The following is a 57671-nucleotide window of genomic DNA, read 5'->3' on the forward strand; positions in this document are numbered from 1 at the left end:
GGCAGGGACATCGCACCCGGGCGCGGCGCCTTGGCCAGTCGGGCATCAGGCAGATGCGGGGCGGCGTCGACCTGATGCCCGGACGGCGGGCGCGGCGCCGGACGGCGGCCGGACGCCTGCCTCAGGATGGAGGGAATGGCGGCCAGCCGGGACGAGACGTTGGATAGAACAGCGTATGCACGCATGCGGATCTCCTGAAAGGAAGCGGACGCGACGGTTGTCGCGCCACCCGCAAATCATGGCGATCGCCGGCAGCTGGCGGCGCGGCGGTGAACGGAAACATCCACGTCGGCAAATACGCGTGCCGGGAATGCTCCGGCTTCCCACGAAAAAACCGCCGGCATGACCAGGCATGGCGGCGGCTTGTTCCGGCCCGGCAAGGCCGGCATCCGGCAACGGCTTACTTGCGGGCGCGCCAGTAGCGCACGTACTCGGCCACGCCCGTCTGCACGTCGCGCATGGGCGCGGTGAAACCGGCGGCACGCAGGCGCGACACATCTGCCTGGGTATAGCTCTGATAGCGTCCCTTGAGGTCGTCCGGGAACGGGATATAGCGGATCAGGTCCAGTTCCACCAGCTGCGCCAGCGACAGCTCGGCCTCGCCGCGCTCGGCGCGCAGCGTGTTGACCACCGCGGCGGCCACGTCGTTGAACGGCTGTGCGCGGCCCGTGCCGCAGTTGAAGATGCCCGACGTGCCCGGGTTGTCCAGAAAGTGCAGGTTCACGGCCACCACGTCCTCCACCGAAATGAAGTCGCGGCTCTGGCCGCCGTCCACATAGCCGTCCCAGCCCGCGAACAGCCGCACATGGCCATGTTCCAGGAACTGGTTCATGTTGTGGAAGGCGACCGAGGCCATGCGCCCCTTGTGCTGTTCATGCGGACCGTAGACATTGAAGTAGCGCAAGCCCACGACCTGGGACTTGAGCGTGTCCATGCGGGTGCGCAGCACCTGGTCGAACAGCAGCTTGGAATAGCCGTAGACGTTCAGCGGACCTTCGTTGGCGGGATCTTCGACATACACCGACGAACCGCCGTACACCGCCGCCGAGGACGCGTAGATGAACGGGATCGCGCGCGCCTGGCAGAACTCGAGCAGCTCCAGCGTGACGCGGTAGTTGTTGTCGAGCATGTAGCGACCGTTGCGCTCGGTGGTGTCCGAGCAGGCGCCCTGGTGCAGCACCGCGCGGACGTGCGACAGGCTGCCGTCCAGCACGCGGCGGCGGAAGTCGTCCTTGTCCATGTAGTCCGCGATCTTGCAGTCCACCAGGTTGACGAACTTGTCGCCTTCGGTCAGGTCGTCGACCGCCAGGATATCGGTGATGCCGCGACGGTTCAGGCCGCGCACCAGGTTGCTGCCGATGAAGCCGGCGGCTCCGGTAACAATGATCATGCTGTTTCTCCTGCCAATTCCGCGGCCGTGACGACGGAGGTGCCCAGCTTGCCCACGGCGATGCCGCCAGCCTTGTTGGCCCAGGCCATGGCCTCGGCCCAGGGCAAGCCGACGGCGCGCGTGACGGCCAGCGTCGCCAGCACGGTGTCGCCCGCGCCGGATACGTCGAACACCTCATGCGCCTGGGCGTCGATATGGTCGCGGCCGGCGTCGGTGAACAAAGTCATGCCCTGCTCCGAACGGGTCACGAGCAAGGCTTCCAGGTCCAGCTCGGCGCGCAGTTGCTGCGCCCGGCCGGTCAGTTCGGATTCGGAACTCCAGCGGCCCACGGCCTGCTGCATTTCCGAGCGGTTCGGCGTCACCAGCGTGGCGCCGCGGTAACGCGAATAATCATCGCCCTTGGGGTCCACCAGCACGGGGATGCCCGCCGCGCGCGCCTGGGCCAGCAGCGGCTCGACACGCGTCAGCACGCCCTTGGCATAGTCGGAAAGCACCACCACGTCGTGGTTGGGCAGATGGCGGGCAAAAGCGGCATCGATGCTGTCAAGCGCGGCCGTTTCCGGATGCTGCTCGAAATCGACGCGGAGCAACTGCTGCTGGCGGCCGAGCACGCGCATCTTCAACGTGGTGTGCAGCGTGGGATCGACGATCAGTTCGCCTTCGATGCCGGCCTCTCGCGCCAGCTTGCGCACGCTGGCGCCAGCCTCGTCCTCGCCCAGCACGCCGATCAGGGTGACATGCCCGCCCAGGGCCGCGACGTTGCGGGCCACGTTGGCCGCGCCGCCGAGACGGTCTTCACGGCGCGCCACGCGCACCACAGGCACCGGCGCCTCGGGCGAGATGCGTTCCACTTCGCCGAACCAGTAGCGGTCCAGCATCACATCGCCAACCACGAGCACACGGCTGCGCGCGATGGTTTCGGCGGGAAATGAGCTCATTCAAGTTCCTCGAGACGGCGCGGCGCGTAGGTTTCCCACGCGTTGCAGCCAGGACATTGCCAATAGAAACGACGCGCCTGGAAGCCGCAGCTGCGGCAGGCATAGCGGTCCAGCCGCTGGGTATGCTTGTGGATCAGGCTGCGCAACAGGGTCAGGTCCGCGCCCTGCACGGGGCCGTCTTCTGCCGCGCCATCGCTGTTGGCCAGCTCGGCCTCCAGCAGGCGGTCCAGGCCCAGCAGCGAGGGATGATGGCGCAACGCGCCACGGGCGAACGCCCAGGCGGGCGAGGCGCCCTGCTGCACCCGCAATTCACGGAAGATCACATTGAACAGATCCAGCGAGGCGTGCCGCGCGTACTGGCGCTGCAGCAGGTCCAGCCCCGCCGCTTCCTGGCCGGCCGCGCGGTAGTTGGCCAGCACCTGCTCGGCCACCAGCCCGGCATACTCGGGCGCGTCGGTCATCACCGATTCGAGGTACAGACGCTCGCGCTTGGGATCCTGTTCCAGCAAGGCCACGCGCGCGTGCAGCATGGCCGTGCGCACCTTCGTGCCTTTGCTCGTGACGGCCGTGTCGCCGATCGTCAACGCATGGTCGGCGGCCTCGAGCGCGACATGCGCCGCGTCCAGGTCGGCCGGCTTGGCCTGCAGCGCGGTCTGCGCCTGTTCGCAGTAGTAATGGACGATCTGCGGCACGGGCTCGTCCACCAGCCCGTGCAGGGTCTTGACGGCCTCGATGGCGCGCGGCCAATCGTGCTCCGACTCGTAGATGCGGATCAGCGAGCGCAGCGCCGGCAAGGCGTAGCGAGTGTCCTTGAGCTGCTCGAAACCGCTCTCGGCGCGATCGAGCATGCCGGCCTTCAGGAAGTCCTGGGCCAGTTCGTGCTGCGCGTGCTCGCGCTCGGCGGACGGCAGATCGGATCGGTTCAGGAGGCTCTGGTGCACACGGATGGCGCGCTCCATCTCGCCGCGGCGCCGGAACAGGCTGCCCAGCGCGAAGTGCAATTCGGTCGTCTCGGGATCGAGCTTGGCGACCTCGACAAAGGCGTCGATGGCGCGGTCCGGCTGTTCATTGAGCAGGAAATTCAGCCCGCGAAAATAGGAATCCGGCAGGCTGCGGGTTTCACGCAGCATTTGCCGGATGTCGAAACGCGCGGCCAGCCAGCCGAGCGCGAACAGCACCGGCACGAAAATCAACCACCAAGGTTCAAAATCCACTATACGGGCTCTTGAAGAAATTCAGTTATCCGTGGACGCCATCCGTCCACCCATCACGTGCAACGCTTCGCGGGCGAGCCTGCTCCGCTACAGCGGCGACATGGGCGCCACGGCTTCCGGCGGCACGGACGGCGTCGTGCCGTTCACGGCGGCCTGCACGCGGTCGAGTTCGCGGCGCAGGCGCATGGCCTCGCGGCGGCGGCGCATGGCGGCCGGCACCGTCAGCAGCAGGCCGAACAGCGCGCCCAGCACGAACACCACCAGCATGACGACGATCAGCGGCACGTCCTGAACCACGTAATCGGCATAGAACCGGACTTCCACGGGATTGGTGTTCTTCAGCGCGAACATCAAAACCGCGACGAACACGAGCAATCGCAGGGCCCAGACAAGGTAGCGCATGGCGCATGCTCCAGAAAAATCGAGGCGTCAATTGTAAGCGACAAGCGCGCCTTGCCGCGGACTTGATGCGGCGCCCAAAAAAACAAAGCCCCTTGATCGCTCAAGGGGCTTTGCTCGGGGTCAGATCCGCCACGAAGGCAGCCTGGTCCTGCCGGCCATCAGTGCATGGCGTGCAGACCCGCCAGAGACGGCATCGGTTCGCTCGATCCGGAAGATTGAGCGTCCTCTTCGTTGCCGCCGACCAGGTCCACCCGCTCGCGCAATTCCTTGCCCGCCTTGAAATGCGGCACCTGCTTGCCAGGCACCAGCACCTGTTCGCCGGACTTCGGGTTGCGCCCGATGCGGGGAGACCGCTGGGACAACGAGAAGCTGCCAAAACCGCGGATCTCGATGCGCTGGCCCGAGGCCAGGGCCTGGGTCATCGCATCGAGCACGGTCTTGACCGCGTAGTCGGTGTCCCGGGCGGCCAGCTGAGGATAGCGGGCCGCCAGGGCGGCGATCAGCTCCGACTTGGTCACGTATTAACCGTCGTTGCGCTGTTGGTCCAGCTTGGCCTTGAGCAGCGCGCCGAGGTTGGTGGTGCCCGACGAGGCGCTGGCTTCCGACATGCGCTGGATCGTTTCGGCGGTCTCGGCGTTGTCACGGGCCTTGATCGACAGCTGGATCGAACGCGTCTTGCGGTCGATGTTGACGATCATGGCTTCGATGTTCTCGCCGGCCTTCAGGACGGTGGTGGCATCTTCGACGCGGCCCGAGGAGATCTCGGAAGCGCGCAGGTAGCCCTCGACGTCCACGGACAGCGTGATCACGGCGCCCTTGGCTTCGACCGACTTGATGGTGCCCGGAACCACGGCGCCCTTGTCGTAGGTGGCGACGAAGTTGTTGAAGGGGTCGCCTTCCAGCTGCTTGATGCCCAGCGAGATGCGTTCCTTGTCGGTATCGATGCCCAGAACCACGGCTTCGATCTCGTCGCCCTTCTTGAAGTTGCGCACGGCTTCTTCGCCGGTTTCCGTCCACGACAGGTCGGACAGGTGAACCAGACCGTCGATGCCGCCGGGCAGGCCGACGAACACGCCGAAGTCGGTGATCGACTTGATGGCGCCGCGGACCTTGTCACCACGCTTGAAGTTGGTGGCGAACTCTTCCCACGGGTTCTGGCGGCACTGCTTCATGCCCAGCGAGATGCGGCGACGGTCTTCGTCGATCTCCAGGACCATGACTTCGACTTCTTCGCCCAGGGTCACGACCTTGCGCGGATCGACGTTCTTGTTGGTCCAGTCCATTTCGGAGACGTGCACCAGGCCTTCGATGCCGGCTTCGACTTCAACGAACGCGCCGTAGTCGGTCAGGTTGGTGACCTTGCCGAACAGGCGGGTGCCTTGCGGGTAGCGGCGAGCCAGGCCCACCCACGGGTCTTCGCCCAGCTGCTTGACGCCCAGCGAGACGCGGCTCTTTTCCTGGTCGAACTTGAGGACCTTGGCTTCGACTTCCTGACCCACTTGCAGGACTTCGGACGGGTGACGGACACGGCGCCAGGCCATGTCGGTGATGTGCAGCAGGCCGTCGATGCCGCCCAGGTCCACGAACGCGCCGTAGTCGGTGATGTTCTTGACCACGCCCTTGACCACTGCACCTTCGTGCAGGGTTTCGAGCAGCTTCTGGCGCTCTTCGCCCATGCTGGCTTCCAGCACCTGGCGACGCGACAGCACGACGTTGTTGCGCTTGCGGTCGAGCTTGATGACCTTGAATTCGAGGGTCTTGCCTTCGTACGGGGTGGTGTCCTTGACCGGACGCAGATCCACCAGCGAACCCGGCAGGAACGCGCGGATGCCGTTGGTCATGACGGTCAGGCCGCCCTTCACCTTGCCGGTGATGGTGCCAGTGACCAGCTCGCCGTTTTCCAGCGCCTTTTCCAGTTGCAGCCAGGCCGACAGGCGCTTGGCGCGGTCACGCGACAGAATCGTGTCGCCGTAGCCGTTTTCCAGCGAATCGATCGCCACCGAGACGAAATCGCCGGGTTGCACTTCGAGCTCGCCCTGGTCGTTCAGGAACTCTTCCAGGGGGATCAGCGCTTCGGACTTCAGGCCGGCGTTGACGACGACGAAGTTGTGGTCGACGCGCACGACTTCGGCGCTGATGACCTCGCCGGACTTCATGTCCTGGCTCTTGAGGCTTTGTGCGAAAAGGTCGGCGAAGCTTTCGCCGCCGGTGGCGGTAGTGGAAACGGAAGACATGGGGTTGAAATCCATTAGGCCGAAATGGCCGTTAAGAACACACCACAGCGGATTGCCCGCCGCAGTGGAGTCAAAGTACCTGCTTGCCTGCCTGGTCTTCGGGTTCCCTGAGGGGATGTCCCGCGAAGAAGGCCGGCCCGTCAGCAGGGCCAAGAAAAACGGGCTCGAAAAGCCTGAATGAGCAAAAGCTCGCGTCAGGCGTTTCCGGATTCCCGCCAGAAATCCAGGATGGCTTGCACGGTTTCCGCGATCGTCAGATTCGACGAATCCAGCACCCGGGCATCCTTCGCGGGAGCGAGCGGCGCGGCCGCGCGCTGGGTATCGCGCGCATCCCGCTCGCGCATATCCCGCAAAAGGTCGTCAAGATTAGCAGAAATTCCCTTTTCGATCAACTGCTTACGCCGCCTCTCCGCCCGCGCGACCACGTCGGCCACCAGGAATACCTTGAGGGACGCATCGGGGAACACCACCGTGCCCATGTCGCGCCCGTCGGCCACCAGGCCCGGCGGGACACGGAAAGCCCGCTGGCGCTCCAGCAGCGCCTGGCGCACGCCGGGAAACGCCGCCACGCGGGAAGCGAAGTTGCCCACCTCTTCACGGCGTATCTCGTGGCCGACGTCGCCGCCTTCCAGGTAGACATGCGGCCCGTCGAAACGCACATCCAGCGTCTCGGCGACCCGGGCCACCGCCGGCTCGTCCTCGGCGGCCACGCCCTGGCGCATGGCGGCCAGGGCCGTCAGGCGGTAGAGCGCGCCGCTGTCCAGCACATCCCAGCCCAGCGCCTTGGCGACGCGGTGCGCCACGGTGCCCTTGCCGGAGGCGGTCGGCCCGTCGATGGTGATGACAGGCGCGGCAACAACAGGATTTGCGGAGGTAACGGTCATGAATCGCAGAATAAGGCTCAGGCCGAAACCAGGCCTGCGTATACGTCAAAGTAACCCGGGAACGTCTTGCTGACGCAGCCCGGATCGAGAATGCGCACGGCGGCCGGGCCGAACGCGGCCAGGGAGAAGCACATGGCCATGCGATGGTCGTCCCAGGTGCCGATGTGCGCATCGCGCCAGCCGCCCCGGACGGGCGGCGTCACGCGCAGCCAATCCGGCCCCGATTCCACGGTCGCGCCCAGCTTCTCCAGCTCGGTCTGCATGGCGTGGATACGGTCCGTTTCCTTGACGCGCCAGCTGCCGATGTTGCGCAGCCGGCACGGGCCGTCGGCATACAGGGCCAGCGCGGCCGCGGTCATGGCCGCGTCGGGGATCAGGTTGAAATCGGTATCGAAGGCCTTGAGCCGCTCGCCGTCGGCGACGTTCACGCCACTGACCTCGATCCAGTCCGGACCGTAGCTGACCGAGGCGCCCATATCCGCCAGCGTCTGGGCAAAGCCCACGTCGCCCTGGATGCTGTCGGCGCCCACGCCGCTGACCCGCAGCGGACCGCCGCCGATCGCGCCCAGCGCCAGGAAATAGGACGCCGTGGACGCGTCACCCTCGACCGCGATGCGGCCCGGGCTGCGGTAGGCGGCGCCGCCTTCGATCACGAAACGGCTCCAGCCGTCGCGGCGCGCGGTGACGCCGAAGCGCGCCATCAGGTTCAGCGTGATCTCGATATAGGGCTTGGAAATCAGCTCGCCGACGACTTCGATCGTCATCGGCTTGCCGCTGCGGCCGGCTTCGATCGGGGCGGCCAGCAGCAAGGCGGTCAGGAACTGGCTCGACACCGAGCCCTGCACGCGCGTGACGGCGCCGGCGATGATCTCGCCGCGACCGATATGCAGCGGCGGATAGCCCGGCTGTCCCAGGTAGCCGACGCGGGCGCCCAGGGCATTGAGCGCATCGCCCAGGTCGCCGATCGGACGCTCGTGCATGCGCGGCACGCCGGACAGCTTGTAGTCGCCGCCCATCAGGGCCAGCGCGGCGGTGAGCGGACGAATGGCGGTGCCGGCGTTGCCCATGAACAGCTCTGCGCTTTCGACCGGAAAGCGCCGCACGCCCTCGACGGTGACCCGGCCCGCATCCAGCTCGGACACGTTCACGCCCAACTGCCGCAAGGCGGTCAGCATGACGCGGGTGTCGTCCGAGTCCAGCAGGCCGGTGATCTCGGTGCGGCCCTCGGCCAGCGCCGCCAGCAGCAGCACGCGGTTGGAAATGCTCTTCGAACCCGGCAGGGACATCTCGCCCCGGGCGCGCCGCACGCGCGGCAGATCAAGATAAGGCAAAGCGCCCATTCAGCTACTCCTTGCGCCAGTCGCGGCGCGCCTGCGCCGCCGTTTCCAGCAATGCCTGCAGGCCGGCGCCATCGCCGTCCGCGATCGCGCGCTCGGCGCGGTCCAGCACGGCGCGTACCTCGGCCAGTTCCGTCAGCATGGCATCGCGGTTGGACAGGAAGATGTCCCGCCACATTTCCGGCGAACCGGCCGCGATGCGCGTGAAATCCCGAAAACCGCTGCCCGCCAGGTCCAGCCGGCGACGGGCGTCGGCGGCCGTGGCCACCTGCTCCATGTAGACGGCGGACAGCAGGTGCGGCAGATGGCTGACCGAGGCGAACACGCGGTCATGCGCCTGCGCTTCCATGTCGACCACCGTCGCGCCGCAGGCCTGCCAGGCCGCGCGCACGCGCGCCACGTCCTCCGCCGCGTTCTCGGGCAGCGGCGTGAGCACCACGTTGCGCCCGCGATACAGGCCGGCGTCGGCCGCCTCGGGCCCGGTGCGTTCCGCGCCGGCGATGGGATGGCCAGGCACGAACTGCGCGCAACGCCCGCCCAGGGCGGCGCGCGCCACATCGACCACTTCGGCCTTGGTGCTGCCGGCGTCCGTCAGGATCGCGCGCGGCGCGAGCGTGGGCAGCATCCGGACCAGCAGGTCGCGCAGGCCGCCCACGGGCGTGGCCAGCAGGATCATGTCGGCCCGGGCCGCCGCGACCTCGGCGCTGACGGCCTCGTCGATCAAGCCCAGTTCCAGTGCGCGCGCCAGCGATTGCGCGTTGCGCCCTACCCCCAGCACCTTGCCGACCTTGCCGGCGCGGCGCAGCGCGGCGGCGAACGAACCGCCGATCAACCCCACGCCCGCCACGGCCAGGACAGGAATCAGGGGGCCAGCGGCCCCCTGATCGGCGGAAGCGGAAACACCGTTCATGCGGCCAGGATCGCGCTCAGCGCCTCGATGAAGCGGGCGTTTTCCTGCGGCAGTCCGATGGACACGCGCAGCCATTCCGGCAGGCCGTCGCCGGCCACCGGACGCACGATCACGCCGCGCTTGAGCAATTCCAGGTTGATGCGGGGCGCGTCGCCCACATGCACCAGCACGAAGTTGCCGTAGCTGGGCACGTAGCGCAGCTTGAGCGCATCGAAGGCCTGGCACAGCTGGACCTTGCCCGCCTTGTTGGTGGCGTAGGCCTCTTCCAGGTAGGCGCTGTCGGCCAGCGCGGCGATGGCGGCGGCCTGGGCCAGCGTGTTGACATTGAACGGCTGGCGCACGCGGTTGAGCAGATCGGTCAGCGCCGGCTGCGACACGGCGAAGCCCACGCGCAGGCCGGCCAGGCCGTAGGCCTTGGAGAAGGTGCGCGAGACGATCAGGTTCGGATAGCGGCGCGCCAGCGCGGTGCTATCGAAGCGGAATTCCGGATCCAGGTATTCGTTGTAGGCCTCGTCCAGCACCACGGTCACGCGGTCGCCATGGGCGGCCTGCACGCGCTCCAGGAAAGCAGCGACCTGCTCGCCCGGCACGAAGGTGCCGGTGGGATTGTTCGGGTTGGCGATGAAGACCACGCGGGTGTCGTCAGCAATGGCGTCGAACATCGCGTCCAGGTCATGGCCGTAGTCCTTGGCCGGCACCACGATGTGGCGCGCGCCGCGCGCCTGCGTGGCCAGCCGGTAGACGGCGAAGGAATGCTGCGCGTACACGGCCGAAGTGCCCGGCTCCAGCAGCGCCAGCGCCACGATTTCCAGGATGTCGTTGGAACCGTTGCCCAGCGTGATCCAGTTCATCGGCACGCCGTAGCGCGTGGCCAGCGCCGACTTCAGGTCAAAGCCGTTGGGGTCCGGATAGCGCGCCAGCGACTCGGCCGCCGCCAGCATGGCCGCGCGCGCCGACTTGGGCATGCCCAGCGGGTTTTCATTCGACGCCAGCTTGACGATGCCGGCCGGATCCAGCCCGAACTCGCGGGCCAGTTCCTCGATGGGCTTGCCCGCCTGGTAGGGCGCGATGGCGCTGACGTGGGCGGGGGCGACGAGAGGCTTGGATGCGTTGGTCATGGTGAAGGCTCACGGCGCCGGGTAGGAACCCAGCACCTTCAGATAGGCGACCTGCGCCTGCAGGGTGGCGAGGGCACTGGCGACGTTTTCGTCGTTGCGGTGCCCCAGGACATCGACGTAGAAATAGTATTCCCACTGGCCGGTGCGGGCCGGGCGCGACTCGAAGCGCGTCATGGACACGCCATTGGCCGCCAGCGGCGCCAGCATTTCATAGACGGCGCCGGCGCGGTTCGGCACGGCCAGGATCAGGCTGGTCTTGTCCTGACCGCTGACCAGCGGCTCGATATAGCCGATGGCCAGGAAGCGCGTGCGGTTGTGCGGATCGTCCTGGATGCCGGAGGCCACCACCTGCAATTCCCAGGCCGGCGCGGCCACTTCGCCGGCGATCGCCGCGACGGACGGATCGGCGGCGGCCATGCGCGCCGCTTCCGAATTGCTGGAAGCGGCCACGCGCTCGACGTCGGGATAGTTGCGGGTCAGCCAGCCCTGGCACTGGGCCAGCGCCTGCGGGTGGGCGGCGATGGCCTTGATGCCGTCCATGCCGCCGGATTTCGACATCAGGCAATGACGGATCACCAGCGAACGCTCGCCCAGGATCTTGAGCGGCGTGTTCAGCAACAGGTCCAGGCTGCGGTTGACGGCGCCTTCGGTGGAATTTTCCACCGGCACCATGCCCACGTCGGCCTGGCCGGCCTCGACGGCGCGGAACACTTCATCGAAGGACGGGCACGGCAGCTTCTGCACCGCGTGTCCGAAATGCTCCAGCGCCGCCTGCTCGGAGAACGAGCCTTGCGGGCCCAGGTAGGCAACCGTCATGCCGCGCTCCAGGCCGCGACAGGCCGAGATGATTTCCGTCCAGACCGAAGCCACGGCGGCGTTCGGAAAGGGGCCGGGATTGAGCTGCTGCAGGCGGCGGATGACTTCGGCCTCACGCTCGGGCCGCAGCACCGGGCCGTCGGCCTGGGCGGCGTGCTTGGCCTCGCCCACTTCCTGCGCGGCGCGAGCGCGCTGCGACAGCAGGTCGAGGATCTGCGCGTCGAGCGCATCGATGCGGTCGCGCAACGGGCGCAGCGCGCGCTGCAGGTCTTCATCCATGGCGGCGCTCGAATTCTTTCAGGTAGGCGACCAGGTCCTGCACCGCGGCCAGCGGCACGGCGTTGTAGATGGAGGCGCGCATGCCGCCCACGCTCTTGTGCCCCTTCAGCTGCGTCAGGCCGGCGGCCTCGGCGCCCTGCAGGAAGGCATCGTTGAGCGAGTCGTCGCGCAGCACGAACGGCACGTTCATGCGCGAACGCACGGGCGCGTGGATCGGATTGCGGTAGAAGCTGGTGCTGTCCAGGTAGCCGTACAGCAGGTCGGCCTTGGCCTTGTTGGCGGCTTCCATGCCGGCCACGCCGCCGTTGGCCTTGACCCACTTGAACACCAGCCCGGCGATGTAGATCGCGAAGGTGGGCGGCGTGTTGTAGCGCGAGTGCTCGGCGGCGACGTTGGCATAGTCGAAGGCCGACGGGCAGATCGGCAAGGCGTGGCCGATCAGGTCGCGGCGGGCGATGACCATGGTCACGCCGGCCGGGCCGGCGTTCTTCTGCGCGCCGGCGTACACCATGCCGCAGCGCGCGACGTCCAGCGGACGCGACAGGAAATGCGAGGACGCGTCCACGACCAGCGGCACATCGGGCGCGCCCAGCGCGGCCGTGTCGGGCCAGTCGAGGAACTCCACGCCGCCTATGGTCTCGTTGCTGCACAGGTGCAGATAGGCGGATTCCTTGCGCACCTGCCAGGTATCGGTGGCGGGCACCCAGGTGAACGGGGCCTGCTCGCGGCCGTCCAGCTGCGTCGCCTGGGCGCTGCTGGCGGCGATGTGGGCGCTGCCGTAGCGCCCGGCTTCGGCGTGCGAACGCTTGGACCAATGGCCCGTGACGACGAAGTCCGCGGCCGGCGTGCCGCGGCGTCCCATGAGATTCATGGGAACGATGGCGTTTTCCCCGGAACCGCCGCCCTGCATGAACATGACGGCGTAGTCGGCCGGCAGGCTCAGCAGCTCGCGCAGATCGCTTTCGGCTTCGTCGCAGATCTGCACGAAATGCTTGCCGCGATGGCTCATTTCCATCACCGACATGCCGCTGCCGTTCCAGTCCAGCATTTCCGCGGCGGCTTGCCGCAATACCACCTCGGGCAGGGCCGAGGGGCCAGCCGAGAAGTTCCAGGGGCGGGCCATCATTGCTCCGTAGGTTCCGTCGAATCCGTTGCGTCGCCGCCTTCGTCGCCGGCGTCCTGGCCATTCTCATCCAGGTCGCTGTCGTCGTCGGCATCGCTTTCCACCACGCGCCGCACGCCGGACAGCGAGCTGCCGTCATCGACGTTGATCAGCGTCACGCCTTGCGTGGCGCGGCCCATTTCGCGGATTTCCGCGACACGGGTGCGCACCAGCACGCCGCCGGTGGTGATCAGCATGATTTCATCTGACGGCATGACCAGCACGGCGCCGACCACCTTGCCGTTGCGCGAGCTGGTCTGGATGGCGATCATGCCCTTGGTGCCGCGACCGTGGCGCGTGTACTCGGTGATCGGCGTGCGCTTGCCGTAGCCGTTCTCGGTGGCGGTCAGCACGCTTTGCGTCTCGTCGCCGGCAACCAGCAGCGCGATCACCGTCTGGGTGTCCTCGAGCTGCATGCCGCGCACGCCGCGCGCGTTGCGGCCCATCGGACGCACGTCGTTCTCGTCGAAGCGCACGGCCTTGCCGGCGTCGGAGAACAGCATGACGTCATGCTTGCCGTCGGTCAGGTCGGCGCCGATCAGGTAGTCGCCATCGTCCAGATCCACGGCGATGATGCCGGCCTTGCGCGGGTTGGAGAAGTCGGACAGCGGGGTCTTCTTGACCGTGCCGCGCGTGGTCGCCATGAACACGTAGTGGTCGTCGCTGAATTCCTTGACCGGCAGCACCACGGTGATCTTCTCGCCGTCAGCCAGCGGGAACATGTTCACGATGGGCTTGCCGCGCGAGTTGCGCGTGCCTTGCGGCACTTCCCAGACCTTCAGCCAGTACACGCGGCCGCGGTTCGAGAAGCACAGCAGGAAGTCGTGCGTGTTGGCGATGAACAGCTGGTCGATCCAGTCGTTTTCCTTCATCGCCGTGGCCTGCTTGCCGCGGCCGCCGCGCTTCTGCGAACGGTACTCGGACAGCGGCTGGCTCTTGATGTAGCCGCCGTGCGACAGCGTCACGACCATGTCGGTGGGCGTGATCAGGTCTTCGGTGTCGAGTTCGGTCGCGTTGAGCTCGATGTCGGAACGACGCGTGTCCTTGGCGCCGGTCGAGAACTCGGCCTTGATGGCCTGCAGTTCCTCGCCAATGATGGTGGTGATGCGCTCCGGACGGGCCAGGATGTCGAGCAGGTCGGCGATGGTGGACATGATGTCCTTGTATTCGCCAACGATCTTGTCCTGCTCCAGGCCGGTCAGGCGCTGCAGGCGCATGTTCAGGATTTCCTGCGCCTGCGTATCGCTCAGGCGATACATTCCATCGCCCTGCAGGCCGAACTCCGCGCCCAGGTCGTCGGGACGGAAAGCCTCGCGGCCGCCCGGCGTGTCGCCGTCGGCGCGCGACAGCATCTCACGCACCAGCGACGAATCCCACGAACGCGCCATCAGTTCCTGGCGCGCGACGGGAGGCGTCGGCGCCGCCTTGATGATGGCGATGAAGTCGTCGATGTTGGCCAGCGCCACGGCCAGGCCTTCCAGCACGTGACCGCGCTCGCGCGCCTTGCGCAGCTGGAACACGGTGCGGCGCGTGACCACTTCCCGGCGATGCTGCAGGAAGTAGTCCAGCATCTGCTTCAGGTTGAGCAGGCGCGGCTGGCCGTCGACCAGCGCCACCAGGTTCATCCCGAAGGTGTCCTGCAGCTGCGTGTTCTTGTAGAGGTTGTTCAGCACCACCTCGGGCACTTCGCCGCGCTTGAGCTCGATGACCAGGCGCATGCCGTCCTTGTCCGACTCGTCGCGGATGTCGGAGATGCCCTCGATCTTCTTGTCGTTGACCAGCTCGGCGATGCGTTCCTGCAGCGTCTTCTTGTTGACCTGGTAGGGGATCGCGTCGACCACGATGGCCTGGCGGTTGCCCTTTTCAAGGTCTTCGAAGTGCGTCTTGGCACGCATGATCACGCGGCCGCGGCCGGTGCGGTAGCCTTCGCGCACGCCCGACATGCCGTAGATGATGCCGCCCGTGGGGAAGTCCGGCGCCGGGATGAGCTCGATCAGCTCGTCGACCGTGCAATTCGGATTGCGCAGGCAGTACAGGCAGCCGTCGACGACTTCCTGCAGGTTGTGGGGCGGAATATTGGTGGCCATGCCCACCGCGATGCCCGAGCTGCCGTTGACCAGCAGGTTGGGCAGCCGCGACGGCAACAGCAGCGGCTCTTGCTCGCTGCCGTCGTAGTTGGGGCCGAAGTCCACGGTTTCCTGGTCGATGTCGGCCAGCAGTTCGTGGGCGATCTTGGCCAGGCGGATTTCCGTGTAACGCATCGCCGCCGCGTTGTCGCCGTCGATCGAGCCGAAGTTGCCCTGGCCGTCGACCAGCATGTAACGCATGGAGAAATCCTGCGCCATGCGGACGATGGTGTCATAGACGGACTGGTCGCCGTGGGGGTGGTATTTACCGATGACGTCCCCGACGATACGCGCCGACTTCTTGTAGGCGCGGTTCCAGTCGTTGTTCAGTTCGTGCATCGCGTAGAGCACGCGCCGGTGGACGGGCTTGAGGCCGTCCCGCACATCCGGAAGCGCCCGGCCTACGATCACGCTCATCGCGTAATCAAGGTAACTGCGGCGCATCTCTTCTTCCAGCGATACCGGAAGCGTCTCCTTGGCAAAGGAATCCATATATATAACGACAGAATCGTGTAAGGAGGAACCCGGGCCGGGTAAACGGGAAATTCTATCATTCGATTCAGGTAGCGGTTCCCCGGCAGCCTGGACACCATCCAGCCCGGCCCGCATCCGGCAAGGCTCGCGGCATGTCGGGAAGACCGCCGCCGGGCCTGTTGCCAAAAACCAACATGGAAAACGGGTGGAGCGCCGAAATCGCCATATCCAGCGCCAATGCGCCTCTCCAGGGAAGCCAAAGCCCCCCAAATGCCTTAAGATTGTTTCCAGCACGCAGGAAACCCAGTAGCTATTCCTTTGAACCAGCTCTTGGCGTTGCTATACTGGCCCCGTTTTCCTGATATGCGGCGGGGGTTCGCTGCGAGTCACTTATCCAGCTTCAAGCTCAACGAGGAGAAACATGAACAAACCCTCCAAATTCGCTCTGGCGCTCGCCTTCGCCGCCGTCACGGCCTCGGGTGTAGCCTCGGCCCAGTCCTACCCCAACACGGTGGACAACTGGCGCAACCCGTTCGGTAACGTTTGGAAGAACGGTACGAACGAACTGTGCTGGCGCGACGCCTTCTGGACCCCGGCCACCGGCATCCCCGGCTGCGACGGCGTTCCGGTTGCGCAACAAAAGGCCAAGCCGACCCCGCAAGCCGCCAAGGTCGTCTTCAACGCTGACACGTTCTTCGACTTCGACAAGTCGACGCTGAAGCCGGAAGGCCGCCAGCTGCTGGATCAAGTTGCCCAGCAAGCCCAGGGCATCGATCTGGAAACGATCATCGCCGTCGGCCACACCGACTCGATCGGCTCTGACGCCTACAACCAGAAGCTGTCCGAGCGCCGTGCCGCTTCGGTCAAGGCCTACCTGGTCAGCAAGGGCATTGATCCGAACCGTATCTACACCGAAGGCAAGGGCAAGAAGGCCCCGATCGCTTCGAACAAGACCGCTCAGGGCCGCGCCCAGAACCGTCGCGTTGAGATCGAAATCGTGGGTAGCCGCAAGTAATTGCCGGACTAGCTACAATAAGGGGCCTCGCATAGCGAGGCCCTTTTTTTCGTCCGGACTCAGCCAGCAACGCACCAACCCGGTGCATTCCGGACGCGCCTCGCCCCTGGCGATGGAATTCGCGCTGGCCCTCTATATATAGCGCCGCCTCTACGCCGGACCGCCCATGACCACGCATATCGAAGATTCCGCTCCCGCCACCGTCAACGCCGACCAGGCCGAACTGGACAAGTTCAGCGCGCTGGCCAGCCGCTGGTGGGACCCCGAAAGCGAGTTCAAGCCCCTGCACGCCATCAATCCGCTGCGCCTGGAATGGATCCAGGAATGCGCCGGCAGCCTGGCCGGCAAGACGGTGCTGGACGTGGGTTGCGGCGGTGGCATCCTGTCCGAGTCCATGGCCCGCGCCGGCGCGACGGTCACCGGCATCGACCTGGCCGAAAAATCGCTGAAGATCGCCAAGCTGCACGGCCTGGAATCCGGCGTGAAGGTCGAATACCGCAAGGTGCCCGTAGAGGAACTGGCGGCCGAGCAGCCCGCGCGCTACGACGTGGTCACCTGCATGGAAATGCTGGAGCACGTGCCCGATCCGGCCTCGGTGGTGCGGGCCTGCTCCACCCTGGTCAAGCCTGGCGGCTGGGTCTTCTTCTCGACCCTGAACCGCAACCCCAAGTCCTTCCTGTTCGCCATCGTCGGCGCTGAATACGTGCTGCGCCTCCTGCCGCGCGGCACCCATAGCTACGAGCAGTTCATCAAGCCCAGCGAACTGTCGGCCGCCGCGCGCGGCGCGAACCTGGAGCCCGTGTCGATGCGCGGCATGGAATACAACCCGATCACGCAGATCTATTCCTTGTCGGCCGACACCTCGGTCAACTACCTGATGGCAACCCGCAAATGAGCGCACTGATCCTGTTCGACTTCGACGGCACGCTGGCCGATACCGCCCCCGACCTGGCCGCGGCGGCCAACCGGCAGCGCACCCGCAAGGGCCTGGAACCCATGCCCTACGAAGCCCTGCGTCCGGTCGCCTCGCAAGGCGCGCGTGGCCTGCTGCGCGTGGCGCTGGGCCTGAAACCGGGCGACGCCGACTATGAGCCGACGCGCCTGCAGTTCCTGGAAGACTACGCCGCCGAATCCACCGTGCACAGCAAGCTGTTCCCCGGCATCGTCGAACTGCTGGCCGGCATCCGCGAGCGCGGCCTGTCGTGGGGCATCGTGACCAACAAGGTCACCTACTTGACCCTGCCCATCGTCGAATTCCTGGACCTGACCCGCGAGAGCGCCGTGCTGGTCTGCGGCGACACCACCGCCCACGCCAAGCCGCACCCCCTGCCCCTGCAACATGCCGCGCGCGAGGCCGGTTTCGCCGTCGAACGCTGCGTCTATGTCGGCGACGACCTGCGCGACATCCAGGCCGCCCATGCCGCCGGCATGCCGGCCGTGGCCGCAGCCTATGGCTATGTGGGCGAAGAAGACAACGTAGGCAGCTGGGAAGCCGAGCGCTGCGCGCACTCCCCCGCCGAACTCTGGGCCGCTATCGAGCCCCTGCTGCCCGCCGATCTGCGCTGAATCCGCGCCAGGTCGTGCCGCGGACGTCGTGCCGTCCGCGGCCATTCACAGCCTGCGCCACAACGCAGGAGCGCTGACGAAAGCTCTGCCCCCCTCCGCCGGATTAGCTCGTTCTGTCGAACAATTTGTACGACGCCACGCGCTTTATCCTGCAATGCAAGTGGTTTAAAGTATCGACATGGAAAACATCCGGACTGATCCGGATTGTTTTTTTCGGCGACTGCCGGCGTCGGCACCACTTTTCATCTTCCCGACGCCCCGTCCGCCCGCCGACAGCCTTTCGGCTCTCGCGCGCGATGCGCCCGGCTTGCGCCCCGGCCGCTCACCCAGACCTGTATTCAACCCTTCAACAACGCCCGTCCACCCGCGCGCGGCTTCACGCGCGCGCCTGAGGAATGCCTATGCTATTGCCCATCCTGCTGCTTTCGGCCGCCGGTTTCACCATCCTGACCACCGAGTTCCTGATCGTCGGCCTGCTTCCCGGCCTGGCTCGCGATCTGGACGTCACCGTGTCCCAGGCCGGCCTGCTGGTCACGCTGTTCGCCTTCACGGTCGCCGCCACCGGACCGCTGCTGACGGCGCTGATGGCCAACATCGAGCGCAAGCGCCTGTTCATCGGCGTGCTGATCCTGTTCGGCCTGTCCAATGCGCTGGCCATGGCCGCGCCCAACATCTGGGTCATGGCCGTGGCGCGCTTCGTGCCCGCGCTGGCGCTGCCCGTGTTCTGGTCGCTGGCCAGCGCCACCGCTGTCGAGCTGGTCGGCCCGGCGCGCGCCGGCCGCGCCATCTCGCTGGTGGCCTTCGGCATCGTGGCGGCGACGGTGTTCGGCATTCCCATCGGCGTGCTGATCTCGGATGCATTCGGCTGGCGCGCCGCCTTCGGCGTGCTGTCGGCCGTCGCCTTCGCCAAGGCCCTGCTGCTGTGGATCGCATTCCCCAGCACCCGCATCCAGAGCGAGGATGTCAAGCTCGTCACGCAGCTGCGCATCCTGCGCAAGCCCATCGTGGTCGGCCATGTGCTGCTGTCGCTGCTGGTCTTCACCGGCATGTTCACCGCCTACACCTACCTGGCGGACATGCTGGAACGGCTGGCCGGCTTCAACGGCCAGATCGTGGGCTGGACCATGATGGCGTTCGGCGCGGTCGGCCTGATCGGCAATACCGTGGGCGGCCGCCTGGTGGACCGCAGCCCGCTCGGCGCCACCGCGCTGTTCTCGGCGCTGATGGCCGCCGGCCTGGCCACGCTGGTGCCAGTCATCCACTCGCATGGCCTGCTGGCCGCCGCGCTGGCGGTCTGGGGCATCGCCCAGGCCGCGCTGTTCATCGTCTGCCACGTGCGCCTGATGAAGTCCGCGCCCGAGGCGCCGGCCTTCGCGGCATCGCTCAACATCTCCGGCGCCAATATCGGCATCGGGTTGGGCGCGGTGGTCGGCGGACACGTGATCGACACCTACGGTCTGGCTGCGCTGGGCGGGGCCGCGGCGATCATCGTCGCGGTCTCGGTCGGGCTGGCCATCGCGCTGATGGCAGCCTCGCGCGGCGGCCGGCGCGACCATGCCGCCGAGGATGTCATGGTGACCACGGCCAAGCCCGCCTGCCCGAACGCGGCCAGCTGAGCCGCAGCCGTCTCCCGCGCGCCACGCCCCGGCGGCGCGACGCGCGGGAATGCAGCGGGCTATCGCGTTTACCGCTACAATGGAGTTCTTGGGGCCGATCCGGATTCGACGTGGGTCGCGAAACAACTCAGGGCATGCCGAGCACCAGTAAGCTCGTTAAACCACTGGAACACTACAAACGCCAACGACGAGCGTTTCGCTCTCGCCGCTTAAGCGGTGAGCCGCTGCACTGATCTGTCCTTGGGTCAGGCGGAGGAAGGCAACTTCCTAGGGGGGCAACCCTCGAACCGCAGCAGCGACATTCACAAGGAATCGGTCTGCACTGGGGTCACACGGTTCAGGCTTAAATTACGTGAATCGCTCTGGTCCGGCCTGTCGGTTGGCTAAGTCCAGGGTTAAAACCAAATAAATCGACTACGCATGTAGAACTGGTTGCGGAGGGCTTGCGGACGGGGGTTCAATTCCCCCCGGCTCCACCAAATTAGCAAGCATCACGCTGTAACGGCGAAGGGCGGACGGGCAACCGATCCGCCCTTTTCCTTTTTCGTCCGCCGCGCGCAGCCATCCTGTGAACCTGCCGCCCACTCAGCAACAGCCACGGCGACGACAATAAACCGTGACAGCGCCTAGGCGGCGACAACGCGTCACCCGCTCAGTGCCCCGCTTCGTGGACGCTGCGGTCGTCGCGCTCCATCTGCAGCGTGGTGTGGTGCAGATCGTAGCGTTCATGCAGGCGCGCCTCGATGGCGCGCCTGACGCTTTCCCCATCCGCGCCGTCAGCCAGCACCACGTGCGCCGTCAGCATGGGCTGGCTTTGCGTGATGGCCCACAGATGCAGGTCATGGACCGTCGCCACGCCCTCCACGCCCGCGATTTCGTCGCGCACCGCGTCCAGGCTCATGCCCGCCGGCACGCCCTCCAGCAGCAGGTTGACGCATTCGCGCAGCAGCACCCAAGTGCGTGGGAAGACCATGAAACCGATCGCCACGGCAAGCGCCGAGTCCACCCAGCGCCAGCCCGTGAGCCAGATGATGATGGCGCCGACGATCACAGCCACCGAACCCAGCATGTCGGCCCACACTTCCAGGTAGGCGCCTTTCACGTTGAGGCTGTCGTCCTTCGCGCTGGCGAGGAGCCGCATCGAGACCAGGTTGATGATCAGACCACCGATAGCCACCACCATCATGCCCAGGGACTGGATGTCCTGCGGCGCGGACAGGCGGCGATAGGCTTCGTAGAGGATGTAGAACGCCACGCCCAGCAGCACCAGCGCGTTCACGGCCGCCGCCAGAATCTCGAAGCGCGCGTAGCCGTAGGTGCGCAGCAAATCGGCGGCCTTGCGTCCGGCTCGGATCGCGATCAGCGCCAGCAGCAGCGCGATCGCGTCGGTCATCATGTGCATGGCGTCGGAGATCAGCGCCAGGCTGCCTGTCACCAGGCCGCCGACGATCTCCGCCACCATGTAGGTGCCGGTGAGTCCGAAAGCCAGCCACAGCCGGGATTCCGGCAAGGCGCGCACTTCGGCGTGTTGGTGGCTGTCGCTCATGTTCGTCCTTGGCGTCGTGGGCAGATGCGGCACATTAAGAAGCCTGCAGTTACTTCAAGGTCAAGCGCTGAACGTCAATCTGTCTGGGCGTGAGACCGAACGATCGGCATTCTGACGCACCCATACTCAAAATTCATACTCTGCAAGATTTGGAAATGGCATGGATCAGCAAAATCGCACGAAAATCCCGTGATTCAATCTACAAGAATCGAAAATTACGGGTAACTGAAAGCAATTTGAAACCAATGCGACCCCATTTTCATTCAAAATAGCGAATTAACGCCTATACAAACAATTCAAGGCGGGGGCTCGCTTTCAAATGCACAAAATTAATAATACGTCACGTATTACGAATATTTTCATTACATAATATAGGCTAGGAAATACACCAGGCGAGGGAAATACCCATGCTTATGAAAGTACTTTCCATATTCGGCACCCGTCCCGAGGCCATCAAGATGGCGCCCCTGGTCGCCGCCCTGCGCGACGAATCCGCGATCCAAAGCGTGGTCTGCGTCACGGGTCAGCATCGCCAGATGCTGGACCAGGTGCTGGCGCTATTCGACCTGCATGCCCAGCACGACCTGGACATCATGGTGCCCAACCAGACGCTCAACGGCTTGTACGCCCGGCTCATCAGCCGCGTGGACGAGGTGCTCGAACGCGAACAGCCGGACTGCGTCTTGGTGCATGGAGACACCAGCACCGCGTCGGCCTGCGCGCTCGCGGCCTTCCACCGGCGCGTGCGCATCGGCCACGTCGAGGCGGGGCTGCGCACCGGCAACCTGGCCATGCCGTTTCCCGAGGAAATGAACCGCCGCGTGGTCGACGCCGTGGGCGACTGGCTGTTCGCGCCCACCGCCGAATCGCGCGCGAACCTACTGCGCGAGCACCTGCCCGGCCGCATCACGGTCACCGGCAACACGGTGATCGACGCGCTGGCCATGACCTGCGCCAAGCTCGCGCCGGGCGGCGCGCTGGCCGCAACGCTGGCGCAGCGCTACCAGTGGCTGGATCCGACACGCCGGCTGCTGCTGGTCACCGGCCATCGTCGCGAGAGCTTCGGCGGCGGCTTCAAGAACATCTGCGCCGCGCTGGCCGAATTGGCCAGGCGCGACGACCTGCAGATCGTGTACCCCGTGCACCTGAACCCGCAGGTCCGCTCCGTGGTCATGACCGACCTGGGCAACCTGGAACGCGTCCACCTGATCGATCCGCTGGACTACCTGGATTTCGTCTGGTTCATGCAGCAGTCGCACCTGATCCTCACCGACTCCGGCGGCGTGCAGGAAGAAGCGCCCTATCTCGGCAAGCCGGTGCTGGTGATGCGCGACGTCACCGAGCGGCCCGAGGCCGTGCAGGCCGGCACCGTGGCCCTAGTCGGCACCGATACGCAACGCATCGTCACGGAAGTGAACCGCCTGCTGGACGATCCGGCGCTGCACGCGTCCTTCTCCCGCCGCATCAATCCCTACGGAGACGGCCACGCCAGCCGGCGCATCGTCGATGCGCTTTGCGGCCGCCCGGTATCCGAATTCGACCCTTACGGCCCGGCCGCCAGCCAGCCGGCCTGAGCCTCCACGCCTCGCCCTCTTCGGCCAGGAGCCCCCATGCATAGAAACACGTTCCCTCCCATCGCCTCCCACCTGCGCCGCGCCTTGATCGCGGCGGGCCTTGCACTGCCCATGGCCGCCGTGGCAAGCCCCGCGGGCGACGCCTTGCGGCGCCTGCAGAGCGATGACTGGATCACGCGCGATACCTCACTGGCGGACCTGGGCATCAGCGAGCCCGTGGTGCTGAGCAACAGCGATGCGCACCAGGACTTCTACCTGCCCGTGCCGCGCGGCGTTCCCATCGCCGACGCCACGCTCAACTTCGATGCGCGCTACACCAAGGATGAACCGGGCCGCACCAACCTGGTCCTGTGGGCCGACGGCGTGCCGCTGGCGGCGCAGAACATCGCCGACGGCAACGGCCCCGTCCTGCGCAACCTGCCACTGGAACAGCGCCTGCGCAGCACCGGCTTCCTGCGGCTGGGCGTGGACTGGCAGTCGGAGATCGCGCTGCGCCGCTGTGAAAGCAACCGCGCCACCGCCAACGCGCTGACGATCTCTCCGCAGACGCGCCTGAGCTACCGCTACGACGCCTCGGCGATCGGCAACCTGGACGATGCCTGGAGCACGCTGCCCGGCAAGCCGGTGCTGCTGGTGTCGGACACCAAGCTCGACCAGCAAGCCTACGACAGCGCCTGGCGCATGGGCGTGGCGATGCAACGCGCCGGCAAGCGCGTCGACGTCAAGGCCTTCCCCGCCGTCGGCGACGAGATCGACACGCGCGCCCTGCAGGTTCCCGCTGGCCTCGCGCAGACGCCCATATTCGCCGCCGTGGCGGGCAAAGAGCGGCACAAGCTGGCCTCGGCCGCGGAGATCGGCGCGCTGCTGGTGCTGGGCGCGCCAGCCGTCACCGGCGACGTCGTGATCGCCAGCCCGGCGCTGCGCGCCAAGCTCAATGCGGCGCTCGATGCGCTGCAGACCGAACTGGCCTCGGACCCGGACGCCGCCGACGCGTTCAAGTCCTGGCGCCAGGCACGCGCGCCGCTGGCCGGCGCCGACATGGCCGCCAAGGAAGTCCGTCTCGCGCCGATGGGCCGTCTGTCCGTGATCGCGGTGGCGCCGGACGCCGGCGCGCAGGCGGCGGGCGTGTTCAATGCGGCGTGGCGTCGCATCCTGGTGTCGCGCCAGGTACAGGTGCAGACCGCCACGCCGCCCCAGTCCTTCCAGGGCGATGGCGTGCGCCTGAGCGCGCTGGGCGGCGCGCCCGACAGCTTCGACGTGGTCGCGCGCGGCGACTGGAACGTCAACTTCCCGCTGGCCTCCGTGTCCTCCGACGGCCGCATGCCGGACGAACTGATCATCGACCTGGCCGCCGCGCCCGGCGCCTCGTCCACCCGGCCGGTGGCCTCGGTATTCTGGAACGGGATATTGCTAGGCGCCAAGCAGCTCGACGCCGACGGCCGTCCGGAACGCCTGACGGCGCGCGTGCCCGGCTACGCGCTGGGCGTAAACAACGCCGTGCGCGTCAGCGTGCAGCGCCAGCCCGTCTCGGTGGACTGCAACGAAATCCCGCAGGGCTATCCCGTCAGCGTGCTGCCGACCAGCCATGTCAAGCCGGGCCAGCCCCAGCCCGACGGCACGTTCACCGGCCTGCTGCCCCTGCTGGCGGGCAATCCGCAGGTCCTGGTTCCCGACAGCTACCTGGCCAAGGCACCCACCAGCCTCAAGCAACTGATCGGCATCGCGACAGCCAGTGGCGTGTCCGCCACGCGCGCCGAACTCGCCGTGTCGCCGGCCGGCCAGGCCGCCAAGCCCGCGCGTACCTTCCTGGCGCTGGAAGTGCCCCTGGATGGCGCCAAGCCCAAGGTCCAGGTCAGCGACCAGAAACAGCTGCTGGTGGCGGGCAGGTCCGCCACCTGGCTGGACATTTCCGGCCTGAGCGGTTTGAGCACGGCCGAAGTGGTCAGCTCGGGCGGACAGGACGGCGTGCTGTGGCACGCGCTGGGCCCGCAGAGCGGCAAGCTCGATACGCCTTTCGTGCTTAACCGCGGCGACATCGCCGTGATCGCCGCCAACGGTCCGGTGGCCTGGATCGACAGCACCAACCCGGATGCCAGCAAGCCGCCCGGCGCCGGGGAAAGCGCCTTCTTCGAATGGCGCCGCTATATCTCGTGGAGCGTGCCGGCGTTGAGCTTCGGCCTGCTGGTGCTGGTGCTGGTGCTGATCCTGGCGCTGCGCGTCACCCGCCGCAAGAACAAGGGCAACGGTTAAGGCCGGCAGACGCGCCATGTCTACGCTCTACTGGCCCTATCTGGCGGCGGACTACTACCGTGGCCTGGAAATCGTGACCGCCGTCGTCGGCATCATCATCCTGCTGTCCAGCCTGGATGATCTGTTCATCGACGGCTGGTTCTGGGTGCGGGCGCTGCGCCGCAGGCTCGTCGAGGACCGGCGCTATGCCCGGCTCACGGCGGCGCAGCTGCGCGCCAAGGAGGAACAGCCCCTGGCCATCATGGTGCCGGCATGGCTGGAGTACGACGTGATCGCATCCATGCTCGAGACCATGGTGTCCACGCTCGAGTACAAGAACTACATGATCTTCGCCGGCACCTACCAGAACGACGAGCGCACGATCAAGGAAGTCGAGCGCATGCGTCGGCGCTATCGCCAGCTGGTGCGCGTCGAGGTGCCGCACGACGGCCCCACCTGCAAGGCCGATTGCCTGAACTGGATCGTGCAGGCCATCTTCGCGCAGAACGAAAAGCAGCCCGAGCCCTTCGCCGGCGTCATCCTGCACGACAGCGAAGACGTGCTGCACCCGCTGGAACTGAAGTACTACAACTACCTGCTGCCGCGCATCGACTTCATCCAATTGCCCGTGACCTCGCTGGAGCGCGAGTGACACGAGCTCGTCGCCGGCACTTACATGGACGAGTTCGCGGAATGGCACACCAAGGACCTGGTGGTCCGCGAAAGCCTGTCCAAGATGGTGCCGTCGGCGGGCGTGGGCACCTGTTTCTCGCGGCGCGCGCTGATGGAGCTGGCGGCAGAGACCAACAACCAGCCCTTCAACACGGACACGCTGACCGAGGACTACGATATCGGCGCGCGGCTGGCGCAGCGGGGCATGCGCCAGATATTCGGCAAATTCCCGGTCGAGTATGTGGCGCGCCGGCGCTCCTGGTTCGGACTGGGCCCGGAGAAAGTCACGACGCTGTCCATGCCTCTGGGCGTGCGCGAGTACTTTCCCAACACCTTCCGCACTGCCTACCGGCAGAAGGCCCGCTGGACGCTGGGCATCGGCCTGCAAGGCTGGCAGCAAGTGGGCTGGACCGGATCGTTTGCCACCCGCTACCTGCTGTTCCGCGACCGCAAGGGCCTGGTCACGTCCTTCATCGCCATCCTGGCCTATCTGTTGCTGGCGAACTTCTTCCTGTTCTATCTGGCCGACCGCTTCGGCTGGTGGACCGTGTACTACCCCTCATACTTCCGACCCGGAGGCTGGCTGGTGACGCTGATGTGGCTCAACGCCGTCGCGCTGCTGCTGCGCGTGGTCCAGCGCATGTATTTCGTGGGCAATATGTACGGCTGGGAGCACGCCGTGCTGTCCGTTCCGCGCATGATCGTCGGCAACTTCATCAACGCCATGGCGGCGGCGCGCGCGTGGAAACTGTTCATCGGCCATCTCATCACGGGCAAGCGGCTGGCCTGGGACAAGACCATGCACGACTTCCCATCCACCGACCAGCTGGCGCAACAGCGCCAGCGCCTGGGCGAACTGCTGCTGTCGTGGCAGGCCATCGACGAGGACAAGCTGGCGCAGGCGCTGGAGATCCAGGCGCGCGACAAGAAACCGCTGGGCGCCATCCTGCTTGAGCAGGGCTGGCTGGACGCCGGCACGCTCAAGGAAGCCATCGATTTCCAACAAGGCGCGCAAGCGCAAGCCGCGCCCCCGACCACCGACGACAAACCCGCCACCCCATGACGCCCCTGACCCGCACGCTAGTCCTGTCCGCCGCGCTCGCCTGCCTGTGGACTGGCGCGCCCGCCGCCGCCCAGCAGGCCGCGCGCGCCGCCGAGGCGCCGCTGGAAGGCGCCGCCTGGCAATTCGCCAACGAGGGCTACAGGCTCTACGACGCCGGCCGCTACGCGCAGGCGCAGCAGCAGGCCGAATCGGCGATCGCGCTGCGCCCGGACGTCGAACGCCTGCGCCTGTTGTTGATCTACGCGCTGCAGAAGCAGGGCAAGCTGGACGAGGCCGAACGGGCCGCCGACGATGCGGTCAAGAGCGGCCTGGACACGCCCGCGCTGCGGCAGGCGCGCGCCAATCTGCGTCCGGCGACGCCCGCCGCCCCGGCGGCCAATGCGCGTCCGGCCGGCGCACCCCCCGCCGGGGGCGCGCCGGCCACGACCAGCGCCTACCGCCGCGGCTTCCCCATCGCCACGCGCGCCTACGCGGACTACAACAGCGGCAACTACCCCGCCGCCCAGCGCGGCGCCGAGCAGGCTTTCCGCATCGATCCCAAGCAGGGCGCCTGGGCCATGCTGTGGCTGGACGCGCTGGAAGCCCAGGGCAAGTACGCCGAAGCCGAAACGGCCGCCAACCAGGCGATGACGCTGGGCGCGCCGAACCAGAGCGATCTGGCCGCGCGTCGCGCCACCATGAAGCGGCGCATGGCGGTCAAGCCGGCGGAACAGGGTTATCAGGCGCTGATCGCCAACCGGCCTGGCGACGCCGTCCCGCTGGCGCGGCAAGCCGTGGCGCTGGCGCCCGACACCGCCAGCCACCGCCTGCTGCTGATGACCGCGCTGATGCTGGACGGCCAGCTCGCGGCCGCCGAGGACGCGGCCACCGACGCGCTCAGGCAGGACGACGAAAACACCGTGGCCCTGGTCATGCGCGGCTATCTGCGCCAGCGCCAGGGCAAGACCGAGGAAGCCGACGCCGACTTCGACGCCGCGCTCAAGCAGGACTGGCTGGACGACAGCCAACGGCGCAATGTGCGCCTGATCGCCGCAGATGCCGCGCTGGCCGGGGGCCAGAGCGCCCGCGCGCTGGCCCTGGTGGAACCGCTGGGCGCCAAGGACGAGGCCGGCGCCGATCGCGTCAAGCGCGCCCGCTCCCGCCCCGCCGTGCCCGCCACGCTGACGCTGGCCAACTATCCCGCGCCGGTCCAGGACTGCCGCGACACGCCCTACGGCACGTCCTGCGAGCTGCTGCCCTCGGACGCGGCGGGCAGCGGCGGGCCGGCCTCGCTGGCCTATGCCGCCTATGCGCGCCAGGACTACCAGGAAGCCATCACGCAGGCCCGCAAGGCCGCGCAACAGGATCCGGGCAGCAAGGACCTGCAGCGGCTGCTGACCACCACGCTGGCCGCCGGCAACGCGGCGCAGATGGCCGAGGCCAAGCAGCGCATGAGCGAGGCCCTGGCGGCCCAGCCCGACGATCCGACGCTGTTGATGCAGCGCGGCTATCTGCACCAGCGCATGCGCCAGCCCCGCGAGGCGCTGCGCGACTTCCAGGCCGCGCGCGCCACGGGCAAGGCCCCGCCCACCGCCATCCTCGACGAAGGCTATGCGCTGTCCGGCGTGGGCGACAAGCGCGGCGCGGTGGACCGGCTCAAGGAAGCCATCGACCAGGACGACGCCGGCAAGCTCGACCTGACCCCGCAGCAGCGCTTCGATACCCGCAGCAGCATCGCCGGCCTGTCGCGCGAGTGGGGCGGCTACATCTCGACCGGCTACCGGGGCGCGCGGCCGGCCTCGTCCGGCCTGGGCGGCGCGGCCATCACGGTGCCCGGCGACGCGGTGTTCAGCACGGCCGAGATCTTCTGGCGTCCCTCCGATTTCCTGAACTCGTCCACGCGCACCTTCGAGCTGTACGGCCGCCTGTCCAACACGCTGTACAACAACGGCGGCAAGACCGCCAGCCAGACCGTGTCGAACCCTTGCGGCGGCGGCAATATCCAGGTGGACGAAACATCCAACAACGGCATTTCCGGCCTTCCGACCACCGTGGGCTCGCTGGGCATGCGCTTCACGCCGTCCACCGAGGTCGGCCTGACCTTCGGCCTGGAACGCCAGTTCAACCTGGGCAGCGCCACGCGGCAGGGCACGTTCACGCCACGGCCCGACGAACTGCGCTGCGCACTGAACACCGGCAATCAGACCGCCCACTACAAGACGGACGCCGGCAGCGGCGGCTGGCTGGCCTATGTCACCTATGGCATGTACGAAGGCACCAGCCTGCGCATCGACCGCCCCGACTGGTTCACCATGGAAGGCTATGTGCAGGCCGGCTACTCCTGGCAGGACATGCCCGCCCGCTTCTGGCTACGCGACAACAACTCGGGCAAGGACAGCGCGGAAAGCTCGGGCAAGCTCAAACGCGACCAGGCCTTCGGCGCCGGCGAACTGCGCGTGGGCCGCAGCTACCGCGTGGACGCCATCAGCGACCGACTGGTGTTCTTCCCCTACGCGGTGGTGGCGGCGGACTGGCTGTGGAACCGCAACCGCGTGTCCGGCCTGAACATCGACGGCCAGGATTCCTACGACCTGCTGGGCAACGGCAAATCCTGGTCCCTGGGCGCGGGCCCCGGCTTCAACCTGCGCTACTGGTTCCGCGAAGACCACTACAACGCGCCACGGTCCTATCTGGACCTGACGACGCAATATCGATTCAATATCGGCGGGGGCGCCGCCGACCGGGCGAAAGGCCTGTTCATCAACCTGACCCTGTCGTACTGACCCCGCCCGCATCGCAAGGAGCACGCATGACCCTTTTCTCCTCCTCTCCCTCCACGATCCTGCATCGACTGGCTGTAGGCGCGGCGGTCGCCACGCTTGCGCTGTCCGCCGGCGCCGCGCACGCGCAGCAAGGCTCGTCCATCGTGATCCAGGGCAAGGACAACTGGCTGTTCCCCGGCTGGGGCAGCCTGACCCAGGTCGACACGCGCGGCATCGACGCGTCCACGCAACTGGTGCGCGAGACGCGCGACGCGCTGGCGGCCAAGGGCATCCAGCTCGAAGTGCTGGTGCTGCCGGACAAGACGCTGTTCTACCAGGACAAGCTGCCCGATGGAAAGGCGCTCAGCCCCGAGGTGAAGCGGCGCTACCAGACCATCCAGGACAAGCTCAAGGCCGCGGGCATCGCGACCTTCGACGACGAGGCCGTGCTGCGGCGCCTGAAGGACGGCGGACAGGACGTGTTCTACCGCACGGACCAGCACTGGACGCAGGCCGCCGCCGACGCCACCGCCGACGCGCTGGCGCAACGCATCAGGCAGGACGTGAAGACCTTGGCCGGCAAGCCCGGCACCGGCCTGCCGCTGGGCAGCGTGTTCAACGAACGCCGTTACGGCGATCTGGCCGAACTGTTCCTCTCGCCCGAGCAGCGCAAGCAGGCCGGACGCGAGACCTTCACCGTGCGCCGCCAGGCCGAGAACCAGAGCCTGCTGGACGATGCCCCGGCCCCGGTCCACGTCACCGGCCACAGCATGGTGCAGCCCTACTTCGGCTTTCCGCAAAAACTGTCCAACGCGCTCGACCGCCCGGTATCCGTGAACTGGAAGCCCGGCAACGTCGGCCACTGGATCATGCTGCTGGAATACCTGGAGTCGCCGGCGTTCAAGCAGAACAAGCCGCAGGTGCTGGTGTGGCAGATGTTCGAACCGACCTACGCGCAGGGCCCCGACGCCAAGGGTCTGTGGGACAACGCCTCCATCATGAGCGCCGACGCCTGGCGCGGCCGCATGCAAGCGGCCATCGGGAAGTAAGGTCGTGGCATCAGCGGACAAGCCGCAAACCGCCGGGCATGGCCGCAACGCCATCGTCGCCGGCCTGCTGCTCGCGCTCGGCCTGGGTTGGGGCGTCTGGCGACTGGCCGACGCCGGCCTCAAGCCGGCCGACGTGGCGCCGGCGGCCTGGCTGGACGGCTCGGCCGGCGGCGCGCTGAACCGCGCGCTGCGCCTGCCCGCGCAGGACACGCTCAATACCTGGAACGCATCGCTGCGCTATCGCCTGCTCGGAGACCTGGGCGACCAGGTCGCCATGGGCTGCCCCGGCTGGCTGTTCTACCGCGACGGCCTGCGCCCCCGGCCCGGCGTGCATGTGTTCGACGAGCGCGTGCGCCTGATGCGGCACTGGGCCGATCAGTTGCGTCAGCGGCAGGTGCAACTGCTGGTGGTCGCGGTGCCCGACAAATCGCGCATCGAGGCCGACCGGCTTTGCGGCCTGCCCGCCTCGCAACCCATGCGACGCGTGCTGGACGACTGGCAACGGGCGCTGCAGGCGCAGGGCGTGCCCTTCGTCGATCTGCGCCCCGCCCTGTCCGGCGCGGCCGAACCCATGTTCTTTCGCACCGACGTGCACATGAACGCGCAAGGCGCGCAAGCCGCCGCGCGACGCGTGGCCGACGCCGCGCTGCCGCTGCTGGGCGGCGTCGGCCAGCAGGCTTTCCGTGTCGACGCGCCGGGCGCGCCGGCGCCGCGCATGGGCGATCTGATCGTGCTGGCCGGCCTGGAACACGCGCGCATGGGTTGGCGTCCGGAGCTGGAGCGCGTCGCCCCGCAGCAGATCGAACCGCTGCGCAGCGGCGGCCTGCTGGACGAAGCGCCGCCTGTCGAAGTGCTGCTGGCCGGCAGCTCCAACGGCCGCCGCAGCCACTTCGCCGAACGGCTGGGCATGGGACTGGGCCGCGAAATCTGGAACCTGAGCCTGGACGGCGGACAGTTCTCCGGCGCGCTGCTGCTGGCGCTGAAACAGCGTGAACAATGGCCCAAAAGTCTGAAACTGGTGGTCTGGGAGTTTTCGGAAATGGCGCTGTCGCTGCCGCTCACCGATGACGAAAGGTCCGTGCTGGACAGCCTGCCCCCGCCCTGACGAACCGCGATGCTATTCAATTCCTATCTGTTCCTGCTGGTCTTCCTGCCCATCACGCTGGCCGTGTATTACGCCGTGGGGCCGCTCAACCTGCGCCTGGCGGCGCTTTGGCTGTGCCTGACATCCATCGTGTTCTACGGCTGGTGGAACCCGCAGTTCGTGGTGCTGCTGGCCGGCTCCATCGCCTTCAACTATGCGGTGAGCCAGCTGATCCTGCATAGCGAGGGCCGGCCGCGCCTGCAGGGCCTGATCACCGGACTGGGCGTGGGCGCCGACCTGGCGCTGCTGTTCCACTACAAGTACTTCGCCGCGCTGCTGGGCTTTCTCAATGACCTGGGCATGAGCAGCGCGACCGCGGATTCGGTGATCCTGCCGCTGGGCATCTCGTTCTTCACGTTCACGCAGATCGGCTACCTGCTCGACTGCAAGGCCGGCGTGGTCAAAGAACGCAGCCTGCTCAGCTATGTGCTGTTCGTGACCTTCTTCCCGCACCTGATCGCCGGCCCCATCCTGCATCACAAAGAAATGATGCCGCAGTTCGCGCAGCCGGAGAACTACCGCTTCAAGGCCGAGAACCTGTCGGTCGGCATGATGCTGTTCGTGATCGGACTGGCCAAGAAAGTGCTGCTGGCCGACGGCATCGCGCCCTATGCCGACGCCGGCTTCGCCGCGCCCGGCGAGCTGATGTTCTGGGGCTCCTGGGGCGCCAGTCTGTGCTACGCGCTGCAGCTGTACTTCGACTTCTCCGGCTACTCGGACATGGCGCTGGGCCTGGCCAAGATGTTCGGCATCCGCTTCCCGCTGAACTTCAATTCGCCGTACAAGGCCGGCAGCATCATCGAGTTCTGGGCCCGCTGGCACATGACGCTGACCCGCTACCTGACCGCCTATCTCTACTACCCGGTGGCCATGGCGGTGTCGAAGTGGCGCACCGAGCGCAATCTGCCGGTGGGCACGCAGGGCGTGGCCACGCCGGGCGGCTTTGCCGGCAGCATCATCCTGCCCACCGTGTACACGATGGGACTGGCCGGCATCTGGCACGGCGCCGGCTTCCAGTTCCTGGTGTTCGGCCTGCTGCACGCGATGTACCTGTCGGTGAACCACGCCTGGCGGATCTTCGTCGTCGGCCGCAAGCCGGCCGCCGCGCGCCAGATGGGCCCGACCAAGCGCGCCGCCTGCGTGCTGCTGACCTTCGTCGCCGTGCTGGTGGCGCAGGCCTTCTTCCGCGCGAATGGCGTGGGCGACGCGATGCTGCTGGTGCAGGGCATGATCGGCATGCGCGGCGTCGAGGCGCTGGACCTGGCCGCGCGCGTGGACGGGCTGGCCTGGGGCGACGCCTGGCGCATGCTGCTGGGGCATCATATGCAGCTGATCTACGCGGTCGTCCTGCTGGGCATCGCCTGGTTCACGCCCAACGCGCATCAGATCCTGGGCCGCTACTCGCCCGCGCTGTTCAAGCCACAGGAGGCCGCCACGCCGTGGATGCGCTGGCGCCCCACCCTGGGCTGGCTGGCCGTGATGCTGGCCCTGCTGTTCTTCTGCCTGGTCAACCTGCACAAGGAAACCCGGTTTCTCTATTTCCAATTCTGACCGCGACGCGGTCCCGGAGCATTGCATGGATATCAAGACTATCGAAGCCAAAGTGGCCACGCTCATCGAGAACGTCATCCTGACTCAGGTCGATCCCGACACCTTGCTGATCGAGTCCGGCCTGGTGGATTCGCTGGCGGCGGTCGACGTGGCGCTGGCGGTGGAGCGCGAGTTCGGCTGCAAGATTCCACCCACCGAGATCGACGTGCACCTGGAATCGGTGCATACCCTGGCCGCATTCATCGCGGAGCGCAAGGGCGCCTGAACGCCGCTGTTGCAAAGGAGCCGCGCATGCATTTCGATTTCAAGGCCTACGATTTCGCCGACACCGGCTCGGCGCGCGACGCAATCGCCGTGGTGGATGCCCGTGGCGTCCTGCGCTGGGATGCGCTGCAGGCGGCGGTCCAGGCCTGGGAACAGGCCGCGCTGAATGCCGGCGCCGTCGCCGGCGTGCCCATCGTGATCTCCGGCCACAAGGAAACCGCCTTCCTGGTCGCCATGCTGGGCTGCCTGCGGCTGCGCGTGCCCTTCGTGCCCGTCGACGTGATCAATCCGCCCGAACGCATCAAGCGCATCGGCGAGCTGGTTCGCGCCGGCCTGCGCTACGACGCGCAGGCCCAGGCCTTCGAGCCGGGCAGCGCCAGCCCCGCGCCGCTGCGCGAGGCCGGACTGGCCTACATCATGTTCACGTCCGGCAGCACCGGCGACCCCAAGGGCGTGCAGATCGGGCGCGAAAGCGTCACGCTGTTCGCGGGCTGGATCCGTGACTGCCTGAGCCTGGGCGCCGCGCCCGCGTTCATGGACCAGATGCTGTTCAGCTTCGATTTCTCGCTGTTCAACTGGGTCGGCGCGCTGGAACTGGGCGGCGCCTGCGTGCTGTGCCCGCGCGAGACCATCGCCGAGCGCGGCGCCTTCATGCAGTACCTGGCGGACACCGGCATCGCGGTCTGGGCGTCCACGCCGTCCTTCGTGCGGCAGCAGCTGTTCAACCCGGACTTCAACGGCGCCAGCCTGCCTGGCCTGCGCGTCTTCGTCTTCGGCGCCGAGTCGCTCTCGCCTGCGCTGGCCGAGGAACTGTGGCAGCGCTTCCCCGATGCGCGCATCATCAATTCCTACGGTCCGACCGAAGCCACCTGCTCGACCACCTGGGTCGAGATCGACGCGGCGCTGCGCCAGGCCGCGCCGAATCCCTTCCCCATCGGCCGCGCCAAGCCTTATGCCGACGTCTTCATCGACCAGGGCGAGATCTGCATCGCCGGCGACCATGTCATGCGCGGCTACCTGAACCGGCCGGACCTGAACGCCTCGCGCATGTTCACGCGCGGCGGCAAGCGCGGCTACCGCAGCGGCGACCTGGGCGAGATCGACGGCCAGGGCCTGATCACGTTCCGTGGCCGCATCGACGACCAGATCAAGCTGCACGGCTATCGCATCGAACTGGCCGAGATCGACGCCGCGATCGCGGCGCTGCCCGGCGTGCGCGCCGGCGCCACGGTGGCGCTGCGCCGGCCGGACGGCGCCATCGTCCGGTTGATCGGCTTCGTCGAGCCGGCGACGCCGGGAGCCGCCGGCCTGCAGCCGCTGCCCGAAGCGCTGGCGGCCTGGAAGGACACCCTGGGCCGTCGCCTGCCGCCCTACATGATCCCGTCGGAGCTGCTGTCCTGCAGCCCCTTCCCCACCACCAGCACGGACAAGGCCGACCGCAAGCAGCTGGAACGCCTGTACCTGGATGCGCGCCTGAGCAAGAAACCGGAGCCCAAAGCATGACCCCTCGTCTTTCCCCGACCCTGCTGGCGCTGGGCCTGGCGCTGGCCGCCGCCGGCGCGGCCCGCGCCGAAGGCGCCTTCGCCCAGCTGTACGCCGCCCGGCCGCCCGCCGGCTCGTCCTTCGTGCGCATCGTCAATCCCGAGAGCGCGCCCATGCGCGCCCAGGTCGCCGGCGGCCCGGCCCAGGACGTCGGCCCGTCCAAGCCCGCCACCACCTACGCCATCGTCAAGGGCGACCAGGAATTCAAGGTGCAGGTGGACGGCAAGCCCGCCGGCGCCTTGCAGGTGGCGCCAGACAGCTTCACCACCCTGGTCGCGCGCCGCGACGGCGGCAAGGTCACGCTGGCGCGCATCGACGACAGCGGCGGCGCGCAGGACGCGCTCAAGGCCGAGCTGCGCTTCTACAACCTGATCCCCGGCTGCGCCGGCGCGGCGCTCAAGGTCAGCCCGCAAGGCCCGACGCTGTTCGACGATATCAAACCGCAGACCGCCGCCGCGCGCGCCATCAATCCCGTGCGGGCTTCGCTGGCCGGCGCCTGCGGCGCGGCCGCCAGCGCCGAGCTGGCGCTGCCCGCGCTACAGCCCGGCGATCATTACAGCCTGTTCCTCGGCGGCACCGCCGCCGTGCCGACGTTGACGGGTCAAGTCAGCGCCACCGATCCCTACGGCAACAAGTAAGGAGGCGGCATGCGCCGCGTATTCCGAGACGACCACGAACTGTTCCGCGATCAGGTCCGCCGCTTCATTGCGCAGGAGATCGCGCCACACTATGCCGCCTGGGAAAAGGCCGGCGTCACGCCGGCTTCACTCTGGCGCCGCGCGGGCGAGGAAGGCCTGCTCAACTGCGCCCTGCCCGAGCCCTACGGCCTGGGCGGGGACTTCGGACACGCGGCGGTGGTGATCGAGGAACTGGCCCGCGCCAACTATCTGGGCATCGGCTTTTCCATCCATTCGGACATGGTGGCGCCCTACGTGGACGCCTTCGGCACCGAGGCGCAGAAAGCGCGCTGGCTGCCTGCCATGACGCGGGGCGAGCTGATCGGCGCGCTGGCGCTGACCGAGCCCGGCGCCGGCAGCGACCTGAAGGCGATCCGCAGCCGCGCCGTGCGCGACGGCGACCACTACGTGCTCAACGGCCAGAAGACCTTCATCACCAACGGCGTGAACGCCGGCCTGGCCATCGTGCTGGCCAGCACCGCGCCCGACCTGGGCGCGCGCGGCCTGTCGCTATTCTGCGTCGAGGCCGGACTGCCCGGCTACGCCAAGAGCGCGCCGCTGGACAAGATCGGCCAGCACAGCCAGGACACCTGCGAGCTGTTCTTCGACGACCTGCGCCTGCCCGCCGACTGCCTGCTGGGACAAGAAAACGCGGCCTTCGAATACCTGACGCGCGAACTGGCGCGCGAGCGCCTGGCCATCGCGCTGCGCGCGGCCGCCTCGCTGGAAGGCATGCTGGAGGAAACCGCTGAATACATCCGTGGCCGCAAGGTCTTCGGCCGCCGCGTCATCGACTACCAGAATTCGCGCTTCATCCTGGCCAACGCGCGCGCGCAAAGCGTCATGCTGCGCGTCTTCCTCGACGACTGCCTGGCGCAGTTGATGGCGGGCGAACTCGACGCCACCACCGCCGCCATCGCCAAGCTGAACGCCACCGAGATCCAGGGCAAGGCGCTGGACGAGCTGCTGCAGCTGTATGGCGGCTATGGCTACATGGCGGAATACGGCATCGGCCGCGCCTGGTCCGATGCGCGCGCGCTGCGACTGTTCGGCGGCACCAGCGAAATCATGCGGGAGATCATCGGCCGCGGCTTCGCCTGAAACCGCGACGGCCGACACGCATCAGGCGCGCGCCCGCATCCAGGCCTGCCGCAGCACGCGCGCATCAGGGCTGTCGCCGATGACCCAGGGATCCAGCGCGAAGGCCACGACGCGCTGCGCGCCGTAGCTGTCGGCGATCAGCCATTGCTTGCGCACCCGCTCGAAATCGGCCGAGCGCGCCTTGAAGGTGGACCCATCCGTGCTGCCCGAGGGCAGCTCCTCGAACAGTTCGATGACCAGATCGAACGGCGCATGGCGCGCCAACAGCAAACGGCGCAGCGGCTCCAGCGCCTTCAGGTTGTCCAGGCCCGCCACGCCCACGCCATCCTGGATCATGGGATGCACGCGCGCATGGTCCAGGATGCCGCGCCACAGCTGTTCCAGCGTGCCGCTGCCGCCCAGGCGGCTGAAATATGTCGAGATGCAGGGCGCGTGGCCGCTGTTGTCCAGGGCCGCGCGCGCAAAGGCGTCCAGCCACGGCCACAGCAGCGCCTGGCGGGACGCGGACGCCCAGTTGTACTGCTCCAGTTCATACGGCAGATACCAGCCGCGAAAATTGCGGCGCGCGGACCAGGGCGCGGTCCGCATGTAGGCCAGGCCCTGCTCGCGGGTGAGGTCCAGGTAGCGCGCCAGCGCCTCGTCATCGGGCGTGGCCAGCACGTTCCACCAGCGCTGGTCGTAGGGCAGTCCCACGTGCACGCCCATGCCGTGGTGCGCGGCCTCGTCGAAGATCTGGCCCAGCACGGCGTCGGGCGCCATCCAGTCGTCGGGCCTGCCGCCTTCCAGGCCGACCCATTGCAGGAAGATCTCGCGGCTGCCCAGGCGGCGGCAGGCGGCGATGCGCTCGGCCCACTGCGCGGGCGTCAGGTCCAGGTGGCTGCGCCACAGCTGCAGGAAGGTGCCTTGCACCGGCCGGCGCGGCGCGCAGGCCGACAGCGGCAACAACGCGCCCAGCGCCAGCGCCTGCAACAGGCGCCGGCGGCCGGGCGCGGCGGGAACGCAGCGCGGCCTCGGCGGCATTCAGCCGCGGTTGCCGAACAGGCCGGACAGGGAAGCCAGCAGGTCGGTCGGGTTGAACGACTGGCCGGGCTGCGCCGTGCCGTCGGGCGTGGCCTTGTCGACCAGTTGCGGCAGCATCGTCGACAGCGAGCCCAGCACGGAGCTGGCGTCCTGGCCGGTCTTGTCCGCCAGGCTCTGCACCACGCCGGGGTCCAGCACCGAGCCGAGCTGGTCGGCGCTGACGGGCAGGTTCTCGCCCTTGCCCACCCACGACGCCACGATCTCGCCCAGGCCGCCCTTCTGGAAGCTGGCGATCAGGCCGGACAGGCCGCCCGGGTACTGGTTCAGGTGTTCGATCAGGGCGGGCAGGAGCGAGGCGTTACCGCCCTGCTGCCCGTTGCCGCCGCCGGCCATCGAGGCCAAGGTATCCAATAGGCTCATCGCCGTGCTCCCGGAAAAAAGAGGGGAAAACCAGTATATGCCGTGGCTTGCGGGAATCCAGGGGCGCGGTGCGCGCGGAAACCTATATTTGCAAATCTTGTCCTTTGCCGCTCAGCCGGCGTCGCCGCGCAAGGCCCGCAACACCTTCTGGCCTGCCCGCCCATCGGCCGGCAGGCCCAGTTCGCGCTGCGCCTTCTGCAGCGCATTCCGGGTATGGGCGCCGATGAGGCCATCGGGCTCGCCAATGTCATAGCCGCGGGCAATCAGCAGAGTCTGCAATTCGCGCCGCTCGGCGCGCGACAGCCCCGGATCATCAGTCGGCCAGGCCTGGACCAGCGGGCCGCCGCCGCGCAGCCGGTCGGACAGGTGCGCGATCGCCAGCGCGTAGCTTTCGGCCGCGTTATAGGAATAGAGCGCGTCGAAGTTGCGCGTCACCAGGAATGCCGGGCCGCCGCGACCGGCGGGCAGCAGCAGCGCCGCCTGGGCATCGCTGGCGGGCAAGGGCCGGCCGTCGGCCCGCGTGATGCCCTGGCCGGCCCAGTGCGATAGGGCGCGCTTGTTCTTGCGTCCCGCGCCGGCGGCATTGAACCCCGCCGGCAGCCGGACCTCGTAACCCCAGGCCATGCCGCCATTCCAGCCCGCGTGCTTGAGGAAATTCGCGGTGGATGCGAGCGCGTCCGGCACGCTGTCTATCAGGTCTCGACGGCCGTCGCCGTCGCCGTCCACCGCCAACCGCAGATACGTCGACGGCATGAACTGGGTCTGGCCGAAAGCGCCGGCCCAGGAGCCCCGCAGCTTCTCGGGCGCGATGCCTTCGTCCTGGATGATCTTGAGCGTGGCGAAGAACTCGCCCCGGAAATACGCCTGCCGGCGGCCATAGCAGGACAGGGTCGACAGCGACACCAGCAGGGAACGCTCGCCCAGGGTCTGTCCGTAGTTGCTCTCCACGCCCCAGACGGCGGCGATGACCGCCGGATCCACGCCGTAGCGGGCCGAGGCGCGCTGCAGATCCGCCCGCCAGCGCTCCATGCCCGCCTGGCCATCGGTCACGCGCTCGTCATCGACCAGCGCCGCCATGTAGTCCCAGATGGGCGTGCGGAACTCGGGCTGGAAATCCAGCAGATCCAGCACGCTCATGTCGGGCGCCAGCGTCGCCGTGTGGGTATCGAAGGTGGCGGCCGACACGCCGGTTTTCAGCGCCGGCGCACGCAGCCGGGCCAGGCAGCCGTCGAAGCTGTCGGCCGCCACGGCGGGCATGGCGGGCAGCGAAGCGGCCAGCGCGGCGGCCAGCAGCAGCGCGCGGGATCGTGCGAAGCGCGACGGGATGGGGGTGACGGGATGGGCGGGTTTCATCCTGTTGGATCTCATGATTACAGGGTTGGAGAAGCGGCCTGCAAAGCCGCCAGTTCGGTTTCGTCGAAACCGGCGGCGCGGCGCGCTTCCAGATTGAACGGACCGCGCAGGCGAGGCGCGCCGTGCAATTGCGCCAGTTCCGCGTAGCAGGCCACGGGGTCCCTGCCCTGCTGCGCACACAGATGCTTGAACCAGCGGTTGCCGATCGCCACATGGCCGATCTCGTCGGCCAGGATGATATCCAACACTGCCGCGCTCTCGGCATCGCCGACGCTGTTCAATTTGTCGCGGATCATGGGCGAGGCATCCAGCCCGCGCGCCTCCAGCGTGCGCGGCACCAGCGCCAGCCGCGCCAGCAGGTCGCCACGGGTGCGCTCGGCCATGTCCCACAGGCCGTTGTGCGCGGGGAAATCGCCATAGACATGGCCCAGGCTGGCCAGGCGCTGGTTCAGCAGCTCGAAGTGATAGGCCTCTTCGCGCGCCACGCGCAGCCAGTCCAGGTAAAACGCCGCCGGCATGCCGGCGAAACGCCAGATGATGTCCAGCGCCAGGTTGACCGCGTTGAATTCGATATGCGCCAGCGCGTGCAGCAGCGCGGCGCGCCCTTCGGGCGAGGCCGGCGAGCGATGCCGCAGCTGCTGCGGCGACACCAGCCCGGGGCGCGCCGGCCGGCCCGGCAGCGCGCGGGTCGGTTCCAGGCGACGTTCCGTATCGACGATGGGCGCGTCGTCGATGGCGCGCACGGCGGCCAGCTTGCCGGCCCAGTCATCGACCGCCAGCGCGTGCAGGGCCTGGGCCCGCAGGCAGGCGACGCCCGGCGGGTGGGTATTGCTGTTCATATGCAGGATTCCAATGGCGGACGCCCGCTACGAGGCGTCCGCGACTGTCTCGGCCGCCGGCCTCTCGGGGCGGCGGCCTTGGGCCGCAACCTGGGAGACTTTATCATTGCCCCATGGATTCCTCGCCGCGCCTGACCATCGAAACCGACCTGTCCCGCATCGACGCCCGTCAATGGGACGCGCTGGCCGGCGACCAGCCCTTCCTGCGCCACGCCTTTTTGCGGGCAATGCACGAGACCGGCTGCGCCTCGCCACGGACCGGCTGGTCGCCGCACTACCTGGCGCTGTGGCGCGGCCAGACGCTGGCCGGCGCCGTGCCGCTGTACCTGAAATCTCACTCGCGCGGCGAGTACGTGTTCGACCATGCCTGGGCCGACGCCTTCGAGCGATACGGCTTGCGCTATTACCCCAAGCTGCTGTCGGCCATTCCCTTCACTCCCGTGACCGGCCCCCGCCTGCTGGCCGCCGGCCCGGACGAGCGCGCCGCGCTGGCGCGCGCGCTGATCGCCTTCGCCGAGGAAATCGGCGTGTCCTCGCTGCACCTGCTGTTCCCGTCCGATACCGACATGCGCGCGCTGCGCGAGGCCGGCTTCCTGGTCCGCGAAAGCGTGCAGTTCCATTGGCGCAATGCCGGCCATGCCGATTTCGACGCCTTCCTGGCCTCGATGAGCCACGACAAGCGCAAGAAGATCCGGCAGGACCGCAAGAAGGTCGCCGCCGCCGGCCTGCGCCACCGCTGGCTGCGCGGCGACGCCATCGGCGCGGACGAGCTGGATTTCTTCTACCAGTGCTACCGCGCCACCTACTTCCAGCACGGCAACCCGCCCTACCTGAGCGCGGACTTCTTCCACCGCGCCCACCGCGACCAGCCCGACGCCTTCGTGCTGATCCTGGCCGAACGCGACGGCGCGCCCGTGGCGGCGGCGCTGAACCTGGCCGGCGGCGACGCGCTGTACGGACGTTACTGGGGCGCCACGGAATACGTGCCGGGCCTGCATTTCGAGACCTGCTACATGCAGGCCATCGCCTACTGCATCGCGCACGGCTTCGCCCGCTTCGAAGGCGGCGCGCAAGGCGAACACAAGATGGCGCGCGGCCTGCTGCCCACCCCCACCTGGTCCGCCCACTGGGTCGCCGACCCGCGCTTCGCCGACGCGATCCAACGCTTCCTGGACGAGGAAACCACGGCGGTCGAGGGCTACCTGGACGAACTGGAAGCGCACACGCCGTTCAAGCAGAACACGCCCGATAGTGCTGGTTAAAAGTCCGCCCAGCAACTACCCCACGAAGCCAACACTCGCCGCATGAAGCAGGCCTCGCCCAAGCGGGGCCACGCGGAGCCGGCTTTGCCGGTCCACAGTGGCGCCCCCTTGAGGGGGAAGCGCGCAGCGCTTCGGGGGTGGGCTAGAGGAACCTATCCAGCAGCTTGCGGCTGTGCTTGTCCAGCGACATCAGGTCGCGGATCAGATAGAAGATGCCGTGGTTGTCGGCGATCAGCAGCGTCTGCGCGTTCAGGCGGCGGATGTCTTCCTCGCCGCGCAGCGTGAAGGCCGTCTCGCCCCGGTCGGTCTCGACCTTCCAGACGGTGGGGGTGGCGAAGGCCGACACGCTCTTGAGCTTGCGGATCTCCGGCATGAACTCGCGGCTGGCGAGTTCCTCTTCCACCAGCGCCCCGGCGTCGGCGGGCAGGTCCGCCAGTTGATCGATCCAGAGCAGTTCGTGGCCGTCGGCGGTCACCAGCGATAGGCCCCGGCCCGGCTGGCTGATGGGAAAGGCGCGCACGGGCAGCACGCCCTCGTGCGCCTGGCCGTCGGCGCCCTGGAACACCAGGCGGCCGAAGGCATTGCGGCGCAATTGGAATGTGGGAAGCGTCATGGCTGGGTTTCCGTTTCCGCGTCAGGCCACGGCGGCCATGTCGTCGCTGCCCGGCGCCTGGGCGTCGGCCTCGGCCTGGCGGGCCTGCGCCTGATAAAGGCGGTAGTACGCGCCTTCCTTGGCCATCAGTTCCTCGTGCGGCCCCTGCTCGACGATCTGGCCTCGGTCCAGCACCACCAGCCGGTCGGCCTTGCGCAGCGTGCTCAGGCGGTGGGCGATGGCGATGGTGGTGCGTCCGCGCACCAGGTTGTCCAGCGCTTTCTGGATTTCCTTTTCGGTGGTGGTGTCCACCGAGGACGTGGCTTCGTCCAGGATCAGGATGCGCGGATCGATCAGCAGCGCGCGCGCGATCGAGATGCGCTGGCGTTCGCCGCCGGACAAGGCCTGACCGCGCTCGCCGACCAGCGAGTCGTAGCCATGCGGCAGCCGCAGGATGAACTCATGCGCGTGCGCGGCGCGCGCGGCCGCGACGATTTCCTCGCGCGTGGCCTCCGGCTTGCCGTAGGCGATGTTCTCGGCGATGGTGCCGAAGAACAGGAACGGTTCCTGCAGCACCAGGCCGATGTTGCGGCGGTACTCGGACACGCGCAGCGAGCGGATGTCGGCGCCATCCACCATCACCGCGCCCTCGGACACGTCGTAGAAGCGGCAGATCAGGTTGATCAGCGTGCTCTTGCCCGAGCCGCTGTGGCCGACCAGGCCGATCATCTCGCCCGGCGCGATGTTCAGGTTCAGACCGCGGATGACCTGCCGGTTGCCGTAGCGGAAACCCACCTCGCGCAATTCGATGCGGCCGTTGATCTGCGGCAGCTTGGCCGGATTCTGCGGTTCGGGCACGCTGGAAACGTGATCCAGGATGTCGAAGATGCGCTTGGCGCCGGCGGCGGCCTTCTGCGTCACCGACACGATCCGGCTCATGGAATCCAGGCGCGTGTAGAAGCGGCCGATATAGGCCAGGAAGGCCGCCAGCACGCCCACCGTGATCTGCTTCTGCGAGACCTGCCAGATGCCGAAGATCCACACCACCAGCAGGCCGACCTCGGTCAGCAGCGTGACCGTGGGCGAGAACAGCGACCAGACCGTGTTGACGCGGTCATTGACTTCCAGGTTGCGGTTGTTGGCTTCGCGGAAACGGGCGACCTCGCGCTTTTCCTGGGCGAAGGCCTTGACCACGCGGATCCCCGGGATGGTGTCGGCCAGCACGTTGGTGATTTCCGACCAGATGCGATCGACCTTCTCGAAGCCATGCCGCAGCCGGTCGCGCACGGCGTGGATCATCCAGATGATGAAGGGCAGCGGCACCAACGTCACCAGCGCCAGCCAGGGGTTGATCGACACCAGGATGACCGCCGTCATGACGATCATCAGGATGTCATTGGCGAAGTCGAGCAGGTGCAGCGACAGGAACACGCAGATGCGGTCGGTCTCGCTGCCGATGCGCGAGATCAGGTCGCCGGTGCGCTTGCCGCCGAAGTATTCCAGCGACAGCTTCTGCAGGTGTTCGTAGGTGGTGGTGCGCAGGTCCGCGCCGATCCGCTCGCTGACCCAGGCCAGGATGAAGGTGCGGGCCCAGCCCAGGCCCCACGCCAGGACAGCCGAGGCCAGCAGGCCGCCCAGGTAGAGGCGGACCTTGTCGTAGTCGATGGGCGCGCCGTTCTGGAACGGGATCAGCACATCGTCCATCAGCGGCATGGTCAGGTACGGCGGCACCATCGCGGCGGCCGTGCCCAGCAACGTCAGCAGGAAGCCGGACAGCAGCGCCAGCCGGTACGGCTTGGCGAAGCGCCACAGCCGCAGCAGCGCCCAGGTCGATGACGGCGCCGCCTGCTCGCGATGGCAGACCGGGCATTCCTCGGCGTCTTCGGGAATCGGGTTGTGGCAGATGATGCAGGCGCGATCGCCGTCATGTTGCGGCGGCTGGCCAGACAGGCGGATGGCCTGCTGCGCCTCGAACTGCGCCAGCAGGCGCAGCGCCGGCGGGTTGCAGGCCAGCGTGAAGCGCCAGATGCCCAGGCGCGCGCTGTCGTCGTGCAATTCCATGACCGCCGCGCCGGCATGGTCGGCCAGCGTCAGGGACAATTGGGGACCGTACGCCCAGGACTCCCAGCCGCTGTCGTCGGCCTTGCGCGCCAAAAGGCGCTTGTCCGTGGCCGCCACCAGGCCAGGATGGAACTTCAGCCGCTGGTCCAGGTCTATCTCGACCCAGGCCAGCAGGGTTTCGCCATCGGTCAGTTCGGCGCGGATTTCATCCCGCCAGCGGGCAGGAAAGGCATCGGCAAGGCCTGAATGCAGGTTTGGTTTTTTCATTGGTACGCATACCGGGGCCCAGACACTGCCCTAGACACTGCCATGCAAGGTGGCAAAGCTGTTTTCCGCCAAGGGCCGAAAACGTGTCCTTTCCTTACAACAAATCGAGTTCCCGCCCTTGAAGGCGTCGTATAGTATCAGCCGATTTTTCTAATTAGGAATATCTCTGGGATCCCCCACTTGTTGGCATTATTCTTTAAGCGCAACCCCAATCAAATTCGCGGTCATATGCATAGGGGCTTCCGCGCGTGCCAACCTGCATCTCGAGCAAATTAAAACATGAAAAAGAAAGACATTGAATTTCTCGATGTCGTGGCTTTGCGCGGCCCGAACATTTGGACCTACCGTCCGGTCCTGGAAGCCTGGGTGGACATCGGCGAGCTGGAAGACTACCCGTCGAACACGATCCCCGGATTCTACGAACGCCTGACCGAATGGCTGCCGACCCTGATCGAGCACCGTTGCAGCCCGGGGGTGCGGGGCGGCTTCCTGATGCGACTGAAGGAAGGCACCTGGCCCGGCCACATTCTTGAACATGTCACCCTGGAACTGCAGAACCTCGCCGGCCTGCGCGGCGGTTTCGGCAAGGCCCGGGAAACCTCCACCCGCGGCGTCTACAAGGTCGTGGTGCGCGCCTGGCAGGAACAGGTCACCCGCGCCGCGCTGGAAGAAGCCCGCAACCTGGTCATGGCCGGCATCGAGGACCGCCCGTTCGACGTGCCCGCCGCCGTGGCGCGCCTGCGCACGCTGATCGACCGCCACTGCCTGGGCCCCAGCACGGCCTGCATCGTGGACGCGGCCGACGACCGCGACATTCCCTACATCCGCCTGTTCGAGGGCAACCTTGTGCAGTTCGGCTACGGCTCGCGCCAGCGCCGCATCTGGACCGCCGAGACCGACCGCACCAGCGCCATCGCCGAGGGCATCTCGCGCGACAAGGACCTGACCAAGGAACTGCTGTCCACCTGCGGCGTGCCGGTGCCGGAAGGCCGCCTGGTCGACAGCCCCGAGGACGCCTGGGACGCGGCCGAGGACATCGGCCTGCCGGTGGTGGTCAAGCCCTATGACGGCAACCACGGCCGCGGCGTATTCACCAACCTGACCACGCGCGAGGAAGTGCTGTCGGCCTACGCCGTCGCGGTCGAGGAAGGCAGCGGCGTCATCGTCGAGCGCTTCGTGCTGGGCAACGAGCACCGCCTGCTGGTCGTGGGCGACCGCATGGTGGCCGCCGCCGCCGGCGAGCCGGCCTGGGTCACGGGCGACGGCAAGTCCTCCATCACCGAGCTGATCGACAACCAGATCAATACCGACCCGCGCCGCGGCCGCACCGAGAATCACCCGCTGAACCCGGTGCGCCTGGATTCCGCCGCGCGCCTGGAGATCGCCCGCCAGGGCATGGACGCCGACAGCGTGCCCGCCGACGGCCAGCGCGTGCTGGTGCAGCGCAGCGGCAACGTGGCGTTCGACGTGACCGACAAGGTCCACCCCAGCGTCGCCGCGACCGTGACGCTGGCCGCCCGCATCGTCGGCCTGGACATCGCCGGCGTGGACCTGGTGGCCGAGGACATCTCGCGGCCGCTGGACGAGCAGCGCGGCGCCATCGTCGAAGTCAACGCCGGCCCCGGCCTGCTGATGCACCTGAAGCCGGCCGACGGCACGCCCCGCCCCGTGGGCCGGGCCATCGTCGACCACCTGTTCCCCGAAGGCGACGCCGGCCGCATCCCCATCGTCGGCGTCACCGGCACCAACGGCAAGACCGTGGTCGCGCGCCTGATCGCGCGCCTGCTGTACCTGTCGGGCAAGCGCACCGGCCTGGCCTGCAGCGAGGGCCTGTACCTGGACCGCCGCCTGGTGCAGAAGGGCGACCGCGCCGACTTCGCCTCGGGCACGCGCGTCCTGATGAACCGCAACGTCGACGCCGCCGTCATCGAGAACGACAGCAGCGTGATCCTGGGCCAGGGCCTGGCCTACGACCGCTGCCAGGTCGGCGTGGTCACCAACATCGACGACGCCGACCACCTCGGCGATTTCGACATCAATGACGCCGAACGCATGTTCAACGTCTTCCGCACGCAGGTGGACGTGGTGCTGCCCGGCGGCTACACGGTGCTGAACGCGCGCGATCCGCGCGTGGTCGAAATGGCCGAGCTGTCCGACGGCGCCGTGATCTTCTTCGGCATCGACCCCGCCCTGCCCGCCATCGCCGCTCACCTGCAGCAGGATGGCCGCGCCGTGTTCGTGCGCGACGGCGCCATCGTGCTGGCGCAGGGCCCGCGCCAGGAACGCCTGGCCGACGTGGCCGCGATCCCGCTGACCCACGGCGGCCGCGTGGCCTTCCAGGTCGAGAACGTGCTGGCCGCCGTCGGCGCGGCCTGGGCACTGGACATTCCGGTGGAGCTGATCCGCGCCGGCATCGAGACCTTCGACATCGATCAGGCCGACGCGCCCTGGCAGTTCACGCTGTTCGAGCGCGGCGGCAGCACGGTCGTGGTCGACGACGCGCACAACGCCTCGGCGCTGCGCCCGCTGATCGCCGCCATCGACCAATTCCCCGCCACCGCGCGCTGCGCCGTCTACTCGGCCGGCGCCGACCGCCGCGACGCCGACCTGATCGAACAGGGCAAGCTGCTGGGCGACGCCTTCGACCGCGTGGTGCTGTACGACGACGCCACGGTGCGCAGCAAGCGTCCCGAAGGCCAGGCGCGCGCGCTGCTGCGCCAGGGCCTGGCGCAAGGCAGCCGCGTCAAGCACATCGAGGACGAACCCGACCACGGCAAGGCCATCGCCGGCGCGCTGGACGCCATCGCCACCGGCGACTTCGTCCTGCTGCAGTCGGACGAAGCCTTCTCCGGCCCCACCATCGATCTGGTCCGCCGCTGGATCCAGCAACACTGACACCACCCCGGCGCGCCCTGATCGGGGCGCGCCTGAGCCAGACAGACAGGAATACCTGCCATGGAAGTTTCCCGCATCCGAGCGCTGCGCGGCCCCAATCTGTGGAGCAAGAACACGGCGATCGAGGCCATCGTGTCCTGCGCCGACGCCGAGTGCTCCATCGACAACCTCCCCGACTTCGAGGCGCGGCTGCGCGCCCGCCTGCCGCAGACCGGCCTGCTGCGCCCCGAGGGCCACCAGGGCGCCGTCTCCATCGCCCACGTGCTGCAGATCGTCTCGCTGACCATGCAGGCCCACGCCGGCTGCCCGGTCACGTTCGGTCGCACCTCGACCACGATCGAACCGGGTGTGTTCCAGGTGGTGGTCGAGTACAGCGAGGAAGAAGTCGGCCGCCTGGCGATGGAGCTCGCCCAGCAGCTGGTGCGCGCCGCGCTGGACGACACGCCCTTCGACCTGCCCGACGCCCTCAAGCGCCTGCGCGAGCTGGACGAGGACGTGCGCCTGGGCCCGAGCACCGGCTCCATCGTCAACGCCGCCACCGCGCGCGGCATTCCCTACCGCCGCCTGACGCAGGGCAGCATGGTGCAGTTCGGCTGGGGCAGCAAGCAGCGCCGCATCCAGGCCGCCGAGACCGACCTGACCAGCGCCATCTCCGAATCGATCGCGCAGGACAAGGACCTGACCAAGATGCTGCTGGACGCGGCCGGCGTGCCGGTGCCGCTGGGCCGCTCGGTCACCTCCGCCGAAGCAGCCTGGGAAGCCGCCCAGGAACTGGGCGGCCCGGTCGTGGTCAAGCCGCGCGACGGCAGCCAGGGTCGTGGCGTGGCCGTCAACATCGAGACGCGCGAACGCGTGATCCAGGCCTTCGAAGTGGCCGAGGAAATCAGCTCGGAAGTCATCGTCGAGCGCTACATCCCCGGCCATGACTTCCGCCTGCTGGTGGTGGGCGGCAACCTGGTCGCGGCCTCGCGCCGCGATCCGCCGCAGGTCACCGGCGACGGCCGCCACACCATCCGCCAGCTGGTCGAGCAGGTCAACGCCGACCCGCTGCGCGGCGACGGCCACGCCACCTCGCTGACCAAGATCCGCTTCGACGACATCGCCCTGGCCACGCTGAAGAAACAGGGCTATGACGCCGATTCCGTGCCGCCCCCGGGCACGCTGATCTTCCTGCGCAACAACGCCAACCTGAGCACTGGCGGCTCGGCCACCGACGTGACCGACGAGGTCCATCCCGAGATGGCCGCGCGCGCCGTGTCGGCCGCCCGAATGATCGGCCTGGACATCTGCGGCGTGGACATCGTCGCCGAGAGCGTGCTGTATCCGCTGGAGGAACAACACGGCGGCGTGGTGGAAGTCAATGCCGCGCCCGGCCTGCGCATGCACCTGAATCCGTCCTTCGGCAAGGGCCGCAATGTGGGCGAGGCCATCATCGCCAACATGTACGCCGACGGCGAAGACGGCCGCATCCCGGTCGTGGCGGTGGCCGGCACCAACGGCAAGACCACCACCGTGCGCCTGACCGCGCATCTGCTGGGCGCCGCCGGCCACCGCGTCGGCATGACCAATTCCGACGGCGTGTACGTCGACAACCTGCGCATCGACACGGGCGACTGCAGCGGCCCGCGCAGCGCCCGCAGCGTGCTCATGCACCCCGACGTGGACGCGGCCGTGTTCGAGACCGCGCGCGGCGGCATCCTGCGCGAAGGCCTGGCGTTCGACCGCTGCAACGTGGCCATCGTCACCAACATCGGCATGGGCGACCACCTGGGCCTGGGCTACATCAGCACGGTCGAGGACTTGGCCGTGGTCAAGCGCGTCATCGTCCAGCACGTGCATCCGTCGGGCATGGCGGTGCTGAACGCCGCCGATCCCATCGTCGCCGAGATGGCCGCCAGCTGCCCCGGCTCGATCACCTATTTCGCCGAGGACCGCAACCATCCCATCATGGCCACGCATCGCGCCCAGGGCCTGCGCGTGGTCTATCGCGACGGCGACAGCATCGTCGCGGCCCAAGGCGCGGAGGAAACCCGCTTCCCGCTGGCCGAGATCCCGCTCACCCGCAACGGCACCATCGTCTTCCAGGTCGAGAACGCGATGGCTTCCATCGCCGCGGCCTGGGGGCTGAACCTGGACTGGAGCATCGTGCGCCGCGGGCTGGCCAGCTTCGTCAACGACGCCCAGACCGCGCCGGGCCGCTTCAACGTGTTCGACTATCGCGGCGCGACGGTCATCGCCGACTACGGCCACAACCCCGACGCCATCCTGGCGCTGGTGCGCGCCGTGGACGCCATGCCCGCCAAGCGGCGCTCGGTGGTGATCAGCGGCGCCGGCGACCGCCGCGACGAGGACATCCGCATGCAGACCGAGATCCTGGGCGAAGCCTTCGACGACGTGCTGCTCTACCAGGACCAGTGCCAGCGCGGCCGCGCCGACGGCGAAGTGGTGGCGCTGCTGCGCCAGGGCCTGGTCAACGCCACCCGCGCCAAGCAGGTCGACGAGATCTACGGCGAGTTCCTGGCCATCGACACGGCGCTGGCGCGCCTGCAGGCCGGCGACCTGTGCCTGATCCTGGTCGACCAGGTCGAGGAAGCGCTGGAGCACATCGCCAAGCGCATCCGGGAAGCCTGATTCCGGTCCGGAGCCGGCGATAAGCGAACGGGGCGCTTGCCGAGCGCCCCGTTCGCTTTTTATCGCTGCCCGGACCTAGCCGTAGGCGCGGACCACGTCCGCCTGCGCCTGGAAGCGGTCCGTGCCCGCGCAGCCCGCCGTCGCCAGGACCGCCAGCGCCAGCATCAGCGCGGCGCAGATTCGTTTCGGCATGCTTGACTCCTTGCTCATTGCCGCCGACATCCGGCGGCCTCCCGGACGAAGATACCAGCGCGCTCGTCCGCCGCCAATCGCACGCGGCGCGCAGCCGGACATGCGCTGGCGGCGCGCGCGAAAACGCCCTCAGATCCCGTTACCTGCCCCGCTCAAAACGGGACAAGACGTTGCTCAAATGTAACTCCCTCTCTGGGCGCAGGCTTGCCTTCACCCGGTCGGAAACGCGGGGATTTGTCCCCATCACCACCGTTACATTTGCCCACAGCCAGGTTTGACAGCCCTTCCGGCCGGCACGTACGGTGGAGCCATGCTGATCAGCGTCCTACTCAACCGCGAACACAGCGCTTACGGCCATAAGCCGACATTCGCACACACGCAGAGAGGTACTTATGAACAACGACATCATCGCTGGCAAGTGGAAGCAACTGACGGGCAAGGCCAAGGCCGCCTGGGGTGAACTCACCGACGACGAGCTGACCCGCAGCGAGGGCAACGCCGAACGCCTGGCGGGCCTGATCCAGGAACGCTATGGCAAGACCAAGGAACAGGCGCAGAAGGAAGTCCGCGACTTCTTCGACCAGAATCGCTGAACCACGCCTGATTCCGTTAACGACCACCGGGAGAAGCTGACATGCTGCACTACGCCGTGGTTTTCTTCGTGATCGCGATCATCGCCGCGATCCTGGGCTTCGGCGGCATCGCCGGCGCCGCCGTGGGCATCGCCAAGATCCTGTTCTTCGTCTTTCTCGTCCTGGCGCTGCTGTCCCTGCTGGGCGGCAGTTTCCGCAAAAAATAACGGCGACAAGCCGTCACAGCCATCGCGTCCACGACGCGCCGAATTCTAACCAACCAGGAGCACTATCTATGGAAATCCGCAAGCTGATCGCCGCCGCCGCACTGGGCACGGGCGCCGTCTTCACTTCCATGGCTTACGCCGCCGACGCCGACAACAAGCCCAAGCAGTCCGTGGGCGAGTACGCGTCCGACGCGACCGTGACCACCAAGGTCAAGGCCGCCTTCGTGGCCGACAAGCAGCTCAGCGCGTTGGACATCGCGGTTGAAACCAACAACGGCGTCGCCACGCTGACCGGCACGGTGGGCACCGCCGCCGAAGCCGACCACGCCGCCAAGGTCACCCGCGGCATCGAAGGCGTCAAGCAGGTGATGAACAACATCAAGGTGGATCCCGCCAAGAACAAGAAGTAGGCCGGATCTCATGCGCCTGAAGGCGCCCGTGCCACGGCACGGGCGCTTTTTTTTGCGCGACCGATGTCAGAGCGTGATGACGCCGCGCCCGATATCGAGCGCGCGGCCGCCCACCTGGATGCGGCCGTCGGCCGACACATCCAGCAGCAGACGGCTGGGCCGGCCGATCTGCGCGCCCTGGCGCACCACGAGACTGGCCGGCAAGGCGTGGCCCTGCGCCTGCAGCCAGCCCCCCAGGTTGGCGCAGGCCGAGCCGGTGGCCGCGTCCTCGTCCACGCCGCCGCCGGCCTTGGCGAAGAAATAGCGCGCCTCGACCACCTGCCGGCCGGCTTCGACCGCGCCTTCGTCGAAAGCGAACAGATACGTGGTCTTGCGTCCCAGGCTGCTTTCCTGCCAGCGGTCCAGTTGCGAGCTGTCCGGCAGCGCGCGACGCACCGCGTCCACGCTGCGCAGCGGCACCAGCAGCTGGTCCGCGCCGGTATCGATCCAGATGGGATCGCCCAGCAGGTCATCCTCGTTCAGGCCGACCAGGCTGGCGATCTCGGCGCGGCCCAGCGCTGGCGCGGCGGTGCCGACGCCGTTCGGGCAAGGCGCGGTGAAGGTCCAGGCATCGCCCTTCGCCGTCACCGGCACCACGCCCGCCTTGAACTCCAGGGTCAGCGCATCCCCGGTCTTCAGCAGGTCGCGCACCACCTGCGCGGTGCCCAGCGTGGGGTGGCCGGCGAACTTCATTTCGTAGCCGGGCGTGAAGATGCGCACGCGCGCATCCGCCTGCTCGGACGGCAGGATGAAGGTGGTTTCGGACAGATTGAACTGCGCGGCCAGCTGCAGCATGACGGCGTCGTCCAGGCCGCGCGCGTCCTCGAACACACAGAGCTGGTTGCCGCTGAAGGCGGAGTCGTTGGTGGCGAAGACGTTGAGCAGGCGGAAGGCGTAATCGGTCATGGCGGGCGGGCGCGAGAGTCTCTGGGTTGGGCCGCGGACACGGCCGGGCCCAACACTTTATCTCAAAGCGCCGCCGCCTTCGCCGCCTGGTTCACCAGATGGCGAAGAACAGCACCCAGGACCAGCAGAACGGCGCCAGGCCAGCCGCCAGCACCAGCCACGCCAATACTTTGCGCGGCACGCCGCCGGGCCTTGCGGCCAACAGCCGCGCGAACAGACGCAGCGTCCACAGCACCGCCAGCGTCAGCAGCGTGAAGCGCACCGGCGCGGCCCAGCCCGCCTGCACGCCTTCATGCTTGAGCAGGTTGACCGTGGTGGCCGACAGGCCCAGGAACACGCCGATGCCGGCGGACGGAATCAAGGCCTGCGCCAGCTTGTGCAGGCCGGGCCGGCCCCAGCGCGTGGCGGCCGCGCCGGGCACGGCCGGCGCCGGCGCGATGCGATCGGCGATCCACAGCGACAGATAGGCCGCGCCGCCGACGCAGATCGTGGCGCCGACCACGAACATCAGGATGCCGGCGCCGTCCAGCCAGGAAAAGCTGTCGTTGACCTCGGGATAGTGCGTGAGGATGAACCAGGGCGCGTTGTCCAGCAGCGGCCACATGATGTCGTGCTCGACCAGCCAGGTCGCGGCCCATTGCTTGGCGCTCACATACCAGGGGCTGGCGCTCCACAGGAAGGCGCCGATGGCGATGCCCATCAGACCGAAGCACAGCAACGCGGTCTGCCAGGGTTCGCCTTCGGTGACGTGGACGATCTCGGCTTCCGGCGAGCGCGGCGTCAGCGCAATGGCGCCGCGGTAGCCGCTGCAGCGGCCACAGACATGGCAGTCGCCCGCGCCCTTCATGTGGCGCAGGGGCACGAGCGGCGCACAGTTGATGGGCTCGATGCGGATCACCGGATGACGCCACTTTTCTTCGTCGACCTTGAAGTGCCAGGGCGCGAGCTTGGCCAGCAGGTTGAATACGCCGTTGACCGGGCACAGGTACTTGCACCAGACGCGCTTGTTGCGACCGTACAGATAGCCCACGATCATGGCGGCCACGGTGGACCCGCCCAGCACCGCCAGCACCGCCAGCGGGTATTGGTAGACGCTGACCAGCTGGCCATAGACCGTGGTGAGCGCGAAGGCGACGAAGGGCCAGCCGCCCCAGCGCATCCACTTCGGGATGGCCTTGCCGCGCCCGCGCTCGCTGGCCCATTCGGTCAGCATGCCTTCCGGACAGAGCCAGCCGCACCAGGCGCGCCCGAGGATGGGCATGGACACCAGCACGAACGGCCACCACACGCCCCAGAACGCGAACTGCGCGACGATGGTCAGGTTATTGACGACCGAGGCCGAATTGTCCGGCAGCGGCAGCACCGCCGGCACGATCAGCAGGAAAGCGTATATCGCGACAATGCCCCACTGCAGCTTGCGCAACAGGGGGGCATGGTCACGGAGAAAATCGGCGATACGGGAGGTCGCCCTCCCGAGTGCTGCGGCCATATCTAAACCTTCATGTGTCTGTCATCCGCCGACGTGCCGGATCAGGACGCGCTGCGAGCCGCCGACGGCGCCGGGGCGGGCTTGGCGCCGGCCCAGCGCAACAGCGCCCAGACCAGGATCCAGTACGCCACCCAGACAAGCACCGAGATCAGGGCCGGCATGGCGCGGTAGCCGGCGAAATCCGCCAGGATCTTGCCCAGGCCGGTGCTGTCGCTCAACAGCGCCGAGGTGTCCCAGACCGGATCGACGATGGCCGGGACCACGTCCAGCGAGATCAGCCGGTCGAGCCCGCCGACCAGCAGGGCGCCGGCCAGCAGCAGCAACAGGATCTCGGTGACGCGGAAAAAGCGGCGCCAGGTGATCAGCTTGCCGCCCAGCTGCAGCAGCCAGAAGGTCAGCAGCGCGGCGATGAAACCGCCCACGCCGGCCAGGGCCAGCTTGATCATGTCGCCGCCGCCCTCGCCCGCCGACACGGTGCCGTACAGGAAGACCACGGTCTCGCTGCCCTCGCGGGCCACGGCGATCGCCACCAGCAGGAACAGGCCCCACCAGTTGTCATTGGCCACCGAGGTGCGCGCGCCGCCTTCAAGCTCGCTCTTGAGCGTGCGGCCGTGCTTCTTCATCCAGATGACCATCTGCACCACCAGCGCGCAGGCGGCCAGCGACATGATGCCCTGGAACCATTCCTGGCCCTCGTCGCTGAGCCAGGACGAGATGCCCAGCAGCACCAGCGCCAGCGCCACGGCCAGCGCCGCGCCGGCGGCGACGCCGCCCCACAGGTAGGCCAGGCCGCGCTTGCCTTGCGGCGCGGCGCGCAGCCAGGTGTACAGGATGCCCACCACCAGCAGGGCTTCGACGCTTTCGCGCCAGACGATAAAGAGGACCTGTTCCATGTCTTGCTACCGACCTATTCCTTGGGCTTGACCACCAAGGTGCCTTTCACGTTCTGGTGAAAGTCATCGAAAAACGGATACTCGCCGGGACGGGAGATCGTGATCACCACGAAGGATTTCACGCCCGGGCCCAGCACTTTTTCCTTGCGCAGCGGGATGCTCTCGAATTCCACCGGCTCGTTGCTCTCGTTGATGAGTTCGATCTTGAAGCGCCCCGCCGGAACTTCCAGCGTGGCGGGCTCGAACGTGCCGTTCGGCTTGAAGGTCAAGGTGAACGTGGGCAGCTCGTCGGCCGCCGCCGGCGCGGCGGCGCCGATCAGGGCCGCCGCGATGACGCTGAGCAGGCGACGCACGATCAGTAGCCGCCCTTCTTGCCGGTGCCGGCGTAGACGAATTCATATTCCAGGTCGATCGGCTCGAACCACGGGCCCACGCCCGTTTCCTTGTCGACATGGCGGCCGAAGTGATTCATCTTGTTGGCGGTCGGCGGCAGGATCGAGTACTTCAGCTTGTACTTGCCCGGGCCTTCGAGCTTGATGTTCTCGCCGTAGTGCGGGCCGTCGTTGGCGACCATGGGCATGAAGGTGCCCTTCTGCACGTTCTGGCTGCCGACCTTCTGGATCTCGTAGTTCACGACCAGGTAGGGCACCCACTCGCCTTCCGGAAAGCCGGTCTTGTTGTCCGCGGTGGCGTGGATGTCGGCTTCGAGGTGCACGTCGGAATCCTTGGCCGGACGCATCATGCCGGGAGGGTCCATTTCGATCGGCTGCAGGTACACCGCGCCGATTTCCATGCCGCCCTTCTGTACCGGCTTGCCGATGGGGTATTCGGCCGCCTGCGCGGCAGACACGCTCAAACCGACAATGGCCAGCGCCAAGGCTTTCTTGATCATGTGCATATTCCTCGATACATGGATGAAACGATGGTTCTTAAAACATAAACAAGAACCGTTTTCATTAATGTAACCAAAGAATCTGACATCTCCCTGAACCGGAACCGCCGGAAACAGGCGGACGATTGCGCCGGATCAAGCCCGCAAAAAAGCCGGCGCACCGCGCCGGCTTCGTTCCCGGACCGCCGCGACGGCGGCCGGCCTTGCCTGCCTACTTGCGTCCGCCCGGGTTCCCGCCCGGCGTGAACGGGAAGGTCGAGAACATGGCGCGGGTCTGGTCCTGCATCTGGTCCTGCATCTGCACGAACAGGTTCTTGCTCTGGTCGATGTAGTTGTTCATCATGTTCTGCAGCATGGGCGTCTGCACGTTCATGAACTGCGTCCAGGCCTCCGGGCCGAACTGGCTGCCATACAGGCCCTTGGACTGCTCGGCCATGCGCTGCTGGATTTCCATGAAGGCCTGGATATTCTTCTCCAGGTAAGAGCCCATGATGCCCTGCATGGCGTGACCATAGAAGCGGATGATCTGCGACAGCATGTTCGACGAGAACATGGGCATGCCGCCGCTCTCTTCTTCCAGGATGATCTGAAGCAGGATGCTGCGGGTCAGGTCTTCGGAACTCTTGGCGTCGACGACCTGGAACTCCTCGTTGGCCAGAACCAGTTGCTTGACATCGGCCAAGGTGATGTAGGTGCTGGTCCGGGTGTCGTACAGACGACGGTTGGGATATTTTTTAATCAGGCGCAGGCTGGCGCCGGTTTGTGCTTGCGTCATGTGTTTGTCCCCGGATCGGGCGATCTCTCAGGCTTTGGATAGGTCAAGTGTAATGCCGGGCGGCCTTCTCCCCGAAGCCGCCCGGCGCCAGGGCCGCCAACCGGCGGCCCCACATGCGTCAGCCCATGTGCAGGCCGCCGTTGAGCGAGAAGTCCGCGCCCGTCGAAAAGCCGGATTCATCCGACGCCAGCCACGCCGTGATCGACGCGATTTCCTCCGGCGTGCCCAGGCGGCGCACCGGGATGGTGGCGACGATCTTCTCCAGCACGTCGGGGCGGATCGCGCGGACCATGTCCGTGCCGATATAGCCCGGCGAGATCGTGTTGACCGTCACGCCCTTGCTGGCGACTTCCTGCGCCAGCGCCATCGTGAAGCCATGGATGCCGGCCTTGGCCGTGGAGTAGTTGGTCTGGCCGAACTGGCCCTTCTGGCCATTCACCGAGCTGATGTTGATGATGCGCCCCCACTGCTTCTCGACCATGCCGTCGATGACCTGCTTGGTCACGTTGAACAGGCTGTTGAGGTTGGTGTCGATCACCGTGCGCCAGTCGTCCGCGCTCATCTTGCGGAACAGGCCGTCGCGGGTGATGCCCGCATTGTTGACCAGCACGTCCACCTGGCCGAGTTCGGCCGTGACCTTCTCGAACGCCTTCACGGTGGAGTCCCAATCGGAGACGTTGCCCACCGAGGCATGGAACGTATAGCCTTGCGCGGCCTGTTCATCCAGCCATTGCTGGTAATTCCGGCTGGGGCCGCAACCCGCCACGACGCGAAAGCCTTCCTTGGCCAAGCGCTGGCAAATAGAGGTGCCGATTCCGCCCATCCCGCCTGTTACGTAAGCCAGTTTCCCGCTCATACTTCCTCCTGTGTGCGACGGACGATTCGTTTGATTGACTGCTTTTGCTCATCTGCTCCGGACCAGCCGCGAACGCGGCCTCAGGCGGCCCGGACCTTCACGTACCTGCCAGGCGCCGGCTCGATCGACCGATGGCTGGCATTGCCCAATTTGACGCGCGCCTTGACCTGCTTGCCCGAATGGCCGGCCAGCCAGGCGCTCCAGTCCGGCCACCAGCTGCCCGGCTGCTCGACGGTCTGCGCCAGCCAGGCGTTGGGATCGCCGGGCAAGGGGTTGCCCGGCCCGCCATCGCGCTCCATGACCCAGTAGCTGCGGCGCTTCTTCGCGGGCGGATTGACCACGCCGGCGATGTGTCCCGACGCGCCCAGCACGAAGCGCTGCGGTCCGCGCAGCAGCTGCGTGGACGCGTAGGCCGCCGTCCAGGGCACGATATGGTCCTCGCGCGA

The 57671-nt window shown here is 67.5% G+C and carries 49 protein-coding genes, 1 other RNA gene and 1 pseudogene (2 of these 51 only partly in view); 22 read left to right on the forward strand and 29 right to left on the reverse strand.

Annotation, left to right across the window (positions count from 1 at the left end):
• The 14 genes from AC6LJ5_RS02535 to gyrA form a co-directional block, all read right to left on the reverse strand.
• A protein-coding gene (locus tag AC6LJ5_RS02535) for a ComEA family DNA-binding protein (protein WP_498139764.1) crosses the window boundary here: on the reverse strand, positions 1–185 show its 5' end (the start). 436 nt of this gene lie to the left of the window's left edge; the window shows 185 of its 621 coding nt (coding positions 1–185); it begins with the start codon at positions 183–185; its stop codon lies beyond the left edge, outside the window.
• Between the two features lie 215 nt (positions 186–400).
• Positions 401–1390, reverse strand: coding sequence for an ADP-glyceromanno-heptose 6-epimerase (gene rfaD / locus AC6LJ5_RS02540; protein WP_103273354.1), 990 nt, complete (start codon positions 1388–1390; stop codon positions 401–403).
• On the reverse strand, positions 1387–2328 hold the full coding sequence (gene rfaE1, locus AC6LJ5_RS02545) for a D-glycero-beta-D-manno-heptose-7-phosphate kinase (protein WP_498139765.1): 942 nt from the start codon (positions 2326–2328) through the stop codon (positions 1387–1389). The genes rfaD and rfaE1 overlap by 4 nt, the downstream gene beginning before the upstream one ends.
• A complete protein-coding gene (gene lapB, locus AC6LJ5_RS02550) occupies positions 2325–3542 on the reverse strand; it encodes a lipopolysaccharide assembly protein LapB (protein WP_103273352.1) in 1218 nt (405 codons plus the stop codon). Before lapB ends, rfaE1 begins: the two co-directional genes overlap by 4 nt.
• Positions 3543–3629: 87 nt before the next feature.
• Positions 3630–3944 carry a LapA family protein gene (locus AC6LJ5_RS02555; protein ID WP_103273351.1) on the reverse strand — a complete coding sequence of 105 codons (315 nt, stop codon included), beginning with the start codon at positions 3942–3944 and terminating at the stop codon, positions 3630–3632.
• A gap of 158 nt (positions 3945–4102) precedes the next feature.
• A complete protein-coding gene (locus AC6LJ5_RS02560) occupies positions 4103–4462 on the reverse strand; it encodes an integration host factor subunit beta (RefSeq protein ID WP_103273350.1) in 360 nt (119 codons plus the stop codon).
• A 3-nt stretch (positions 4463–4465) separates the two neighbouring features.
• Positions 4466–6178 (reverse strand): 30S ribosomal protein S1, encoded by a 1713-nt coding sequence (rpsA, locus tag AC6LJ5_RS02565; RefSeq protein WP_199771004.1) that lies wholly within the window; start codon positions 6176–6178, stop codon positions 4466–4468.
• A gap of 194 nt (positions 6179–6372) precedes the next feature.
• Positions 6373–7062: a (d)CMP kinase gene (gene cmk / locus AC6LJ5_RS02570; protein WP_103273348.1), complete on the reverse strand. Its 690-nt coding sequence runs from the start codon at positions 7060–7062 to the stop codon at positions 6373–6375.
• A gap of 17 nt (positions 7063–7079) precedes the next feature.
• Positions 7080–8402 (reverse strand): 3-phosphoshikimate 1-carboxyvinyltransferase, encoded by a 1323-nt coding sequence (gene aroA / locus AC6LJ5_RS02575; RefSeq protein WP_498139766.1) that lies wholly within the window; start codon positions 8400–8402, stop codon positions 7080–7082.
• A 4-nt stretch (positions 8403–8406) separates the two neighbouring features.
• Positions 8407–9309 carry a prephenate dehydrogenase gene (locus AC6LJ5_RS02580; RefSeq protein WP_498139767.1) on the reverse strand — a complete coding sequence of 301 codons (903 nt, stop codon included), beginning with the start codon at positions 9307–9309 and terminating at the stop codon, positions 8407–8409.
• Positions 9306–10427, reverse strand: coding sequence for a histidinol-phosphate transaminase (gene hisC / locus AC6LJ5_RS02585; RefSeq protein ID WP_498139768.1), 1122 nt, complete (start codon positions 10425–10427; stop codon positions 9306–9308). The genes AC6LJ5_RS02580 and hisC overlap by 4 nt, the downstream gene beginning before the upstream one ends.
• Positions 10428–10436: 9 nt before the next feature.
• Entirely contained in the window at positions 10437–11522 is a 1086-nt protein-coding gene (gene pheA, locus AC6LJ5_RS02590) for a prephenate dehydratase (protein ID WP_103273344.1), read from the reverse strand.
• A complete protein-coding gene (serC, locus tag AC6LJ5_RS02595; protein ID WP_103273343.1) occupies positions 11515–12648 on the reverse strand; it encodes a 3-phosphoserine/phosphohydroxythreonine transaminase in 1134 nt (377 codons plus the stop codon). Before serC ends, pheA begins: the two co-directional genes overlap by 8 nt.
• Positions 12645–15302: a DNA gyrase subunit A gene (gyrA, locus tag AC6LJ5_RS02600; RefSeq protein WP_103273342.1), complete on the reverse strand. Its 2658-nt coding sequence runs from the start codon at positions 15300–15302 to the stop codon at positions 12645–12647. The genes serC and gyrA overlap by 4 nt, the downstream gene beginning before the upstream one ends.
• Positions 15303–15705: 403 nt before the next feature.
• Between gyrA and ompA the strand changes: the two genes are divergently transcribed.
• The 5 genes from ompA to ssrA all read left to right on the forward strand — a co-directional run bounded on the left by ompA (position 15706) and on the right by ssrA (position 19960).
• On the forward strand, positions 15706–16299 hold the full coding sequence (ompA, locus tag AC6LJ5_RS02605) for an outer membrane protein OmpA (RefSeq protein WP_103273341.1): 594 nt from the start codon (positions 15706–15708) through the stop codon (positions 16297–16299).
• Between the two features lie 166 nt (positions 16300–16465).
• The gene (gene ubiG / locus AC6LJ5_RS02610) at positions 16466–17194 is read left to right on the forward strand and encodes a bifunctional 2-polyprenyl-6-hydroxyphenol methylase/3-demethylubiquinol 3-O-methyltransferase UbiG (RefSeq protein ID WP_103273340.1); all 729 of its coding nucleotides are present in this window, start codon (positions 16466–16468) and stop codon (positions 17192–17194) included.
• Positions 17191–17865 carry an HAD family hydrolase gene (locus AC6LJ5_RS02615; protein ID WP_103273339.1) on the forward strand — a complete coding sequence of 225 codons (675 nt, stop codon included), beginning with the start codon at positions 17191–17193 and terminating at the stop codon, positions 17863–17865. Before ubiG ends, AC6LJ5_RS02615 begins: the two co-directional genes overlap by 4 nt.
• 401 nt (positions 17866–18266) lie before the next feature.
• The gene (locus AC6LJ5_RS02620) at positions 18267–19481 is read left to right on the forward strand and encodes an MFS transporter (RefSeq protein WP_498139769.1); all 1215 of its coding nucleotides are present in this window, start codon (positions 18267–18269) and stop codon (positions 19479–19481) included.
• 90 nt (positions 19482–19571) lie between these two features.
• Positions 19572–19960: a transfer-messenger RNA gene (ssrA, locus tag AC6LJ5_RS02625) on the forward strand.
• Positions 19961–20133: 173 nt separating this feature from the next.
• On the opposite strand, the gene AC6LJ5_RS02630 is transcribed toward ssrA, so the two are convergent.
• A complete protein-coding gene (locus tag AC6LJ5_RS02630; protein WP_498139770.1) occupies positions 20134–21027 on the reverse strand; it encodes a cation diffusion facilitator family transporter in 894 nt (297 codons plus the stop codon).
• Positions 21028–21440: 413 nt separating this feature from the next.
• On the opposite strand from AC6LJ5_RS02630, the gene wecB reads away from it, so the two are divergent.
• The 11 genes and pseudogenes from wecB to AC6LJ5_RS02685 all read left to right on the forward strand — a co-directional run bounded on the left by wecB (position 21441) and on the right by AC6LJ5_RS02685 (position 36634).
• A complete protein-coding gene (gene wecB / locus AC6LJ5_RS02635; RefSeq protein ID WP_498139786.1) occupies positions 21441–22601 on the forward strand; it encodes a non-hydrolyzing UDP-N-acetylglucosamine 2-epimerase in 1161 nt (386 codons plus the stop codon).
• 36 nt (positions 22602–22637) lie between these two features.
• Complete coding sequence (locus AC6LJ5_RS02640) at positions 22638–24851, forward strand: cellulose biosynthesis cyclic di-GMP-binding regulatory protein BcsB (RefSeq protein ID WP_498139771.1); 2214 nt, start codon at positions 22638–22640, stop codon at positions 24849–24851.
• Between the two features lie 16 nt (positions 24852–24867).
• Positions 24868–26565: pseudogene (locus AC6LJ5_RS02645) on the forward strand (glycosyl transferase family protein).
• Positions 26562–29327: an NfrA family protein gene (locus AC6LJ5_RS02650; protein ID WP_498139772.1), complete on the forward strand. Its 2766-nt coding sequence runs from the start codon at positions 26562–26564 to the stop codon at positions 29325–29327. The pseudogene AC6LJ5_RS02645 and the gene AC6LJ5_RS02650 overlap by 4 nt, the downstream one beginning before the upstream one ends.
• A gap of 26 nt (positions 29328–29353) precedes the next feature.
• Positions 29354–30355, forward strand: coding sequence for an alginate O-acetyltransferase AlgX-related protein (locus AC6LJ5_RS02655; RefSeq protein ID WP_498139773.1), 1002 nt, complete (start codon positions 29354–29356; stop codon positions 30353–30355).
• A 4-nt stretch (positions 30356–30359) separates the two neighbouring features.
• Positions 30360–31460: an alginate O-acetyltransferase AlgX-related protein gene (locus AC6LJ5_RS02660; RefSeq protein WP_103273270.1), complete on the forward strand. Its 1101-nt coding sequence runs from the start codon at positions 30360–30362 to the stop codon at positions 31458–31460.
• A gap of 9 nt (positions 31461–31469) precedes the next feature.
• Complete coding sequence (locus AC6LJ5_RS02665) at positions 31470–33050, forward strand: MBOAT family O-acyltransferase (RefSeq protein WP_103273269.1); 1581 nt, start codon at positions 31470–31472, stop codon at positions 33048–33050.
• Between the two features lie 25 nt (positions 33051–33075).
• Complete coding sequence (locus AC6LJ5_RS02670) at positions 33076–33315, forward strand: acyl carrier protein (protein ID WP_103273268.1); 240 nt, start codon at positions 33076–33078, stop codon at positions 33313–33315.
• Between the two features lie 26 nt (positions 33316–33341).
• Complete coding sequence (locus AC6LJ5_RS02675) at positions 33342–34817, forward strand: AMP-binding protein (protein ID WP_103273267.1); 1476 nt, start codon at positions 33342–33344, stop codon at positions 34815–34817.
• On the forward strand, positions 34814–35494 hold the full coding sequence (locus AC6LJ5_RS02680) for an alginate O-acetyltransferase AlgF (RefSeq protein WP_498139774.1): 681 nt from the start codon (positions 34814–34816) through the stop codon (positions 35492–35494). Before AC6LJ5_RS02675 ends, AC6LJ5_RS02680 begins: the two co-directional genes overlap by 4 nt.
• A 9-nt stretch (positions 35495–35503) precedes the next feature.
• Positions 35504–36634, forward strand: coding sequence for an acyl-CoA dehydrogenase family protein (locus AC6LJ5_RS02685; RefSeq protein WP_498139775.1), 1131 nt, complete (start codon positions 35504–35506; stop codon positions 36632–36634).
• Positions 36635–36655: 21 nt separating this feature from the next.
• On the opposite strand, the gene AC6LJ5_RS02690 is transcribed toward AC6LJ5_RS02685, so the two are convergent.
• The 4 genes from AC6LJ5_RS02690 to AC6LJ5_RS02705 all read right to left on the reverse strand — a co-directional run bounded on the left by AC6LJ5_RS02690 (position 36656) and on the right by AC6LJ5_RS02705 (position 40266).
• Positions 36656–37654 carry a DUF4434 domain-containing protein gene (locus AC6LJ5_RS02690; protein WP_498139776.1) on the reverse strand — a complete coding sequence of 333 codons (999 nt, stop codon included), beginning with the start codon at positions 37652–37654 and terminating at the stop codon, positions 36656–36658.
• Entirely contained in the window at positions 37655–38113 is a 459-nt protein-coding gene (locus tag AC6LJ5_RS02695) for a YidB family protein (RefSeq protein ID WP_498139787.1), read from the reverse strand.
• Between the two features lie 72 nt (positions 38114–38185).
• On the reverse strand, positions 38186–39427 hold the full coding sequence (locus tag AC6LJ5_RS02700; RefSeq protein ID WP_103273263.1) for a lytic murein transglycosylase: 1242 nt from the start codon (positions 39425–39427) through the stop codon (positions 38186–38188).
• Between the two features lie 17 nt (positions 39428–39444).
• A complete protein-coding gene (locus AC6LJ5_RS02705) occupies positions 39445–40266 on the reverse strand; it encodes a ferritin-like domain-containing protein (protein ID WP_498139777.1) in 822 nt (273 codons plus the stop codon).
• A gap of 113 nt (positions 40267–40379) precedes the next feature.
• On the opposite strand from AC6LJ5_RS02705, the gene AC6LJ5_RS02710 reads away from it, so the two are divergent.
• Positions 40380–41528, forward strand: coding sequence for a GNAT family N-acetyltransferase (locus AC6LJ5_RS02710; RefSeq protein ID WP_498139778.1), 1149 nt, complete (start codon positions 40380–40382; stop codon positions 41526–41528).
• A 142-nt stretch (positions 41529–41670) separates the two neighbouring features.
• Here the strand turns inward: AC6LJ5_RS02710 and AC6LJ5_RS02715 are convergent, their stop codons facing one another.
• Both AC6LJ5_RS02715 and AC6LJ5_RS02720 read right to left on the reverse strand, forming a co-directional pair.
• Complete coding sequence (locus AC6LJ5_RS02715; RefSeq protein ID WP_498139779.1) at positions 41671–42141, reverse strand: cyanophycin metabolism-associated DUF1854 family protein; 471 nt, start codon at positions 42139–42141, stop codon at positions 41671–41673.
• Positions 42142–42162: 21 nt separating this feature from the next.
• A complete protein-coding gene (locus AC6LJ5_RS02720) occupies positions 42163–44448 on the reverse strand; it encodes a cyanophycin metabolism-associated ABC transporter (RefSeq protein WP_103273259.1) in 2286 nt (761 codons plus the stop codon).
• Positions 44449–44727: 279 nt separating this feature from the next.
• Between AC6LJ5_RS02720 and cphA (AC6LJ5_RS02725) the strand changes: the two genes are divergently transcribed.
• The 5 genes from cphA (AC6LJ5_RS02725) (at position 44728) to AC6LJ5_RS02745 (ending at position 51375) form a co-directional block, all read left to right on the forward strand.
• Entirely contained in the window at positions 44728–47343 is a 2616-nt protein-coding gene (cphA, locus tag AC6LJ5_RS02725; RefSeq protein WP_498139780.1) for a cyanophycin synthetase, read from the forward strand.
• Positions 47344–47403: 60 nt separating this feature from the next.
• Positions 47404–49974 (forward strand): cyanophycin synthetase, encoded by a 2571-nt coding sequence (gene cphA / locus AC6LJ5_RS02730; RefSeq protein ID WP_103273257.1) that lies wholly within the window; start codon positions 47404–47406, stop codon positions 49972–49974.
• 584 nt (positions 49975–50558) lie between these two features.
• Positions 50559–50759, forward strand: coding sequence for a CsbD family protein (locus tag AC6LJ5_RS02735; protein ID WP_103273256.1), 201 nt, complete (start codon positions 50559–50561; stop codon positions 50757–50759).
• A 41-nt stretch (positions 50760–50800) separates the two neighbouring features.
• Entirely contained in the window at positions 50801–50965 is a 165-nt protein-coding gene (locus AC6LJ5_RS02740) for a DUF1328 domain-containing protein (RefSeq protein ID WP_103273255.1), read from the forward strand.
• Positions 50966–51033: 68 nt separating this feature from the next.
• Complete coding sequence (locus AC6LJ5_RS02745; protein WP_103273254.1) at positions 51034–51375, forward strand: BON domain-containing protein; 342 nt, start codon at positions 51034–51036, stop codon at positions 51373–51375.
• Between the two features lie 66 nt (positions 51376–51441).
• Here the strand turns inward: AC6LJ5_RS02745 and AC6LJ5_RS02750 are convergent, their stop codons facing one another.
• From AC6LJ5_RS02750 to AC6LJ5_RS02785, 8 genes are all read right to left on the reverse strand, one after another.
• Positions 51442–52320 (reverse strand): PhzF family phenazine biosynthesis protein, encoded by an 879-nt coding sequence (locus AC6LJ5_RS02750; RefSeq protein WP_498139781.1) that lies wholly within the window; start codon positions 52318–52320, stop codon positions 51442–51444.
• A gap of 91 nt (positions 52321–52411) precedes the next feature.
• Positions 52412–53809, reverse strand: coding sequence for a 4Fe-4S binding protein (locus AC6LJ5_RS02755; protein ID WP_103273252.1), 1398 nt, complete (start codon positions 53807–53809; stop codon positions 52412–52414).
• A gap of 41 nt (positions 53810–53850) precedes the next feature.
• The gene (locus AC6LJ5_RS02760; protein ID WP_103273251.1) at positions 53851–54702 is read right to left on the reverse strand and encodes an FTR1 family iron permease; all 852 of its coding nucleotides are present in this window, start codon (positions 54700–54702) and stop codon (positions 53851–53853) included.
• Positions 54703–54716: 14 nt separating this feature from the next.
• Positions 54717–55055, reverse strand: coding sequence for a cupredoxin domain-containing protein (locus AC6LJ5_RS02765; protein ID WP_103273250.1), 339 nt, complete (start codon positions 55053–55055; stop codon positions 54717–54719).
• A 2-nt stretch (positions 55056–55057) separates the two neighbouring features.
• Positions 55058–55594, reverse strand: coding sequence for an iron transporter (locus tag AC6LJ5_RS02770; protein WP_103273249.1), 537 nt, complete (start codon positions 55592–55594; stop codon positions 55058–55060).
• Between the two features lie 211 nt (positions 55595–55805).
• Positions 55806–56369 carry a polyhydroxyalkanoate synthesis repressor PhaR gene (gene phaR / locus AC6LJ5_RS02775; protein ID WP_103273248.1) on the reverse strand — a complete coding sequence of 188 codons (564 nt, stop codon included), beginning with the start codon at positions 56367–56369 and terminating at the stop codon, positions 55806–55808.
• A gap of 118 nt (positions 56370–56487) precedes the next feature.
• Positions 56488–57225 carry an acetoacetyl-CoA reductase gene (phbB, locus tag AC6LJ5_RS02780; protein ID WP_103273247.1) on the reverse strand — a complete coding sequence of 246 codons (738 nt, stop codon included), beginning with the start codon at positions 57223–57225 and terminating at the stop codon, positions 56488–56490.
• Positions 57226–57305: 80 nt separating this feature from the next.
• Positions 57306–57671: the 3' end of a PHA/PHB synthase family protein gene (locus tag AC6LJ5_RS02785; RefSeq protein ID WP_498139782.1), read on the reverse strand. It continues 1269 nt past the right edge of the window; the window shows 366 of its 1635 coding nt (coding positions 1270–1635); its start codon lies beyond the right edge, outside the window; it ends in the stop codon at positions 57306–57308.

Source organism: Achromobacter sp. 1011791174 (assembly GCF_059760925.1).

Excerpts from the sequence above, each read along its gene's own strand:
- AC6LJ5_RS02670 (WP_103273268.1), top strand. The coding sequence starts at position 33,076 with ATGGATATCAAGACTATCGAAGCCAAAGTGGCCACGCTCATCGAGAAC.
- phbB (WP_103273247.1), bottom strand. The coding sequence starts at position 57,225 with ATGAGCGGGAAACTGGCTTACGTAACAGGCGGGATGGGCGGAATCGGC.
- wecB (WP_498139786.1), top strand. The coding sequence starts at position 21,441 with ATGAAAGTACTTTCCATATTCGGCACCCGTCCCGAGGCCATCAAGATG.
- AC6LJ5_RS02715 (WP_498139779.1), bottom strand. The coding sequence starts at position 42,141 with ATGACGCTTCCCACATTCCAATTGCGCCGCAATGCCTTCGGCCGCCTG.
- AC6LJ5_RS02615 (WP_103273339.1), top strand. The coding sequence starts at position 17,191 with ATGAGCGCACTGATCCTGTTCGACTTCGACGGCACGCTGGCCGATACC.
- AC6LJ5_RS02665 (WP_103273269.1), top strand. The coding sequence starts at position 31,470 with ATGCTATTCAATTCCTATCTGTTCCTGCTGGTCTTCCTGCCCATCACG.
- rfaD (WP_103273354.1), bottom strand. The coding sequence starts at position 1,390 with ATGATCATTGTTACCGGAGCCGCCGGCTTCATCGGCAGCAACCTGGTG.
- AC6LJ5_RS02735 (WP_103273256.1), top strand. The coding sequence starts at position 50,559 with ATGAACAACGACATCATCGCTGGCAAGTGGAAGCAACTGACGGGCAAG.
- gyrA (WP_103273342.1), bottom strand. The coding sequence starts at position 15,302 with ATGGATTCCTTTGCCAAGGAGACGCTTCCGGTATCGCTGGAAGAAGAG.
- AC6LJ5_RS02620 (WP_498139769.1), top strand. The coding sequence starts at position 18,267 with ATGCTATTGCCCATCCTGCTGCTTTCGGCCGCCGGTTTCACCATCCTG.
- AC6LJ5_RS02680 (WP_498139774.1), top strand. The coding sequence starts at position 34,814 with ATGACCCCTCGTCTTTCCCCGACCCTGCTGGCGCTGGGCCTGGCGCTG.
- rfaE1 (WP_498139765.1), bottom strand. The coding sequence starts at position 2,328 with ATGAGCTCATTTCCCGCCGAAACCATCGCGCGCAGCCGTGTGCTCGTG.
- aroA (WP_498139766.1), bottom strand. The coding sequence starts at position 8,402 with ATGGGCGCTTTGCCTTATCTTGATCTGCCGCGCGTGCGGCGCGCCCGG.
- AC6LJ5_RS02655 (WP_498139773.1), top strand. The coding sequence starts at position 29,354 with ATGACCCTTTTCTCCTCCTCTCCCTCCACGATCCTGCATCGACTGGCT.
- AC6LJ5_RS02740 (WP_103273255.1), top strand. The coding sequence starts at position 50,801 with ATGCTGCACTACGCCGTGGTTTTCTTCGTGATCGCGATCATCGCCGCG.
- ompA (WP_103273341.1), top strand. The coding sequence starts at position 15,706 with ATGAACAAACCCTCCAAATTCGCTCTGGCGCTCGCCTTCGCCGCCGTC.
- AC6LJ5_RS02675 (WP_103273267.1), top strand. The coding sequence starts at position 33,342 with ATGCATTTCGATTTCAAGGCCTACGATTTCGCCGACACCGGCTCGGCG.
- ubiG (WP_103273340.1), top strand. The coding sequence starts at position 16,466 with ATGACCACGCATATCGAAGATTCCGCTCCCGCCACCGTCAACGCCGAC.
- pheA (WP_103273344.1), bottom strand. The coding sequence starts at position 11,522 with ATGGATGAAGACCTGCAGCGCGCGCTGCGCCCGTTGCGCGACCGCATC.
- serC (WP_103273343.1), bottom strand. The coding sequence starts at position 12,648 with ATGATGGCCCGCCCCTGGAACTTCTCGGCTGGCCCCTCGGCCCTGCCC.
- AC6LJ5_RS02650 (WP_498139772.1), top strand. The coding sequence starts at position 26,562 with ATGACGCCCCTGACCCGCACGCTAGTCCTGTCCGCCGCGCTCGCCTGC.
- AC6LJ5_RS02555 (WP_103273351.1), bottom strand. The coding sequence starts at position 3,944 with ATGCGCTACCTTGTCTGGGCCCTGCGATTGCTCGTGTTCGTCGCGGTT.
- AC6LJ5_RS02640 (WP_498139771.1), top strand. The coding sequence starts at position 22,638 with ATGCATAGAAACACGTTCCCTCCCATCGCCTCCCACCTGCGCCGCGCC.
- AC6LJ5_RS02755 (WP_103273252.1), bottom strand. The coding sequence starts at position 53,809 with ATGGCCGCAGCACTCGGGAGGGCGACCTCCCGTATCGCCGATTTTCTC.
- phaR (WP_103273248.1), bottom strand. The coding sequence starts at position 56,369 with ATGACGCAAGCACAAACCGGCGCCAGCCTGCGCCTGATTAAAAAATAT.
- AC6LJ5_RS02700 (WP_103273263.1), bottom strand. The coding sequence starts at position 39,427 with ATGAAACCCGCCCATCCCGTCACCCCCATCCCGTCGCGCTTCGCACGA.
- AC6LJ5_RS02705 (WP_498139777.1), bottom strand. The coding sequence starts at position 40,266 with ATGAACAGCAATACCCACCCGCCGGGCGTCGCCTGCCTGCGGGCCCAG.
- cmk (WP_103273348.1), bottom strand. The coding sequence starts at position 7,062 with ATGACCGTTACCTCCGCAAATCCTGTTGTTGCCGCGCCTGTCATCACC.
- AC6LJ5_RS02770 (WP_103273249.1), bottom strand. The coding sequence starts at position 55,594 with ATGATCAAGAAAGCCTTGGCGCTGGCCATTGTCGGTTTGAGCGTGTCT.
- AC6LJ5_RS02690 (WP_498139776.1), bottom strand. The coding sequence starts at position 37,654 with ATGCCGCCGAGGCCGCGCTGCGTTCCCGCCGCGCCCGGCCGCCGGCGC.
- cphA (WP_498139780.1), top strand. The coding sequence starts at position 44,728 with ATGAAAAAGAAAGACATTGAATTTCTCGATGTCGTGGCTTTGCGCGGC.
- rpsA (WP_199771004.1), bottom strand. The coding sequence starts at position 6,178 with ATGTCTTCCGTTTCCACTACCGCCACCGGCGGCGAAAGCTTCGCCGAC.
- cphA (WP_103273257.1), top strand. The coding sequence starts at position 47,404 with ATGGAAGTTTCCCGCATCCGAGCGCTGCGCGGCCCCAATCTGTGGAGC.
- AC6LJ5_RS02710 (WP_498139778.1), top strand. The coding sequence starts at position 40,380 with ATGGATTCCTCGCCGCGCCTGACCATCGAAACCGACCTGTCCCGCATC.
- AC6LJ5_RS02745 (WP_103273254.1), top strand. The coding sequence starts at position 51,034 with ATGGAAATCCGCAAGCTGATCGCCGCCGCCGCACTGGGCACGGGCGCC.
- AC6LJ5_RS02580 (WP_498139767.1), bottom strand. The coding sequence starts at position 9,309 with ATGAACGGTGTTTCCGCTTCCGCCGATCAGGGGGCCGCTGGCCCCCTG.
- AC6LJ5_RS02685 (WP_498139775.1), top strand. The coding sequence starts at position 35,504 with ATGCGCCGCGTATTCCGAGACGACCACGAACTGTTCCGCGATCAGGTC.
- AC6LJ5_RS02720 (WP_103273259.1), bottom strand. The coding sequence starts at position 44,448 with ATGAAAAAACCAAACCTGCATTCAGGCCTTGCCGATGCCTTTCCTGCC.
- AC6LJ5_RS02750 (WP_498139781.1), bottom strand. The coding sequence starts at position 52,320 with ATGACCGATTACGCCTTCCGCCTGCTCAACGTCTTCGCCACCAACGAC.
- hisC (WP_498139768.1), bottom strand. The coding sequence starts at position 10,427 with ATGACCAACGCATCCAAGCCTCTCGTCGCCCCCGCCCACGTCAGCGCC.
- AC6LJ5_RS02630 (WP_498139770.1), bottom strand. The coding sequence starts at position 21,027 with ATGAGCGACAGCCACCAACACGCCGAAGTGCGCGCCTTGCCGGAATCC.
- AC6LJ5_RS02760 (WP_103273251.1), bottom strand. The coding sequence starts at position 54,702 with ATGGAACAGGTCCTCTTTATCGTCTGGCGCGAAAGCGTCGAAGCCCTG.